This window comes from Agrobacterium sp. 16-172Ci (assembly GCF_053522725.1).
The window spans coordinates 113,025-170,174 of the sequence record NZ_JBNWBW010000002.1; the positions used below are offsets into that span (position 1 = coordinate 113,025).

General features: G+C 59.5%; 48 protein-coding genes (1 of these 48 cut by a window edge). 23 read left to right on the forward strand and 25 right to left on the reverse strand.

Features of this window, described 5'->3' with window-relative positions:
- The 8 genes from ACQZ40_RS03575 to ACQZ40_RS03610 all read left to right on the forward strand — a co-directional run.
- On the forward strand, nucleotides 1-996 hold the 3' portion of the coding sequence (locus tag ACQZ40_RS03575) for a glutamate-5-semialdehyde dehydrogenase (RefSeq protein WP_220317755.1). It extends 291 nt beyond the left edge of the window; the window shows 996 of its 1,287 coding nt (coding positions 292-1,287); the start codon falls outside the window, past its left edge; the stop codon is at nucleotides 994-996.
- 42 nt (nucleotides 997-1,038) lie between these two features.
- Complete coding sequence (locus ACQZ40_RS03580; protein ID WP_434782048.1) at nucleotides 1,039-1,623, forward strand: nicotinate-nucleotide adenylyltransferase; 585 nt, start codon at nucleotides 1,039-1,041, stop codon at nucleotides 1,621-1,623.
- Nucleotides 1,624-1,736: 113 nt separating this feature from the next.
- Nucleotides 1,737-2,180 carry a ribosome silencing factor gene (gene rsfS / locus ACQZ40_RS03585; RefSeq protein ID WP_448747496.1) on the forward strand — a complete coding sequence of 148 codons (444 nt, stop codon included), beginning with the start codon at nucleotides 1,737-1,739 and terminating at the stop codon, nucleotides 2,178-2,180.
- A gap of 159 nt (nucleotides 2,181-2,339) precedes the next feature.
- Nucleotides 2,340-2,822: a 23S rRNA (pseudouridine(1915)-N(3))-methyltransferase RlmH gene (rlmH, locus tag ACQZ40_RS03590; RefSeq protein ID WP_448747414.1), complete on the forward strand. Its 483-nt coding sequence runs from the start codon at nucleotides 2,340-2,342 to the stop codon at nucleotides 2,820-2,822.
- 159 nt (nucleotides 2,823-2,981) lie between these two features.
- On the forward strand, nucleotides 2,982-4,379 hold the full coding sequence (locus ACQZ40_RS03595; RefSeq protein WP_080857110.1) for a murein hydrolase activator EnvC family protein: 1,398 nt from the start codon (nucleotides 2,982-2,984) through the stop codon (nucleotides 4,377-4,379).
- A complete protein-coding gene (locus ACQZ40_RS03600; RefSeq protein WP_065656868.1) occupies nucleotides 4,369-5,697 on the forward strand; it encodes a S41 family peptidase in 1,329 nt (442 codons plus the stop codon). The genes ACQZ40_RS03595 and ACQZ40_RS03600 overlap by 11 nt, the downstream gene beginning before the upstream one ends.
- Before the next feature lie 62 nt (nucleotides 5,698-5,759).
- Nucleotides 5,760-6,959 (forward strand): divergent polysaccharide deacetylase family protein, encoded by a 1,200-nt coding sequence (locus tag ACQZ40_RS03605; protein ID WP_125145365.1) that lies wholly within the window; start codon nucleotides 5,760-5,762, stop codon nucleotides 6,957-6,959.
- A 46-nt stretch (nucleotides 6,960-7,005) separates the two neighbouring features.
- Entirely contained in the window at nucleotides 7,006-7,518 is a 513-nt protein-coding gene (locus ACQZ40_RS03610; protein WP_448747415.1) for an RNA pyrophosphohydrolase, read from the forward strand.
- 42 nt (nucleotides 7,519-7,560) lie between these two features.
- Here ACQZ40_RS03610 and bfr read toward each other — a convergent pair whose 3' ends face one another.
- The 4 genes from bfr to ACQZ40_RS03630 all read right to left on the reverse strand — a co-directional run bounded on the left by bfr (nucleotide 7,561) and on the right by ACQZ40_RS03630 (nucleotide 10,632).
- Nucleotides 7,561-8,046: a bacterioferritin gene (gene bfr / locus ACQZ40_RS03615; RefSeq protein ID WP_003520274.1), complete on the reverse strand. Its 486-nt coding sequence runs from the start codon at nucleotides 8,044-8,046 to the stop codon at nucleotides 7,561-7,563.
- Nucleotides 8,012-8,323, reverse strand: a complete 312-nt coding sequence (locus ACQZ40_RS03620) for a (2Fe-2S)-binding protein (RefSeq protein WP_003505234.1) — start codon at nucleotides 8,321-8,323, stop codon at nucleotides 8,012-8,014. The genes bfr and ACQZ40_RS03620 overlap by 35 nt, the downstream gene beginning before the upstream one ends.
- Before the next feature lie 265 nt (nucleotides 8,324-8,588).
- Complete coding sequence (phbB, locus tag ACQZ40_RS03625) at nucleotides 8,589-9,314, reverse strand: acetoacetyl-CoA reductase (RefSeq protein ID WP_003520276.1); 726 nt, start codon at nucleotides 9,312-9,314, stop codon at nucleotides 8,589-8,591.
- A 136-nt stretch (nucleotides 9,315-9,450) separates the two neighbouring features.
- On the reverse strand, nucleotides 9,451-10,632 hold the full coding sequence (locus ACQZ40_RS03630) for an acetyl-CoA C-acetyltransferase (RefSeq protein ID WP_142844427.1): 1,182 nt from the start codon (nucleotides 10,630-10,632) through the stop codon (nucleotides 9,451-9,453).
- Nucleotides 10,633-10,875: 243 nt separating this feature from the next.
- Here ACQZ40_RS03630 and phaR point away from each other — a divergent pair, with 243 nt between their 5' ends.
- Nucleotides 10,876-11,451: a polyhydroxyalkanoate synthesis repressor PhaR gene (phaR, locus tag ACQZ40_RS03635; RefSeq protein WP_003520279.1), complete on the forward strand. Its 576-nt coding sequence runs from the start codon at nucleotides 10,876-10,878 to the stop codon at nucleotides 11,449-11,451.
- Between the two features lie 56 nt (nucleotides 11,452-11,507).
- Here phaR and ACQZ40_RS03640 read toward each other — a convergent pair whose 3' ends face one another.
- A complete protein-coding gene (locus ACQZ40_RS03640; protein ID WP_448747416.1) occupies nucleotides 11,508-12,884 on the reverse strand; it encodes an MFS transporter in 1,377 nt (458 codons plus the stop codon).
- 106 nt (nucleotides 12,885-12,990) lie between these two features.
- Nucleotides 12,991-17,751 (reverse strand): NAD-glutamate dehydrogenase, encoded by a 4,761-nt coding sequence (locus ACQZ40_RS03645; protein WP_448747417.1) that lies wholly within the window; start codon nucleotides 17,749-17,751, stop codon nucleotides 12,991-12,993.
- Nucleotides 17,752-18,292: 541 nt separating this feature from the next.
- Here ACQZ40_RS03645 and ACQZ40_RS03650 point away from each other — a divergent pair.
- Nucleotides 18,293-18,862 carry a CarD family transcriptional regulator gene (locus ACQZ40_RS03650; RefSeq protein WP_003505223.1) on the forward strand — a complete coding sequence of 190 codons (570 nt, stop codon included), beginning with the start codon at nucleotides 18,293-18,295 and terminating at the stop codon, nucleotides 18,860-18,862.
- Nucleotides 18,863-18,934: 72 nt separating this feature from the next.
- On the opposite strand, the gene ACQZ40_RS03655 is transcribed toward ACQZ40_RS03650, so the two are convergent.
- Complete coding sequence (locus ACQZ40_RS03655) at nucleotides 18,935-19,438, reverse strand: L,D-transpeptidase family protein (RefSeq protein ID WP_433822598.1); 504 nt, start codon at nucleotides 19,436-19,438, stop codon at nucleotides 18,935-18,937.
- A gap of 286 nt (nucleotides 19,439-19,724) precedes the next feature.
- On the opposite strand from ACQZ40_RS03655, the gene ACQZ40_RS03660 reads away from it, so the two are divergent.
- On the forward strand, nucleotides 19,725-20,408 hold the full coding sequence (locus ACQZ40_RS03660) for a response regulator transcription factor (RefSeq protein ID WP_003505216.1): 684 nt from the start codon (nucleotides 19,725-19,727) through the stop codon (nucleotides 20,406-20,408).
- A 147-nt stretch (nucleotides 20,409-20,555) separates the two neighbouring features.
- On the forward strand, nucleotides 20,556-21,011 hold the full coding sequence (locus ACQZ40_RS03665) for a cyclic nucleotide-binding domain-containing protein (RefSeq protein ID WP_003520283.1): 456 nt from the start codon (nucleotides 20,556-20,558) through the stop codon (nucleotides 21,009-21,011).
- Between the two features lie 20 nt (nucleotides 21,012-21,031).
- Here the strand turns inward: ACQZ40_RS03665 and ACQZ40_RS03670 are convergent, their stop codons facing one another.
- The 6 genes from ACQZ40_RS03670 to tesB form a co-directional block, all read right to left on the reverse strand.
- Entirely contained in the window at nucleotides 21,032-21,835 is an 804-nt protein-coding gene (locus ACQZ40_RS03670) for an exodeoxyribonuclease III (RefSeq protein WP_065656875.1), read from the reverse strand.
- Between the two features lie 162 nt (nucleotides 21,836-21,997).
- Nucleotides 21,998-22,723, reverse strand: coding sequence for an outer membrane lipoprotein carrier protein LolA (locus ACQZ40_RS03675; protein ID WP_052025744.1), 726 nt, complete (start codon nucleotides 22,721-22,723; stop codon nucleotides 21,998-22,000).
- A gap of 50 nt (nucleotides 22,724-22,773) precedes the next feature.
- On the reverse strand, nucleotides 22,774-25,440 hold the full coding sequence (locus ACQZ40_RS03680) for a DNA translocase FtsK (RefSeq protein WP_448747418.1): 2,667 nt from the start codon (nucleotides 25,438-25,440) through the stop codon (nucleotides 22,774-22,776).
- Between the two features lie 214 nt (nucleotides 25,441-25,654).
- Nucleotides 25,655-27,004 (reverse strand): ammonium transporter, encoded by a 1,350-nt coding sequence (locus ACQZ40_RS03685; RefSeq protein ID WP_121490421.1) that lies wholly within the window; start codon nucleotides 27,002-27,004, stop codon nucleotides 25,655-25,657.
- A gap of 29 nt (nucleotides 27,005-27,033) precedes the next feature.
- Nucleotides 27,034-27,384: a P-II family nitrogen regulator gene (locus ACQZ40_RS03690; protein WP_004444057.1), complete on the reverse strand. Its 351-nt coding sequence runs from the start codon at nucleotides 27,382-27,384 to the stop codon at nucleotides 27,034-27,036.
- A gap of 212 nt (nucleotides 27,385-27,596) precedes the next feature.
- The gene (gene tesB, locus ACQZ40_RS03695; protein ID WP_142844422.1) at nucleotides 27,597-28,481 is read right to left on the reverse strand and encodes an acyl-CoA thioesterase II; all 885 of its coding nucleotides are present in this window, start codon (nucleotides 28,479-28,481) and stop codon (nucleotides 27,597-27,599) included.
- On the opposite strand from tesB, the gene ACQZ40_RS03700 reads away from it, so the two are divergent.
- The 4 genes from ACQZ40_RS03700 (at nucleotide 28,457) to fdxA (ending at nucleotide 34,223) form a co-directional block, all read left to right on the forward strand.
- The gene (locus tag ACQZ40_RS03700) at nucleotides 28,457-29,782 is read left to right on the forward strand and encodes a ubiquinone biosynthesis hydroxylase (RefSeq protein WP_448747497.1); all 1,326 of its coding nucleotides are present in this window, start codon (nucleotides 28,457-28,459) and stop codon (nucleotides 29,780-29,782) included. The two genes, tesB and ACQZ40_RS03700, sit on opposite strands and share 25 nt — an antisense overlap.
- 457 nt (nucleotides 29,783-30,239) lie before the next feature.
- Nucleotides 30,240-33,305, forward strand: a complete 3,066-nt coding sequence (locus ACQZ40_RS03705) for a helicase-related protein (RefSeq protein ID WP_448747498.1) — start codon at nucleotides 30,240-30,242, stop codon at nucleotides 33,303-33,305.
- A gap of 4 nt (nucleotides 33,306-33,309) precedes the next feature.
- Nucleotides 33,310-33,726, forward strand: coding sequence for an RNA-binding S4 domain-containing protein (locus tag ACQZ40_RS03710; RefSeq protein ID WP_020810999.1), 417 nt, complete (start codon nucleotides 33,310-33,312; stop codon nucleotides 33,724-33,726).
- Nucleotides 33,727-33,884: 158 nt separating this feature from the next.
- Nucleotides 33,885-34,223, forward strand: coding sequence for a ferredoxin FdxA (gene fdxA, locus ACQZ40_RS03715; protein WP_003520294.1), 339 nt, complete (start codon nucleotides 33,885-33,887; stop codon nucleotides 34,221-34,223).
- A 75-nt stretch (nucleotides 34,224-34,298) separates the two neighbouring features.
- On the opposite strand, the gene holA is transcribed toward fdxA, so the two are convergent.
- The 3 genes from holA to leuS are packed head-to-tail and all read right to left on the reverse strand — an operon-like array spanning nucleotide 34,299 to nucleotide 38,516.
- Nucleotides 34,299-35,336 (reverse strand): DNA polymerase III subunit delta, encoded by a 1,038-nt coding sequence (gene holA, locus ACQZ40_RS03720; RefSeq protein WP_448747419.1) that lies wholly within the window; start codon nucleotides 35,334-35,336, stop codon nucleotides 34,299-34,301.
- An 11-nt stretch (nucleotides 35,337-35,347) separates the two neighbouring features.
- Nucleotides 35,348-35,893 carry an LPS assembly lipoprotein LptE gene (gene lptE, locus ACQZ40_RS03725; protein ID WP_161987770.1) on the reverse strand — a complete coding sequence of 182 codons (546 nt, stop codon included), beginning with the start codon at nucleotides 35,891-35,893 and terminating at the stop codon, nucleotides 35,348-35,350.
- Complete coding sequence (gene leuS, locus ACQZ40_RS03730; RefSeq protein ID WP_448747420.1) at nucleotides 35,886-38,516, reverse strand: leucine--tRNA ligase; 2,631 nt, start codon at nucleotides 38,514-38,516, stop codon at nucleotides 35,886-35,888. Before leuS ends, lptE begins: the two co-directional genes overlap by 8 nt.
- A 193-nt stretch (nucleotides 38,517-38,709) precedes the next feature.
- On the opposite strand from leuS, the gene ACQZ40_RS03735 reads away from it, so the two are divergent.
- Complete coding sequence (locus ACQZ40_RS03735; RefSeq protein ID WP_448747421.1) at nucleotides 38,710-39,369, forward strand: YggS family pyridoxal phosphate-dependent enzyme; 660 nt, start codon at nucleotides 38,710-38,712, stop codon at nucleotides 39,367-39,369.
- A 59-nt stretch (nucleotides 39,370-39,428) separates the two neighbouring features.
- On the opposite strand, the gene ACQZ40_RS03740 is transcribed toward ACQZ40_RS03735, so the two are convergent.
- On the reverse strand, nucleotides 39,429-40,130 hold the full coding sequence (locus ACQZ40_RS03740; protein WP_065656887.1) for a DUF1013 domain-containing protein: 702 nt from the start codon (nucleotides 40,128-40,130) through the stop codon (nucleotides 39,429-39,431).
- Nucleotides 40,131-40,359: 229 nt separating this feature from the next.
- Between ACQZ40_RS03740 and acs the strand changes: the two genes are divergently transcribed.
- Nucleotides 40,360-42,315, forward strand: a complete 1,956-nt coding sequence (gene acs, locus ACQZ40_RS03745; RefSeq protein WP_065656888.1) for an acetate--CoA ligase — start codon at nucleotides 40,360-40,362, stop codon at nucleotides 42,313-42,315.
- Between the two features lie 106 nt (nucleotides 42,316-42,421).
- Here the strand turns inward: acs and ACQZ40_RS03750 are convergent, their stop codons facing one another.
- The 6 genes from ACQZ40_RS03750 to ACQZ40_RS03775 all read right to left on the reverse strand — a co-directional run bounded on the left by ACQZ40_RS03750 (nucleotide 42,422) and on the right by ACQZ40_RS03775 (nucleotide 48,943).
- The gene (locus ACQZ40_RS03750) at nucleotides 42,422-43,429 is read right to left on the reverse strand and encodes a TRAP transporter substrate-binding protein (RefSeq protein ID WP_065656889.1); all 1,008 of its coding nucleotides are present in this window, start codon (nucleotides 43,427-43,429) and stop codon (nucleotides 42,422-42,424) included.
- Between the two features lie 39 nt (nucleotides 43,430-43,468).
- Nucleotides 43,469-44,746, reverse strand: a complete 1,278-nt coding sequence (locus tag ACQZ40_RS03755; RefSeq protein WP_035265222.1) for a TRAP transporter large permease — start codon at nucleotides 44,744-44,746, stop codon at nucleotides 43,469-43,471.
- 4 nt (nucleotides 44,747-44,750) lie between these two features.
- Nucleotides 44,751-45,281, reverse strand: a complete 531-nt coding sequence (locus ACQZ40_RS03760) for a TRAP transporter small permease (protein ID WP_003520303.1) — start codon at nucleotides 45,279-45,281, stop codon at nucleotides 44,751-44,753.
- 21 nt (nucleotides 45,282-45,302) lie between these two features.
- Nucleotides 45,303-46,463: a fumarylacetoacetate hydrolase family protein gene (locus tag ACQZ40_RS03765; RefSeq protein ID WP_448747422.1), complete on the reverse strand. Its 1,161-nt coding sequence runs from the start codon at nucleotides 46,461-46,463 to the stop codon at nucleotides 45,303-45,305.
- A gap of 200 nt (nucleotides 46,464-46,663) precedes the next feature.
- A complete protein-coding gene (locus ACQZ40_RS03770) occupies nucleotides 46,664-47,380 on the reverse strand; it encodes a FadR/GntR family transcriptional regulator (protein ID WP_003520305.1) in 717 nt (238 codons plus the stop codon).
- Between the two features lie 117 nt (nucleotides 47,381-47,497).
- Nucleotides 47,498-48,943, reverse strand: a complete 1,446-nt coding sequence (locus ACQZ40_RS03775) for an FAD-binding oxidoreductase (RefSeq protein ID WP_448747423.1) — start codon at nucleotides 48,941-48,943, stop codon at nucleotides 47,498-47,500.
- Between the two features lie 199 nt (nucleotides 48,944-49,142).
- On the opposite strand from ACQZ40_RS03775, the gene denD reads away from it, so the two are divergent.
- The 4 genes from denD (at nucleotide 49,143) to ACQZ40_RS03795 (ending at nucleotide 53,910) form a co-directional block, all read left to right on the forward strand.
- Entirely contained in the window at nucleotides 49,143-50,129 is a 987-nt protein-coding gene (denD, locus tag ACQZ40_RS03780) for a D-erythronate dehydrogenase (protein ID WP_080857107.1), read from the forward strand.
- On the forward strand, nucleotides 50,126-51,028 hold the full coding sequence (locus tag ACQZ40_RS03785; RefSeq protein ID WP_448747424.1) for an NAD(P)-dependent oxidoreductase: 903 nt from the start codon (nucleotides 50,126-50,128) through the stop codon (nucleotides 51,026-51,028). Before denD ends, ACQZ40_RS03785 begins: the two co-directional genes overlap by 4 nt.
- A gap of 9 nt (nucleotides 51,029-51,037) precedes the next feature.
- Nucleotides 51,038-52,822, forward strand: a complete 1,785-nt coding sequence (locus tag ACQZ40_RS03790) for an IlvD/Edd family dehydratase (protein ID WP_448747425.1) — start codon at nucleotides 51,038-51,040, stop codon at nucleotides 52,820-52,822.
- Nucleotides 52,823-52,935: 113 nt separating this feature from the next.
- Complete coding sequence (locus ACQZ40_RS03795; RefSeq protein ID WP_448747426.1) at nucleotides 52,936-53,910, forward strand: threonine ammonia-lyase; 975 nt, start codon at nucleotides 52,936-52,938, stop codon at nucleotides 53,908-53,910.
- A 2-nt stretch (nucleotides 53,911-53,912) separates the two neighbouring features.
- Here the strand turns inward: ACQZ40_RS03795 and ACQZ40_RS03800 are convergent, their stop codons facing one another.
- Nucleotides 53,913-55,016 carry an NAD(P)/FAD-dependent oxidoreductase gene (locus tag ACQZ40_RS03800; RefSeq protein WP_448747427.1) on the reverse strand — a complete coding sequence of 368 codons (1,104 nt, stop codon included), beginning with the start codon at nucleotides 55,014-55,016 and terminating at the stop codon, nucleotides 53,913-53,915.
- A gap of 229 nt (nucleotides 55,017-55,245) precedes the next feature.
- On the opposite strand from ACQZ40_RS03800, the gene ACQZ40_RS03805 reads away from it, so the two are divergent.
- Nucleotides 55,246-55,389: a hypothetical protein gene (locus tag ACQZ40_RS03805; protein WP_003505150.1), complete on the forward strand. Its 144-nt coding sequence runs from the start codon at nucleotides 55,246-55,248 to the stop codon at nucleotides 55,387-55,389.
- A 76-nt stretch (nucleotides 55,390-55,465) separates the two neighbouring features.
- On the opposite strand, the gene ACQZ40_RS03810 is transcribed toward ACQZ40_RS03805, so the two are convergent.
- On the reverse strand, nucleotides 55,466-56,644 hold the full coding sequence (locus ACQZ40_RS03810; RefSeq protein WP_174014369.1) for a M20 aminoacylase family protein: 1,179 nt from the start codon (nucleotides 56,642-56,644) through the stop codon (nucleotides 55,466-55,468).
- Nucleotides 56,645-57,150 lie beyond the last annotated feature (506 nt).

Consider the following 57,150-nt stretch of genomic DNA (forward strand, 5'->3'; position numbering starts at 1 on the left):
GCGGCGCTGCCCGATCCGGTCGGCGAAGTCATCGCCGCCTGGGATCGTCCGAATGGGCTGAGAATCGAGCGCGTGCGCACGCCGCTCGGCGTCATCGGTGTGATCTACGAAAGCCGCCCAAACGTGACGGCGGATGCCGGCGCTTTGTGCCTCAAGGCGGGCAATGCCGTTATCCTGCGCGGTGGGTCTGATTCGCAACATTCATCGCGTGCTATCCATGCCTGCCTCGTGGAAGGCCTGAAGATCGCCGGTCTTCCCGAGCATGCCATTCAGCTGGTGCCGGTGACCGACCGCGCGGCTGTCGGCGCGCTTCTCAGCGGCCTGAACGGCACGGTTGATGTCATCGTGCCGCGCGGTGGTAAAAGCCTCGTGGCGCGGGTGCAGTCGGAAGCCCGTGTGCCGGTCTTCGCGCATCTAGAAGGCATTTGTCATGTCTATATCGACAAATCGGCCGATCTCGACATGGCGAAACGTATCGTCGTCAACGCCAAGATGCGTCGCACCGGTATTTGTGGGGCGGCTGAAACGCTGCTGGTGGATGCCGCTGCCGTTTCCACCCATCTTGCGCCGCTTGTTAAGGCCTTGATCGAAGCCGGTTGCGAAGTGCGCGGTTCGCAGGCCGTTCGCGATGTGGTGGCGGGTCTCACGCCGGCAACGGAAGAGGACTGGCGCACCGAATATCTCGATGCGATCATTTCGGTCGCCGTGGTGGAGGGTATTTCAGGCGCGATCGAGCATATCGGCACCTATTCGTCCAACCACACCGAGGCGGTTATCGCCGAGGATCCCGATGTAGTCGCGCGCTTCTTCAACGAACTCGATTCGGCCATTCTCCTGCACAATGCCTCGACGCAGTTCGCGGACGGCGGCGAATTCGGCATGGGTGCTGAAATCGGCATTGCCACGGGCAAGATGCATGCGCGCGGCCCGGTCGGCGTCGAGCAGCTCACCTCGTTCAAATACCGGGTGCATGGCACCGGCCAGACACGGACCTGATATTTGCCGGCTGACAAGCGCCTCGACAGACGTTATCTCACCATGCCGCATGTGGAGCGCGGCATGGTTGTCGGCCTGTTCGGTGGTTCTTTCAATCCGCCACATGCCGGTCACGCGCTTGTTGCAGAGATTGCGCTGCGCAGGCTCGGTCTCGATCAGCTGTGGTGGATCGTTACACCGGGCAACCCGCTGAAAAGCCGCTCAGACCTGTCGTCTCTGGAAGATCGCATCGCCGCCTGCGAAAAGTTGGTCCACGACCCGCGTATCAAGGTGACGGCCTTCGAAAAATCACTGGGGATGAGCTATACGGCCAATACGCTCGCCAAGGTGAAGGCGAAAAATCCGCATGTCCGTTTCATCTGGATCATGGGAGCTGACAATCTGAAAAGCTTCCATCGCTGGCAGAAATGGCGGCGGATCGCCGAGACATTTCCGATTGCCGTGATCGATCGGCCAGGCTCCACGCTCTCTTATCTCTCCTCCACCATGGCGCAGGCCTTCAGCCATGCACGGGTGGATGAGGACGATGCCGGCGTTTTGTGGAAAAAAGCGGCCCCTGCCTGGGTCTTCATTCACGGTCCGCGCTCGACGCTCAGCTCCACGGCGCTGCGCAACGGTCGTAAATGACGCCTTCGATCACAAATGATGTATGTGCCGGGTGTCGATGGGTCCATATCTTGAAAAGTTAATGCTTTGATGCCACCTTTATTGTGTGACGCAGAGAATCGCGTCGCCAGTACCTGTTTTGTCTTTCTTGGAAAGGAAAACCTCTGACAACAGTACACGCCAAGGGAAGAGCATTTGTTGCTATCCCGAAGGGCCAGGACAGTGGCGCCGATGCCGCCGGCCATGCCCTCGAAACCGTCCTCGCGAGCCTCGAGGACTCCAAGGCTGAAGATATCGTCTCTCTCAACATTGCCGGAAAATCGGCGCTTGCGGACTACATGGTCGTGGTCTCCGGGCGGTCGAACAGGCATGTTTCGGCGATTTGCGAGCATCTTCTCAAGGACATGAAGGATGAAGGGTTCGGAAACGCCCGCGTCGAAGGTCTCGAGACCGGAGACTGGGTGCTGATCGATACCGGCGACATCATCGTTCACGTGTTCCGACCGGAAATCCGCGCCTTTTACAACATTGAAAAAATGTGGGCGACGCCGGACATGCCGGAAGAGACGCTGCATTGATGCGGTGAGCCTTTGAGCGAGTGCATCGCTTTTGCCGGAGATCATATCTGACTTCGGAAACGGTGCCTCTGGCCGGAAATCAGACCGGCCGCATAGGAATCCGCAGGCTATGCTGTTAAGAGCGTGACCCTGTTGGGTCACGACGAATGCAGGTTTGCGATGCGGATTTCAATTTTTGCGGTGGGACGGCTGAAATCCGGCCCCGAAAAGGATCTTGCGGCCCGTTATATCGAGCGCCTGGCAAAGACCGGCCCGGCGATCGGGCTGGAGTTTTCACGGGTGATCGAGGTTCCCGAAAGCCGCGCTTCCAATGCGGAGACCCGCAAGCGCGAAGAAGCCGCGATGCTGGAAAAACATTTGGCCGATGGTGCTGCCCTCGTGCTGCTGGACGAGCGCGGAAAGGCGCTGGACAGTCCTGCCTTTGCTTCATTCTTTGGCGATTTACGCGATAGCGGCAAGCGAGACCTCGTGATCGCCATAGGCGGAGCCGATGGGCTCGATCCCGCGCTCTACGACAAGGCGGCGGCCGTTCTCAATCTCGGCAAGCTGACATGGCCGCATCAGATCGTTCGTATCCTGATCGCAGAGCAGCTTTACCGTGCCGTGACGATCCTCTCCGGTCATCCCTATCATCGCGTTTGATCGGGTTTCGATTCGGAGAATTGTCTCAATTTCAACATGAAGCTCCGCGACACCGCTGACAGCGTACGGCTCTGGCCGCGGCCTTTCCATGGCCTCTTGGAAGATCGCGGCAAAATCCCTAATATCGGCGCTTCTGCTTCGGCATCAAAGAAAGTTCACATGGACAACAGGCCTCAACGAAAACGGCACGCTGCCCTTGCGGGCGCAGTTATTGCTGCTTTCGTCATGGGCATCGGTCCGACCTATTCGCGCGACGATGCGGGCGCCGTTCCCGCCGCAGGCGATGATTCGTCGCCGGATGCGCTGCAGACGCTGGAGAAGCGTCGCGACCAGAACCGGCAGGATCTGGAGGAGCTGGTCGACAGCATCGGTCTTTCGGAAGACAAGACAAGGAAGCTTGAGGAAAGCATCGCCTCCCTCAATCAGGACAGCGCCCGCATCCGGGAGGAGCTGATCGCATCGGCTGCCCGGCGCAAGGCGCTGGAAACCAAGATCAGCGACGGTGAGGATCGCCTGGCCAAGCTTTCGGTGCGCGAGGATGGCGTCAAGGCGTCGTTGCGGGAAAGACGCGGTGTGCTGGCGGAGGTTCTGGCGGCGTTGCAGCGCATGGGCCGAAACCCGCCCCCCGCCCTTCTCGTCTCGCCGGAGGATGCGCTGGCGTCCGTGCGAAGCGCCATTCTTCTCGGCGCCGTCGTGCCCGGCATTCGCGGTGAAACCGACAAGCTGGTCGCCGCTCTCAAAGAATTGACCGATCTGAGGCAGGCAATCGCTCGCGAAAAGGACGATCTTACGGGTATGATGACGGCAAGTCTGGAAGAGGAAAAACGCCTCGACCTGCTGATTGCCGAAAACGATCGCAAGAATACCCAGACGGCGGCGGAGCTGGAGGCGGAACGCAAGCGATCCGAAGAGCTTGCGAGCAAGGCGACGAGCCTCGAAGGGCTCGTCAGTTCGCTCGAAGGCGAGATTACCTCGGTGCGGGAGGCTATGGAAAAGGCGCGGGCGGAAGAGCAGCGTCTGGCCCGTCTTTCGGAAGCGGAACGCGAAAAGGAGCGGGCCGCGGCCGAGGCTGGAATGCCCGATAAAAACCGTATTGCGCCCGCATATCCCTTCGCGAGTTTGAAGGGAAAGCTGGAGCTGCCGGTTACCGGCGAGGTGCTGCGGCGCTTCGGCGATGCGGACGGAACGGGCCACTTTTCCAAGGGAATTGTCGTCGCGAGCGGACCGGAAGCCATCGTGACGGCGCCTGCAGACGGCTTCGTGGTGTTTGCCGGAGATTTTCGCAGTTATGGCCGGATGATCATCCTCAATACGGGTGATGGATATCATGTGGTGATGACGGGCATGGACAATGTGAGGACGCGGCAGGGAATGTTCGTGTTCTCCGGAGAGCCCATCGCCTCCATGGGTGCAAAAAGAGTAGCGAGTGCAGCAGCATTGGCGCTGGAAACCGACAGGCCAACGCTCTACATTGAGTTCAGGAAAGATGGTGTACCGGTTGATTCTCAACCGTGGTGGACCGCAAAAAATACCGGAAGGGCGCACAATGATTCGTAAGGTTTCGCTTCTCCTTATCGGTGGGCTTATGGGCGCCACGGCGATGAGCGTGATTTATTCGGCGAGCATGCCGGCACAGGCGGCCGGGCCTTCGACCTATAAGGAACTGTCGATCTTTGGCGATGTGTTCGAGCGCGTGCGCGCACAATATGTGACGCCGCCGGATGACGAGAAGCTGGTGGAAAACGCCATCAACGGCATGCTGAGCTCGCTCGATCCGCATTCGAGTTTCATGAATGCCAAGGATGCCAACGACATGCGCACCCAGACCAAGGGTGAATTCGGCGGTCTCGGCATCGAAGTGACCATGGAGAACGAGCTCGTCAAGGTCATTACGCCGATCGACGATACACCGGCTTCCCGCGCAGGCATTCTCGCCGGCGACTTCATTTCGGAAATCGACGGTACGCCGGTTCGTGGCCTGAAGCTTGAACAGGCGGTTGAAAAGATGCGCGGCGCGGTCAAGACGCCGATCAAGCTGACGATCATCCGTCAGGGCGCCGACAAGCCGCTCGAATTCACCGTCATGCGCGATGTCATTGCCGTGCGGGCCGTCAAGTCCCGTGTCGAAGGTGACAATGTCGGTTATCTGCGCGTCATCTCCTTTACCGAGAAGACCTATGACGATCTCGAAAAGGCGATCAAGAAGATCAAGGCGGATGTGCCAGCCGACAAGCTGAAGGGTTATGTGCTCGACCTGCGCCTCAACCCGGGCGGTCTGCTCGATCAGGCGATCAATGTCTCCGACGCCTTCCTCGAGCGCGGCGAGGTCGTTTCGACCCGTGGCCGTAACCCTGACGAGACCCGCCGCTTCAACGCGACGGCAGGCGATCTGACCGATGGCAAGCCGGTAATCGTGCTCGTCAACGGCGGTTCGGCTTCGGCTTCGGAAATCGTTGCCGGCGCCCTGCAGGATCTGCGCCGTGCGACCGTGGTCGGCACGCGTTCCTTCGGTAAGGGTTCGGTCCAGACGATCATTCCGCTCGGCGAGGCGGGCGCGCTGCGTCTGACCACGGCGCTCTACTACACGCCGTCGGGTAAATCGATCCAGGGTACGGGCATTGAGCCTGACATCAAGGTCGAACAGCCATTGCCGCCCGAGCTGCAGGGCAAGGTGACCACCGAAGGTGAATCCGGTCTTTCCGGCCACATCAAGGGTCAGAGCGAAACCGACGAAGGTTCGGGTTCCTCCGCTTATGTTCCGCCGGAAGCCAAGGACGACATCCAGCTCAACTATGCTCTGGACCTGTTGCGCGGCGCAAAGACGGATCCGTCTTTCCCGCCGAACCCGGAAAAGGCTGTGGTCAACAAGCAGTAAGATAGTGCGCCGGTCAGCCGGCGCATTCCATCTATTGCCCAACCGTTTGGACGGATCGTTCATTGCCTTCGGATCTGCGAAAACCGCTTCTGGGTCGTCAGAAAAAAAGCGCCGGTATCAACCGGCGCTTTTCCGTCATTATGGCTCTGTCGGTGCTTGCGGTTTTCTCAATCGGCGGCCTGTCGGTCTATACGGCGCTTTCGCCCGGCAATTTGCAGAAGACGGCGAACGGGCCGGATGCACAGCCTCAGCTTGCCGAAAAGACGCCTGAAATCGCACCGGCCGATGTAACGACTCCCGGCGACGCCGCCGGTCTCCAGCCGCAAAGCGGCCGCTCGGGCGCCAATATCAATCGCGAGACGATGCCTGACGGCAATGTCGTATCGGTTTACTCTCCCCGCCCGCGCGAGAGTGACGGGCCCGTGCTGATGAGCGGCCAGACCTATGGTCAGGATCCGCGCATGGCGACGCGACCCAATGAGGAACTGCTGGAAGAAACCGCGTTTGGCAAATTGCCGGTTGTCGGTGCGGATGGTTTGCGGCCGATGGAGCAATATGCGCGGCCCTGGTCTGGTGCACGCGGCACCCGGGTGGCGATCGTGGTCGGCGGGCTGGGTCTCAGCCAGACGGGGTCGCAAAAAGCGATCCGGGAGCTGCCGCCGGAGGTGACGCTCGGTTTTGCCGCCAGCGGCAACAGCCTGCAGCGCTGGATGCAGGAAGCGCGCCGACAGGGACATGAAATCCTTCTGCAGATACCGCTTGAGCCTTTCGGTTACCCCGGCACCAATCCCGGCCCGGACACGCTGCTGGCGGGTGATCCCGCCAAGGTCAACATCGACCGGCTGCATCGCTCCATGGCGAAGATCACCAATTACACCGGCATCATGAATTATCTCGGCGGGCGTTTCCTTGCCGAGCAGGCGGCACTGGAGCCGGTAATGCGCGACATCGGCAAGCGTGGCCTGCTATTTCTGGATGATGGTTCTTCGGCGCAGTCGCTGAGCGGCGGCATTGCCAAGGCGATTTCCGCGCCACAGGGTTTTGCCGATATTCTGCTCGACAGTGAAGTCACCGAAGCTGCCATTCTGCGCAAGCTGGACGAACTGGAGCGAATTGCACGGCGTAACGGTCAGGCGATCGGCGTTGCTTCGGCTTTCGATGAAAGCGTTGCCGCGATCTCCAAGTGGTCGCGCGAGGCTGGCGGGCGCGGCATCGAGATTGTCGGTGTTTCTGCGCTTGTTTCCGGGCAGGCAGGGCAGTAAACCTTGCGTGCGGCCATTTCTGGCGCTCAGACAGTGCGGGTTTCCCATGACAATCAAAGCAGAAGATTTGCCTTACCGTCCCTGTGCGGGAATTATGGTGCTGAACGCCGAGGGCCTTGTCTGGGCCGGCAGGCGCATCAAGGAAGGCAATTCCGAATATGACGGCTCACCGCATCTGTGGCAGATGCCGCAGGGCGGCATCGATGACGGTGAACGGCCTCTGACGGCCGCCATTCGCGAACTCTACGAAGAAACAGGCATGAAAACGGTGAGCCTGCTTGCGGAGGCGAGCGACTGGATTCACTATGACCTGCCACCCGAACTGATCGGTATCGGCCTCAGGGGCAAATATCGCGGGCAGGCGCAGCGCTGGTTTGCGTTCCGTTTCGATGGCGACGAAAGCGAGATCCAGATCGATCCGCCGCCGACCGGGCACACGGCCGAATTCGACGCGTGGGACTGGAAGCCGATGGAAAGCCTGCCGGAGCTCATCGTGCCGTTCAAGCGCGCCGTATACGAGCAGGTCGTGGCGGAGTTCCAGCACCTTTCCGGCAAATAAAAAAGGCGGCCAAGGCCGCCTTTTCTGTTTTGTCGCCAGTGCTTATTCCGCTTCGTTGGCGGAATCGGCGTTGAGCTGGCCGTATTTTTCCTCGCCGATCTTGCCGAGCAGTTCGAGCTGGGTTTCGAGAAAGTCGATATGGCCTTCCTCGTCGATCAGCAGTTCTTCGAAAAGCTTCATGGAGACGTAGTCTCCGGCCTCATAACAGATATCACGCGATTTCTTGTAGGAGGTGCGGGCGTCATATTCGCCGGCAAGGTCGGATTCCAGAACTTCCTTGACGTTCTGGCCGATGCGCAGGGGCGCGACGGTCTGAAGGTTGGGATGGCCTTCAAGGAAGATGATGCGTGCGACCAGCTTGTCGGCGTGCTGCATTTCCTCGATGGATTCAGCACGTTCCTTTTTGGCGAGCTTCGTGTAGCCCCAGTCTTCCAGCAAACGATAGTGGAGCCAGTACTGGTTTACCGCACCGAGTTCGAGAAAAAGGGCCTCGTTAAGCCGCTCGATGACTTTTTTGTCGCCTTTCAATGTCCGCTCTCCTGTTCTCTTCATGGAATTGCTTCAGGCGGGACATAAAATCAAAAACATCGGCCTCAGTCGAGTGGCGACGGGCATGATATTCTTCAGTGGTTTTGATGATCAAGTCGACAACGGTGGGGAAACAGCCGCAGCAGCGGCCACGTTTTTCCATGGCGTGATACACTTTTGCAGGAACGATGAGCTGCCAACAGTCCTCGTCGAGGAGTTCGTTGATGACGTCCCGGATATCGTGATCGGTGATGTAATTGCAGCTGCAAACCAGCATGATGGACTGCCTGTATGACGCAACACGTTGTTTTCGTTCTTAAACCAAAACAGGACAGCAAATGTCAAGAAAAACCTCTTAATGAGTCGCCAAGGATTTCTAGACTCATTCTAAACTATACAAAAACTATCGTATTTTCATTAGTTTAGGCTGCGTGTCATTCCAGTGTTTCATCTTCAAGTTTTTGTGCGCGGCGAAATTATCGAAGCTGAGATCACGGAAAGTTTACTGGTTCAGGCCGGCGGGAAGTCAGGATCGACGGCCCTCAGGCGAAATATTGTCCGCCATTGGCCGTCATGGTGGAACCGGTGATGAAACCGGCCTCGTCGGAAACCAGAAACAGAACGCAGCGTGCGATTTCTTCCGGCTCACCCAACCGTCCAACGGGAATTTGCGGCACGATCCGTTCTGCCAGAACCTTCTCCGGTATAGCTCTCACCATCTCCGTGCCGATATAGCCGGGGCAGATGGCATTAACGGTGATATTGCGGCTGGCGCCTTCCTGGGCGAGCGCCTTGGTAAACCCGATGTCGCCCGCTTTCGAGGCGGAATAATTGGCCTGTCCCGCCTGGCCTTTCTGGCCATTGATGGAGGAGATGTTGACGATGCGGCCGAAGCCGCGGTCGCGCATGCCCGGCCATACGGGGTGGGTCATGTTGAACACGCCAGTAAGGTTGGTATCGATAACCTCGCGCCATTGCTGCGGCGACATTTTATGGAACATCGCATCGCGGGTGATGCCGGCATTGTTGACGAGCACCTCGACGGGACCGAAGGTCTCTTCCACCCTGGCTATGCCATTGACGCAGGCGTCATAGTCGCGCACGTCCCACTGAAAAGCGGGGATGCCGGTTTCTTTCTGGAATGCTTCCGCCCTGTCCGTCGTGAAGGCATAATTGACGGCCACCCGGTAGCCGGCCGCCTGCAGGGCGCGGGCGATTGCGGCGCCTATGCCGCTCGTCCCGCCGGAAATCAACGCAACCCGGCTCATATCGGCCTCCATGACCTGTCATTGAAGCGCCTGCATATGCAAGGATGCTTCCATATCTTGCAGAACTTGTTCGAGGCCGCTTCTACCCTATTGCGCGCTGAACCGGAATTGCTTTTTGGCAAGTCGTGCGGCGTTTTCAGAGCGCTTCGATGCACATGGCGACACCCATGCCGCCGCCGATGCAGAGCGTTGCGAGACCCTTCGACACGTTACGGCGGCGCATTTCGAAAATCAGGGTGTTGAGGACGCGCGCGCCGGAGGCGCCGATCGGATGACCGATGGCAATCGCCCCGCCATTGACGTTGACGATAGCAGGATCAAGGCCAAGTTCGCGCACCACGGCGCATGACTGGGCCGCAAAGGCTTCGTTGGCTTCCACAAGGCCAATATCACCGATCGACCAGCCGGCCTTGGCCAGCGCCTTGCGGGAGGCAGGGATGGGACCGGTGCCCATGATTTGCGGATCGACGCCTGCCGTTGCCCAAGAGGCGATACGGGCGAGCGGCCTGATGCCGCGCTTTCCTGCTTCCTGTTCCGACATCAAAAGCGTGGCGGCGGCGCCATCGTTCAGACCGGAGGCGTTGCCGGCCGTGACCGTCCCTTCCTTGTCGAAGGCGGGGCGCAGCTTGGCCATGGTTTCCAGCGAAGCTCCGGCGCGGATATGCTCATCTGTATCAATGACGATATCGGCTTTACGGCCCTTCACCGTGAAAGCCACGATCTCATCTGCAAAACGGCCAGCGCTTTGCGCGGCTTCGGCCTTGTTTTGCGATGCGACGGCGAATTGGTCCTGCTCGTCGCGGGAAAGCTGCCATTGGCGGGCGATGTTTTCAGCGGTGATGCCCATGTGATAGCCATAAAAGGCGTCAGTAAGGCCATCTTTCAGCATGGTGTCGATCATCTTGAAATCGCCCATCTTCACGCCGCCGCGCAAATGGGCGCAGTGGGGAGCCATGGACATGGATTCCTGTCCGCCGGCAATGACGATATTTGCGTCGCCGGTCGCGATCTGCTGCATACCGAGGGCCACGGCACGCAGGCCGGAGCCGCAAAGCTGATTGAGACCGAAGGCGGTCGCTTCCTGTGGAATGCCGGCCTTCATGGCAGCCTGCCGCGCCGGGTTCTGCCCCTCGCCCGCCGTCAGGACCTGACCGAGAATGACTTCATCGATTTCGTTTGCCGCGACACCGGCACGCTCCAGCACAGCGCTGATGACGGTCGCCCCGAGTTCGTGGGCTGGCGTATTGGCGAAGTGGCCATTGAAAGAGCCGACGGCTGTGCGCGCGGCGCTGGCAATCACGATTGAAGGCAGGGTCATCAGTTTTCTCCTCACTTGCGGGCGGAGACTGGCAAAGCTTTCAATACAAGTCAAATGGCGAAAGTTGCTTTAAAAGATGTTGCTAAATCACACTAAAATCTTGCGGAAAATTGCTGCGCAAAAAACAAACTGTTGCGATGCACAAAACATTTGTCAGAGGGCTCGTTTTGCGCATACACTTTGCGCCGGGAAGAGCAAGAAGACCAAAAAACAAGAAAATACCATCATCGCGAGGAGGCGGGCATGGCGAAACACGACGGCGAAACAATCATTAAAAAATACGCTAACCGGCGGCTCTACAACACCGGCACCAGCACCTATGTGACGCTCGATGATCTGGCGCAGATGGTCAAGCGCGGCGAGGACTTCAAGGTTCAGGATGCCAAGTCCTCCGAAGACATCACGCATGCGGTGCTGACGCAGATCATCGTCGAACAGGAGGCCAAAACCGGCAATACGTTGCTGCCGACGGCGTTTCTGCGGCAATTGATCTCCTATTACGGCGACCAGATGCAGATGGTCGTGCCGACATTTCTCGAACATTCGATGAAGACCTTCTCCGATCAGCAGAGCCAGATGCAGGAGCATATGGCCAAGGCTTTCGGTGATGGCTCGCTTGCCCGCAATTTTCAGGCACCGCTGCAAATGATGGAAGAGCAGATCCGTCGCAATACGGAACTCTTCCGGCAGGCGATGCAGGGTTTCACACCTTTCGCAATGCCGCAGGCGCCCAAGGAAACCCGCAAGCCGAATGCATCCGAAATCGATGAGCTGAAGGCGCAGTTGCGCGCATTGCAGCAAAAGCTCGATCAGCTCTGATCCTGTCGGGCCGATGCCCGGTTTCAGCAAACCGCATCGGCTTTTGCTTCAGACTTTCAGTCTGCCGTTCTTTCCGGCACGCGCAGCAACAACAGGAACCCAGATCCCAGAAATACGATGAGCGTCGCCATGCCGATATGGGCTGAGCCGCTTATTGTGGTTGCTATGGAAAACGACAGCGTCGCCAAGAAGCTGGTGGCGCGTCCGGAGAGCGCATAGATACCGAAATAACGGCCCGCCTCCGCCACGGTGATGTTGCGGGCGAGATAAGATCGTGACGAGGCCTGAACGGGGCCGAATGCAAGGCCGATCAAAACGCCATAAAGCAGATAGGCCTTTTCCGCGCCGGTGGCGAAGATGCCGCCATTATCTGCGGTCGACAATTGTAGCAGGCCGAAAAGGGTGGAGTCTTTGTCCGTCGAGACGAGTCCGAGCGTCGCGAGCAGCAGGAGCGACAGGCTAATCAGAATGGTGATACGAGAACCGAGTGTCTGATCGACCCGCCCGGCCGTGAAACAGCCTGCGATGGCGACTATATTGAGCAAAATGCCAAAAAGGCCTATTTCCATAGTCTCCCAGCCGAACATTCCGGCAGCAAACGTTCCTCCGAGGATGATGAGCCCATTCACGCCATCCTGATACAGCATCCGGGCGATGAAAAATCTTAGCAGAAGCGGGCGGCTGCGCAGCTCACGCAACGTGTTGTTAAGTTCAGAAAGCCCTGAGCGGATCGCCACGCCGAAGGGCAGGCCCCTTCTCGCATCGGGCGTGAACAGGAACATTGGTAGAATGAAGACGAGATACCAGATTGCGGCAATTGGCCCGGTTACTCGCGCATCCGCACCGCTGGCGGGGTCCAGTCCTAAGAGCGGCGTAATTCCGGCCAATGTCAGCCCGGTTTTAGGGCTTGCGGCCAGAAGCGTCACCACGGCGGTCAGCACCACCATCCCGCCGAGATACCCAAGCCCCCAGGCGAGATTGGAAATGCGCCCGACATTTTGCGGGTTGGTCAGCCGCGGCATCATGGAATCGTTGAAGACAATCGAGAATTCGGCCGCGATGGAAGCGAGGATAATACAGATAATCGGCAGGCTGAGCGGCGATCCCGGTGTTGCGAACCACAGGAAGAAAAGACTGACGATCTTGATGGCGGCAAAAAAGGCGATCCACGGCTTGCGTGCGCCGGACTGGTCGGCGATGGAGCCGAGAATGGGGGAGAAGAGGGCGATAATGATCGACGATACCGTCGCCATGTTGCTCCAAGTTGCCTGCGCCGAAATCGGATCATCGGTGAGCCGTGCGACGAAATAGGGTCCGAAAACGAAGGTTGTGACGACCGTGAAAAACGGCTGCGCCGCCCAGTCGAACATCACCCAGCCCCAGATGCCGCGTTTGGCAACCACTGTTTCCGCATTTGGGGAAGGGACAGTCATTCATCGTCCTATCGGAAAATCGGGAAATAAAATGCGCGATGCGGGTGCATCCGTCTTGTCTGGCGCCATCCGGGAGGCCCCGGATGGCGTTTTTTGAGGCTGCCGATCAGCGTGCCTGAACGATATCGCCAAGCAACCCGGCCGCGACCGTCAGACGGGCAAGGTTGGTATCGCCGCTATCGCTGAGCGCGCCGAGTTCGGAGACGATGCGGTTGACCCGCACGCGGTCCGCCGCGTACCAGGCCTGAACCGGATCCTTTTCTTTTGCATATTCGGTCAGCGCGGAGATGACGATCCGGCGTCTCGATGAGGAGATCTGGTCCTGGCTGCGCAGGAGAGCCAGGCTCTCGTAATGATCCGCCGGTGTGATGCGCTGACTTGCATCCAGCAGACGCGCGACGCGGAAGGTCGACGAGACGGTGGCGTAGCTTTCGGCGGCGCGGGCAAGCGTGGTGCCCGCGCTTTCGGCGATGCGCATGATCTCCGGCACATAGACGAGCAGGGAAAGCGTATCGAGTTCCTCCAGAAGACCGGAAGGAACGCCGTCGATTTCCGTGACGCCGAGTTCGCGGCGATACTTCGCTGCTGCCGGGGACAGGGTCTTGATGGCGGTTCTCAGGCGCTCGATTTCGGTTGCCATGTCGCCTGCGGTCGCACCCGCGCTCCCGGTTTGCAGGTAAAGCCTGCTCGCATCCGAGAAGATGCGCGTAATCGTGGCATAAAGCCCGTTTTGGACTTCACCGCCGACCTTGCCGTCAAGCGCGTCGACTTCGCTCCACAGGCGTTTGAGGCCGAAACCATCTTCGACGATCACCGCCGCCTTGACAACGTCGGCCGCCAGAAGGCCGCTCGCATCGGCAAGTTTCTGCACAAAGCCCGGGCCGCCCCGATTGACGACGGCATTGGCGAGCGCGGTGGCGACGATTTCGCGATGCAGACGATGCGACTTGATATCGTCTGCATAGTTTTTCTGCATCTTGGCCGGGAAATAATCGACCAGAAGATGCTGGAGATAGGGTTCGTCGGGAAGCGTGCTTGCCACCAATGCATCGAACAAGGTGAGCTTGGCATAGGAAAGGAGCACGCCGATTTCCGGCCGGGTCAGCGGTTTGCCGGTGGCGTATCTTTCGCTGAATTCGGCATTGTTCGGCAGGGTCTCGACCTTGCGGTTCAGTTGTCCGGTCGCCTCCAGCGCGCTCATCAGGCGGCCGAGTTCTTCGCGGTTCGAAAGGCCCAGCCGCTCCGTCAGCGAGATCGCCAGCGATTGCAGGTAGTTGTTGCGCAGTACTAGCTGCGCCACTTCCGGCGTCATGGAAGCAAGAAGCTGGTTGCGTTTCGGCATCGTCAGGCGACCGCTGTTAACGGCGGAGGCAAGCGCGATCTTGATGTTGACCTCGACGTCCGAGGAGTTCACTCCAGCCGAGTTGTCGATGGCGTCGGAATTGCATCGCCCGCCTGAAAGCGCATAGGCGATGCGCCCCTTCTGGGTGATGCCGAGATTGGCGCCTTCGCCGATGACCTTGGCGCGCAGCTCGGTTGCGTTGACGCGGATCGGGTCGTTCGCTCTGTCACCCACCTCGGCATTGGTTTCCACCGCCGCCTTGATGTAAGTGCCGATGCCGCCGAACCACAGAAGATCGGTTGGCGCCTTCAGGATGGCCGTCATGATCTCGAAGGGCGTGGCGACGGATTTGTCGATGCCGATGGCGACCACGGCTTCCGGTGTCAGCGTCACCGATTTTTCGGAGCGCGAGATGATCATCGCGCCGGCGGAGAGGGCCGAACGATCGTAATCCTGCCAGCTGGAACGCGGCAGTTCGAAAAGCCGCTTGCGTTCGGCAAAGGACCTGTCGGTGTCGGGATCCGGATCGATGAAAATATCGCGGTGATCGAAGGCGGCGATCAGCCTGATCTTTTCCGACAGCAGCATGCCGTTGCCGAAAACGTCGCCGGACATATCGCCCACGCCCGCCACCGTGAAGGGGGTGGTCTGGATGTCGGTGTCCATTTCACGGAAATGGCGTTTCACCGTTTCCCAGGCGCCACGGGCGGTAATACCCATCTTCTTGTGGTCGTAACCGGCCGAACCGCCCGATGCGAAGGCGTCGTCCAGCCAGAAACCGGCCTCATGGGCAAGACCGTTTGCCGTATCGGAGAAGGTTGCTGTTCCCTTGTCGGCGGCGACGACGAAATAGGGGTCGTCACCGTCGAGCCGCAGCGTATCTGCTGGCGGCACGATGGCATCGTCGACGATATTGTCGGTGATGGACAGCAGGGTGCGGATATACGTCTTGTAGGCCTCGCGGCCGGCGTTGAACACCTCGTCGCGGGAGCCGCCGGCCGGCAGATTCTTCGGGAAGAAGCCGCCCTTGGCGCCGACCGGAACGATCACCGCATTCTTGACCTGTTGCGCCTTGACGAGACCGAGCACTTCCGTGCGGTAATCCTGGCCGCGATCCGACCAGCGCAGACCGCCGCGTGCGACCTTGCCGAAGCGCAGATGCACGCCTTCGACCTCGGTGCCGTAAACGAAGATTTCGCGGAAGGGGCGGGGATCGGGCAGGCCGTCCAGATGTTTCGGATCGAACTTGAATGCCAGAAGGTCACGGGGGGTGCCGTCGGCATTTTTCTGGAAGTAGTTGGTGCGCAGCGTCGCATCGATGGCGTTGACGTAACGCCTGAGCGTGCGGTCCTCGTCGAGATTGGGAACACCGCTCAATGCCGCTTCGATTGCCTTGTGTATTTCGGCGAGTTTCTTCAGCCGCTTCTTTTCGTCGACAGACGGATCGAAGCCGGCCTTGAACAGCGCGAAAATATTGCGGGAAATCGCCGGATACTTATAGAGCGTCTCGGAAATATGCTCCTGCGAATAGACGATCCCGGTCTGGCGGAGATAACGCGCATAGGCGCGCAGCACGGAGACTTCGCGCACGGTGAGGCCGCAGGCGAGGATCAGGCGGTTGAAATTGTCATTGTCGACCTTGCCGGAGAAGGCGGCGAGGAAAGCTTCTTCGAGTTTCTGTGCATAGTGCGGCAGATCGAGCGTCGTTCCCTTGGCGACGGACAGTTCCATGTCGTGCAGCACGATGTCGCGCTTTTCGCTGTCCGAAACGACGCCGATATCGAAGGTGCGTTCGCTGATGACGTTGAAACCGAGATTTTCGAGCAGCGGCACGCGGCGCGAAAGCGGCAGGTGGCCGTCGCGGTGGAAAATCTTCAGCGACAGCGTCTCCGCCGACTGACCTTCCTGCTGGTAAAATTCGATGCGGACCGGCTCGCCCTTCGCGGCACCGAGAATATCCGGCATGTCGCCGATCGCTTCTTCCGGCGTGAAGGCTTCCTGATAGGCCTGATCGACCTCCAGCACCGGTGCACCCGGCTCGGAGAGGGCGACGAAATGGTCTATCCAGCGCGCCGCAATGTCGCTGACGGCGTCTTCGAGCTTGTCCTGGGCGATGCGCGGCGTCTTGCCTTCGGTTCGGCCGACAATGAAGTGGACGCGGGCGACGGCGCCTTCGGGGAAGGCGGGGTAATAGGCGGAAATATGCCCGTCATAGACCCTGCTCAGATAATCGCCGATCTTCTCGCGCACATAAGAATTATACTCCTCGCGCGGAACGAAGATGATGGCCGAAACGAAACGGTCGAAACGGTCGATACGTGCAAGCACGCGCACGCGCGGCCGGTCGCTCAGTTCCATGATCTGCTCGACGAAGCGGATCAGAAGATCGGTTTCGATCTGGAAGAGATCGTCACGCGGATAGGCTTCCAGCGTGTTCTGCAGGATGCGGCCCGAGTGGCTGTTCGGATCGAAGCCGAAATGCCGCTCGACTTCCGCCACCTTGGCGCGCAGCAGCGGTATCTGCTTGACCGAGCGCGTATAGGCGGTGGCGGTGAAGAGGCCGACGATGCGCAGTTCGCCGATGACATTGCCGTCCTCGTCGAAGCGCTTGATGCCGATGTAATCCATATAGGCACGGCGGTGCACGATGGATTTCACATTGGCCTTGGTGACGATGAGGAAATCCGGGCCGTCGAGGAAGGCAAGGATTTCCGGTGTCGTCGTCACGGCATTCTTGCCGAGACGCAGCACGCGGACATCCGGATCGCTGAGGCTGCCGAGGCCGACGCCGTCACCGCGCTCGATCTTCGCGTTCTTTCCTTTACCGGAATAGGTGTAGTCGCGCATGCCGAGGAAGGTGAAATTGTCGTTGCGAAGCCAGTTGAGGAATTCGACGGCTTCTGCACGCTCGGTCTTGCGCCGTGACGAGCCGCGCCTGGACAATTCATCCAGCGCCTCGTCGAGTTTCGCCAGCATGGGCCGCCAGTCGCGATAGGCGAACTGAACCTGCGTCAGCACGAAGCGCAGTCTTTCTTCCAGCGCTGCGGCGGCTTGCGGCGTGAGCGGCGCGATATGCAGCTGGATGAGGCTGATATTTTCAGCGGGATCATCCTCGGGTTCCGCAAGACGGTAGCCCGCCTGCGCGCTTTCGTCGCGCACCAGGATCGGATGCACCGCGAGGTAAAGACCGCGATAGCTGCTGGTGACTTCGCCCATGACAGAATCGTAAAGGAAGGGCATATTGCGGCCAATAATGGTCAGGACCGTTACCGGAATATCCCGCGGCGAAACGCCCTCCACCTGGGAGATGTCGATGTACGGAGCGTCTCCGGTCCAGTGCGAAAGCGCCTCGAAACTGTGAGCGGCGCTCGCAGCCAGCATCTCTGCGGAATAATATTCTATATCGTCGGCACTTGCCCTTCCATAAAGAATACCCGGATCAAGAAATTGGACATTTTCGGCAATTGCCTGCTGGCGCGCTTTTTCGATCTGTTTTTCGCGTTTTGGATTATTTCTGTAGCCCATTTGACGTGGATTCCTCCAAAAATCACACTTTAATATAAAAAAGCATCGCCAATTTGCGGATTTTGCCTTTTCAGTCGAATCGGATATTGGCGTGGAATTACGAAGAGTTTAAGAGGCTTTCGTGTTTCTTCAGTCGGTAAGTGAAATTTTTTTCTCCTTTTGCCATGAGGGCCTGTCACGAAGCATTTTGACAGTATTTCTGCGGCTAATTTTTAGGCGGTTCTTTGGCTGCCATGTGATGTTGCGGCCACGGTCGAAGCAAATTATTGATTTGCGCCTATTTTTGTGGTACACCAACGACACTGATCCACAGCGTGGCATTTGTGTGCCCAAAAACACCACGAAAGCAACACCTCTTTTGCACGCGGTTTCCGTGACATATCGAGCGTTTACGTTATCGAACCCCGCAAGACGGGAAGGTGTGTTTTTGCGTGCACGGCTGGACCAGTGCGGAGTCACCTGACGGTTCCCCCGTCTCATCAGGGCCTGACCGACCCAACCCCGGCATCCCCGGGTATGTAACAGGGAGTTTTTAGAACGAATGACGACCCAGCAGAAGAAATCTCCAGCACATCACGGTTTCAAGACCGGTGAAGCGATTGTGTATCCCGCTCATGGTGTCGGTACCATTTCTGCCATCGAGGAACAAGAAGTCGCCGGCATGAAGCTTGAGCTTTTTGTCATTGATTTCGAAAAAGACAAGATGCGTCTTAAAGTTCCCGTCGCCAAAGCCGTCAGCATCGGCATGCGCAAGCTTTCCGAAGGCGATTTTGTCGAGCGGGCGCTGAAAGTGGTGCAGGGCAAGGCGCGTGTGAAGCGTACCATGTGGTCGCGCCGCGCGCAGGAATATGATGCGAAGATCAATTCCGGCGATCTCATCGCGATTGCGGAAGTCGTGCGCGATCTCTACCGTGCGGAAAATCAGCCGGAGCAGTCCTATTCCGAGCGTCAGCTTTATGAAGCTGCTCTCGACCGCATGGCGCGCGAAATCGCCGCCGTCAACAAGATGTCTGAAACCGAGGCTGTTCGCCTGGTGGAAGTGAACCTTGCCAAGGGCCCCAAGCGCGGCAAGACCGTCGAAGAGGACGATTCTCAGGACGAAGCCGCTTAATAACCGGCTTTTTCCCTCTAAAAAAACCCGCCTTGATGGCGGGTTTTTTGTTGCCCAATTGCAGGCTGAAATTCACAGGATGCGGATTGTCGTGCCTTTGCGCAGATGCGGCAGGATGCGCCGCATGTCACGGGGATGGAGGGCGACGCAGCCCGCCGTCGGCTCATATCCCGGTCTGATCAGATGCATGAAGATCGCCGAGCCGCGGTTGCGGCTTCTCGAGGTGATATTCCAGTCGAGCACCAGGCAGACGTCGTAGAGGCTGTCCTTGCGCATCATCTCTTCATGGCTCGGGGCGAAGGGCGCCTTGACCAGTCTGTTGTAACTGGGACTACGGGGCTCGTCGCACCATAGCATGGACTTGCGTGTTCGCTGCATCGGCAGTGCCGTGGCGATGCCGGCAAGGCGGTCGCCGCGATAAAACCCGTGCAGCAGGCCGATGGTGGAGATGGGAGATTTTCCGTCTCCTTCGCGTTTCAGCGCAGTGCGGCCATTGCGTCCGATCGCGGCGGGAAAGGTGAGATGCCCGAGCTGGACGATGGCGCGGCTGATTTTCGAGGGGGCGGGCCGAACCATGAGCGTCGATGCGCGTTTACGTTGTCTTACGGGCTGGGTGCTCATGTTTTTCACGAGATTTTGCTTTGCAGGTTATTCAACGTGAAGTCATAGCACTTCGTTATATCATGGCAATGGGTTGACCTTTTATCGGCAAACCGCTGAATTGGCTGGTAATTAGAGCGCCAGGCATCTTTTGGGATGCATAAGGGACGTTCTAACTCTTTTAAACTACGCGTCGTGTCTCTCGAAAATCGAGCCTGATTTTTGGGCCGATGCGCTAAAGTAAGAAAGGCTGAGAATCCGAATGACGGCTCGCACTATCCTTCTGGTGGACGATGACGACGATCTTCGGGAGACGCTGACCGAGCAATTGTCTCCTTATGAGGAATTCTCGCTGCTCAGCGGCGCCAATGCCGCGCAGGCGATGCAGACCGCCAAGACCGCTCAGGTCGATCTTCTGATCATGGATGTCGGCCTTCCGGACATGGACGGCCGTGAGGCGGTAAAGCTGTTGCGCAAGGGCGGCTTCAAGGCGCCGATCATTATGTTGACCGGGCACGATACAGATTCCGATACTATTCTTGGGTTGGAAGCCGGGGCGAACGACTATGTGACGAAACCCTTCCGTTTCGCCGTGCTTCTGGCGCGTATCCGGGCGCAGCTGCGTCAATACGAGCAGAGTGAGGATGCGGTTTTCACCGTCGGTCCCTATCAGTTCAAGCCCAGCCAGAAGCTGTTGACGACGGAGGACGGCAAGAAAATCCGGCTGACGGAAAAGGAAGCGGCGATCATCCGTTATCTCTACCGCGCCGGCAGCACCGTCGTTACCCGCGACGTCCTGCTGGAAGAGGTCTGGGGTTACAATTCCGGTGTGACAACGCATACACTTGAAACGCATGTCTATCGTCTGCGCCAGAAGATCGAACGCGACCCGTCCAACGCTGAAATTCTGGTGACCGAGAACGGCGGATACAAGATCGTTCCCTGAGCAGGGGCCTCTTTGCACCTGTCATGTGTCCAAAGCTCACGCTGCGCGTCCGAAAAGGCGCGCGGCGTTTTAACAGCTTGTATTTTGAGGGCCGATATTGGAAAACCGCTATAGTAGTGCAGGCGTTTTTCCGGAGTGACGATCGACATGGCCTTGACGGACGATATTATGCTGCTGGGGCAAGTGCCGTTATTTGCTGGGTTCAGCGATGACCAGCTGCGGCTTATCGCCTTCGGTGCGGAGCGCCGCCGTGTATCGGCCGGACAGACATTGTTTCGGGAACACTCGCCGGCCGAATGCGCTTTTGCGGTGACGGCTGGCCATTTCGAGCTTTTCACGGCAGGGCGGGATGGCAAGCCCGTGCTGCAGGCGACGCCGGGCAAGGGGGCGCTACTTTCGGAGCTCGCGCTTTTCACGCTCTGCGAACGGAAGTTTACTGCCGTGGCAGTGGAGGATTCCGAAGTCATCCGCATAACGCGCATCCTCTTCCACCGGCTGGTGGAGGAGTTTCCGGAGGTTGCCGATATCGTGTCGGCGCGTATTCGCGACAATATCGCGTCGCTGGCGGCAGGGGCGGCTCGTTTGCAGAACCGCTTCGTCTGACGCCAGACAATTCCGCCTGTTCAGAATCGGAAATGGGCGGTGACGGGAACATGGTCGGATGGCCGGTTCCAGCCGCGGGCCTCGCGCAATATGTCGATTTTTTCGAGCGAGGAACCGAGATCCTGCGAAGACCAGATGTGGTCGAGGCGGCGGCCGCGATCAGCCGCTTCCCAGTCCTTGGCGCGGTAGCTCCACCAGGTATAGATCTTTTCCGTCTCCGGCACGTTCAGGCGCATCAGATCGAGCCAGTTGCCCTTTTTCATGATGTCAAGCATGCCTTCGGTTTCGACGGGCGTATGGCTGACGATCTTCAGAAGCTGCTTGTGCGACCAGACGTCATTTTCGAGCGGTGCGATGTTGAGATCGCCGACGAGAATGGACGAGGTGCCAGGCACGCCATCGGCGCGCAGCGCCTTCATTTCCTCGATAAAATCCAGCTTGTGGCCGAATTTCGGATTGATCGAGCGATCCGGCTCGTCCCCGCCTGCCGGCACATAAAAATTATGCAGTCGCACGCGGCGCGATCCGACCTGGAAAATCGCGGAAATATGCCGCGCATCGCCGACGCCACAATAATCCTGCCGATGGTCTTCGATCAGCGGAATCTTCGAGGCGATGGCGACGCCGTGATAGCCCTTCTGGCCATGGATGATGACATGCTCATAACCGAGCGCCTTCAGCGGCTTCATCGGAAACTCGCCATTCGGGCATTTCGTTTCCTGCAGGCAGAGAATGTCGGGTTTGTAACGTACCAGAAACTGCTCAACAATCGGCATTCTGAGCCTGACCGAGTTGATGTTCCAGGTGGTTATCGAAAACGACATGCATGTGCTCCGCTTTTACTGCCGCGAACCGCCTGGCTCGTGACATGTTTCCGGGGCGCAGGCTTATAACATTGCGACGAAAACGGGAATGTATTTTAGCGGTAAAATGAAAAAGGCGACCGCAGGGTCGCCTTTCCAAGAATTTCCTTGGGGCTTGAAGCCTCAGCCGCCTTTGCGGACTTCCTCGTAATTGATGTTGAAGACGCGTTCATCCAGGTTCACGCCGGTCTGGACGTTGAAGATCATGACGGTCGTGTCCTTGTTCTGGGCATCGGTCGTGGTCCATTGCCTCAGATCGAAGGTCTTCGGATCGAACATCAGGGTAATGGTGGAATCGCCGAAGACGCTCTTGTCGCCCAGCACGATGGTGGTCAGGTCCGATTCTTCCTTGACGTTGCGAACCTTCTGATTGCCGAGATCGATCTTGTCGGACAGAAGCAGGCTGAGCGGCGTCTTGGAGAGCGGATAAAGATCCCACGTCTTGAGCTTCATATTGCCGATAACGACGTTCTTGCCGTCGGCGATGACCCGCATGGGCGAGGGGTCTTCGTAGTTGAAGCGGAGTTTGCCGGGGCGTTCGATATAGAACTTGCCGCCGGTCTGTTCACCGCGCGGGCCGAACTGGACGAATTCCCCCATCATGGTTTTGACCGATGAGAAGTGATTGGCGATTTTCTGCGCTGTCGCCGTGTTGCCGGCTGCCTGGGCAAAGGCGTCAAGCGGCGACAGGCCGGCCATGATTGCGGCCATGGAAAATGCCGTCAGCACGCCACGACGCGTCACGCCGTTTTGCGGTGTGTTTGCGTTGGCCGTTTCGCCGGTGGTGAGGTCGTTCATTCTATTCTCCTTCATCGCAGCGATTGTCCGCATAAAAGGCGGCGGCTTCATGACGTTGAAAGCGTGTAATAACGCTTCTTCGCCCCGCTTGGTTGCGGACGTTACCGCTCGATGATGTCTGCTTCCGTCGGTACGAGTATTTCGCGTTTTCCGGCGTGGTTGGCGGGGCCGATAATGCCCTCCTGCTCCATGCGCTCGATCAGCGAGGCGGCGCGGTTATAGCCGATGCCGAGACGCCGCTGCACATAAGAGGTGGAGGCTTTGCCATCGCGAAGAACGACGGCCACGGCCTGATCGTAAGGGTCCTCGGAATCGGAGAAACTGCCGGCGCCGGCCGGGCCGACGCCATTGCCTTCCTCGTCGTCTTCCTCGGTAATCGCTTCCAGATATTCCGGTGCGCCCTGTGTTTTCAGATAGGCGACGATCTCTTCCACCTCGTTGTCGGAAACGAAAGGACCGTGCACGCGCTGGATGCGCCCGCCGCCTGCCATATAGAGCATGTCGCCCATGCCGAGCAGCTGCTCGGCGCCCTGCTCTCCAAGGATGGTGCGGCTGTCGATCTTCGACGTCACCTGGAAGGAGATGCGGGTCGGGAAGTTTGCCTTGATCGTGCCGGTGATGACGTCGACGGAGGGGCGCTGGGTCGCCATGATGACATGGATGCCGGCGGCGCGCGCCATCTGCGCCAGGCGCTGCACCGCGCCTTCGATGTCCTTGCCGGCCACCATCATCAGGTCGGCCATCTCGTCGATGATGACGACGATATAGGGCAGGGGCTTCAGATCGAACTCTTCCGTTTCGTAGATCGCCTCGCCGGTCTGGCGGTCGAAGCCGGTCTGCACCGTGCGGGTGAGTATCTCGCCCTTGTCGAGCGCCTGCTGCACGCGGCTGTTGAAGCCGTCGATATTGCGCACGCCGATCTTCGACATCTTCTTGTAGCGCTCTTCCATCTCGCGCACCGTCCACTTCAGCGCCACGACGGCCTTTTTCGGATCGGTAACGACGGGAGAGAGCAGATGCGGAATGCCGTCATAGATCGACAGTTCGAGCATTTTCGGGTCGATCATGATCAGGCGGCACTGTTCCGGCGACATGCGGTAAAGCAGCGACAGGATCATGGTGTTGATGGCGACCGACTTACCCGAACCCGTGGTGCCGGCAACGAGAAGATGCGGCATCTTGGCGAGATCGGCGATGACGGGTTCGCCGCCGATGGTCTTGCCGAGCGCCATGGCGAGTTTGGCCTTGCTGTTTTCGAAATCGCGGCTGCCGATCAGTTCCCGCAGGAACACGGTTTCGCGCGTCTGGTTCGGCAGTTCGATGCCGATGGCATTGCGGCCGGGAACGACGGCGACGCGGGCCGCGATCGCGCTCATGGAGCGGGCGATGTCATCGGCAAGGCCGATGACACGAGAGGATTTGATGCCGGGTGCCGGTTCCAGTTCGTAGAGCGTGACGACCGGGCCGGGGCGGACATGAATGATCTCGCCCTTGACGCCGAAATCCTCGAGAACGCCTTCCAGAAGGCGGGCATTCTGTTCCAGCACTTCCTCGCTCAGCATATTGTCGCGCACGACATTCTTCGGCTCCGCCAGAAGGTGGACGGTGGGGAGCTGGAAACCGTCTGCGGCGATGAAAGAGGCCTGCGCTTCCCTTGCCACGCGCTCACTGGGCTTCGGGCGTGCGGAAGGGGCGGTTATTCTGGGCTGCCCGCGTCCCGGTGCCTGTCGGGCCGTGAATTTCTGGTCGGACTCGTCGTCGGAGAGAATGCCGTTCGGCAGCCGGCGTCCATCCGCGTCGAAGGTTTGTTCGTCATCCATGTCCTCGTCATGATCGAGGGCGATGGAGGGAGGTGACATCTGGCGACGCGATGCGGCGCGTTCTTCGAAAGACGGCTCTGCGCGCTGGTCGAGGCGGTTGATCGCGGTCTTGAGGCGCGACGGTTCGTTCAGCGTGCCGAATTCATATTCGTTGAAGTCGTAAGGATGTTCGAATTCATCGTGCAGTGATTTCGACTTCAGGCCGAACAGGCGGCGCAGGCGCGCCTGGGTGATGTACCAGTAATGCGCCAGTGCGCCGAAGGCGAGCATATTGGCGAAGAAACCCTCGCCGTCGTCTTCATCATCCTCTTCGGCCTCACGGGCGGCGCGGGCCTTGCTGGTGGCGACGGGAGCGGCCTCTTCGCGTTCCAGCTCGTCATCCAGACCGCCAACGACACCGGCGGCAAACAGCATCAGCCATGCGGCAGGCGCCGCGAATATCACACCCAGTACCGTGGCAATCGTGCCGGTGGGGTAAGCGCCGATAAAAAGGGCGGGAAAACGCAGGATCATGTCACCGATGACGCCGCCGATGCCGTTCGGCAGCGGCCATGTCACGGGGGCCGGAAAACAGCCGAGCGAGGCGGCGCAGACGATGGCGCCTGCGACCCAGGCCACAAGGCGAACGGGTATGCGGTGGAATTTGCGGCCGGCGATCAGCGCGATCGCCCAGGCGATGACAGGCAGGAGCGAGATGATTGCGGAAAGCCCGAGGAACTGCATCACGATATCGGCGAAAATCGCACCGCCGTAGCCCAGAAGATTGGTGGGCTGGTTTCCTGTCGCGTAGGAGAGGCTCGGATCCGCGACATTCCATGTCGCGAGCGCGGCGATGCCCAGTGCAATCGTGGCCAGCAGAGCGAAACCGGCGAGAGCCATGATCTGACGCACGAAAAACGCCGTCAACACGAAGCGCGTGTGACGACCATCGAATGTCGGAGAATGCATTCTGCCCATGTCCCTGAACCCGTCGTTTTATGGTTTCGGCAAGATCCGGCAGGAGACCTGATCCCGGATTGACAGGGAAAACTAACCGCTTGCTGGTTAATGTCGTGTTAACCATGCGGTTTTTTGAAGCGCTTCAGATTTACGGCAAAGAAAAAGGCCCGCCGGAGCGGGCCTTCTTTTGGGAGAGGGGATGGAGAACCCCTTTTCCCGGATATCAGGAGTGGTACGCGGCTTCGCCGTGGGTTGCGAGGTCGAGACCTTCGCGTTCGGCTTCGACCGGAACCCGCAGACCGACGATCACGTCGACGATCTTGTAGAGGATCGCGGAGACGATGGCGCACCAGACGATGGTGATGGCGACGGCGACGAACTGCGTCCAGACCTGCGAGGCGATGGAGAAGTCTTCCTTGCCTGTGCCGCCAAGCAGCGGCGAGGTGAAGATGCCGGTGCCCAGAGCGCCGATGATGCCGCCGATACCGTGGACGCCGAAGACGTCAGCCGTGTCGTCGTAACCGAACTTGTTCTTCACCACGGAGACGAAGAAGTAGCAGATCGGCGAGACGATGAGGCCGAGAACGATGGCACCCATCGGGCCGACGGAGCCAGCGGCGGGCGTGACGGCGACGAGACCGGCGATCATGCCCGAAGCGGCGCCCAGCATGGAGGCCTTGCCGCGGGTGAAGCTTTCAACCAGCGACCAGGAAACGATGGCGGCTGCAGTTGCGAGGAAGGTGTTCATGGTTGCGAGAACCGCACCGCCCGATGCTTCGAGGTTGGAACCGGCGTTGAAGCCGAACCAGCCGAACCACAGCATGGCTGCGCCGACCAGCGTCAGCGTCATCGAGTGGGGGGCCATCATGTCCTTGCCGAAGCCGGTACGCTTGCCGACCATGATCGCGCCGATCAGGCCTGCGATGCCGGCATTGATGTGAACGACAGTGCCGCCGGCGAAGTCGAGAGCGCCCATGCCGAAGATCAGGCCGTTTGCATCCCAGACCATGTGAGCGATCGGGAAATAGACGAAGGTGGCCCACAGGATGGTGAAGAGGATGACGGCGGAGAATTTGACGCGTTCTGCGAAGGCGCCGATGATCAGCGCCGGCGTGATGGCCGCGAAGGTCATCTGGAACGCGATGAAGGTGTATTCGTAGATCACGACGCCCTCAGAGAAGGTTGCCGAGGTGCTGTCAAGCGAAACGCCCGACAGAAACAGCTTGCCGAAACCGCCGAAATAAGGGCCGGTGCCGCCGCCAAAGGCGAAGGAGTAACCGTAGATTACCCAGACGAGCATCATGACTGCGCCGACGACCGTGCACTGCATGAGAACGGAGAGCATGTTCTTGGTGCGGACAAGGCCGCCGTAAAACAGGGCGAGGCCCGGAATGATCATGAAAAGCACGAGGATCGTCGCGACATACATGAATGCGGTGTCGGCTTTTTCCGGAACGGGAGCGGCCGCGGCCACTGCCGGCGCTGCATCCTGGGCAAAGGCGATGGCCGGAGCCATCAGGGCCGCCGCTGCGGCGCCTAGCTTGCCGAGCGTTGAAAACTTGTTGAGTTGCATAGTTAGAAAACTCCCCTGTCAGCCGTGCTTCAAAGCGCTTCTGTGTTGGTTTCGCCGGTACGGATGCGCACGGCCTGTTCGATAGAGTAGACGAAGATCTTGCCGTCACCGATCTGCCCGGTCTTTGCCGCAGAAGCGATCGCTTCGACGGCCTTGTCGACGACGTCGGATGGAACTGCGATCTCGATCTTCAGCTTGGGAAGGAAGCTCACCGCATATTCCGTGCCGCGATAAATCTCGGTATGCCCCTTCTGGCGTCCGTAACCCTTTACCTCGGTCACGGTCAGGCCCTGGATGCCGACGCCGGTGAGCGCTTCGCGCACTTCATCCAGCTTGAACGGCTTGATAATGGCCATCACAATTTTCATCTGGTTTCCCATCCTTTGTTTTGTCCTCGGCACGGAGCCGACTCTCCTGCCGCTGGCAGATCAGTAACAGCGACTGCGGACATACATTCAAAGGGCGTGCCAGTTTTGAGTGTGTATCTAACGTATTGAAATATAAAACTTATATGAAGGGCGTCTGAAAAAGGGGCATTTGTCGCCAAAATTTGCGTCTATTAAATGTGCGATTTTTAGAAAAAGCACATTATTTAATCATTTGCCCTTTTGCGGATCAAACCCTCCTGCGCCACGGAGGCGACCAGTTCACCCTGTCTGGTGAAAATATTGCCACGAGTCAAACCGCGTGCGCCGGAAGCGCTGGGGCTGTCCTGTGTGTAGAGCAGCCAGTCATCCAGCCGGCAGGGGCGGTGGAACCACATGGCGTGATCGAGGCTCGCCACCTGAATGGACGGATCGAAGATGGTCGTGCCATGGGCGTAGAGCGAGGTGTCGAGCAGGGTCATATCTGAGAGATAAGCGAGAATGGCCGATTGCAGGCGCGGATCATCAGGCACATCGCCGACGGCGCGAACCCAGATATCCTGTTGCGGTTCGAGTTTTTCCCTGGAGATATAGTGGGTCAGCGATACCGGCCGTATCTCTATCGGCCGCTTGTTGCTCCAGTATTTGCGGATAGAGGCGGGCGCCTTGGCAAGAAAGGCCGCCTGCATCTGCTCTTCGCTCATCAGTTTTTCAGGCGGCGTCACGTCAGGCATTTTGATCTGATGGTCGAAACCATCCTCGAAAATCTGAAACGACGCCGACATGGAAAAAATGGCCTTGCCATGCTGGATGGCGACCACCCGGCGTGTGCAGAAGCTCGCGCCGTCGCGGATGCGCTCCACCTGGTAGACAATAGGCACCAGCGGATCGCCGGGGCGCATGAAATAGGCATGCAGCGAATGCACGAAACGGTCGTTATCCACGGTTCTTTGCGCGGCGATCAGGGCCTGCGCGATGACCTGGCCGCCGAAAACCCGCTGCCAGCCGATCTGCGGGCTTTCGCCCCGGAACAGGTTCTCTTCCAGCTTCTCAAGATCGAGTGTGGCGATGAGATTGGCCATCGGGTCTGACGTTTGCGAGGGATGCGACATTTTTTCGGCCTGCTCCGGCTGTAGGAAGACGTCACATGGTCTATAGTGCGCCGATGATGCGTGCACAAGATTCGAGGAGAAGCGCGATGCTGGACGTAGTGGTGGCAGGCGGCGGATATGTCGGTCTTTCCGTTGCTGTCGCAATCAAGCAGGCGGCCCGGCATCTTGATGTGCAGGTGGTTGAGGCCTCTCCCGAAGATGTCTGGTCGAAGGACGTTCGCGCTTCCGCCATTATTGCCGCAGCCACCCGGATGCTCGATGTTTTCGGCATATGGAACGAGATCGAGCCGGAAGCGCAGCCGATACACAAGATGATCGTCACCGATTCGAAGACCGCCGATCCGGTGCGTCCCGTGTTCCTGACTTTCGACGGCGCCGTGGAAGAAGGCAGGCCGTTTGCCCATATGGTTCCGAACGTCGCTCTGGTGGGCGCATTGCGAGGCCTGTGCGAGCGCCTTGGCATAAAAATCCGTCACGGTCTCAGTGTTTCCGATTTTTCCGCGGGTCCCCAGTCGACGGCCATTCGCCTTTCCGACGGGTCGACGCTCGAAGCGCGATTGCTGATTGCCTGTGACGGCGTTCGCTCCGCGCTCAGGGATATGGCCGGTATCAAGACCGTGCACTGGGCTTACGATCAGTCCGGTATCGTGACGACCGTTGAGCATGAGCGGCCGCATGAGGGCTGCGCCGAAGAGCATTTCCTCCCATCCGGCCCCTTCGCCATCCTGCCGCTGAAGGGAAATCGCTCTTCGCTCGTCTGGACCGAACGCACGGCCGATGCCGACAGGCTGGTAGCCTCCGACGATCTGGTGTTCGAGGAGGAACTGGAGCGCCGGTTCGGTCACAAGCTGGGTCCTCTTCGTCCGGTCGGTCCCCGCCGCGCCTTCCCACTGGGTCTGACGCTGGCGCGTTCTTTCGTTGCGCCGCGTTTTGCGCTTGCGGGCGATGCGGCCCACGGCATTCACCCGATTTCCGGGCAGGGCCTCAATCTTGGCTTCAAGGACGTGGCCGCTCTCGCCGAAACCGTGGTCGAGGCCGACCGGCTCGGCCTCGATATTGGCTCACTCAACGTTCTGGAGCGTTACCAGTCGTGGCGGCGTTTCGACACGTTGCGGATGGGGGTGACGACGGATGTGCTGAACCGGCTTTTCTCCAACGATATTGGCCCCATCCGTATCATGCGTGATTTCGGTCTCGGCGTGGTGGATCGTTTGCCGGGTCTCAAATCCTATTTCATCGGTCAGGCCGCCGGCACGACGGATGCGAATGCGCCGCGTCTGCTTGCTGGCGAGGCGCTCTGATCCGACCCTTCCTGCATGTTTCTGATCGGCTTTTTCGGTATTGCCGCTTGACAGCCGATTCCGGGATTTCCTGCCCGGCGGCTTTGCCGTAAAGCCGAATCCGGCCAAGGACTTATCCGGATTCATAATCTGGTACGATCTGCGCCTTGGCCAACCAGATATTGCGGAGAACAAAAGCTGAATCCCATCGAGTCAGCGATTCGTATTCGATTCGTTCGCAGACTGTTCCGCAGCCGAATCGATTTCATTTTCGCCGGATTCTTTTTATTTGTTCAAATAGCTGAATCTGAACGGAAAATTCCGTCGACTGGTCGCCCTGCGCCACTTTGCGGGTGAGGCCTATTGCCTTTGTCGGCGGGCGTTGCCATGTGTGGTGCGTGCGGCCCGCATCAGCAATGCTGGGCGCACGGCAAGCAGATGAAGTCGATTCGCGGATAGTACGTTGAATTTTCGCCCCATGATCCTGAGCGGCCGCGGTGTCACGGCCGTTCTCGGCCCCACCAATACCGGCAAGACCCATTACGCGATCGAGCGGATGGTCGCGCATGGCAGCGGTGTCATTGGCCTGCCGCTGCGTCTTCTGGCGCGGGAGGTCTATACCCGCCTCGTTGAAAAGGTGGGTGCGCCGAATGTGGCGCTGATTACCGGCGAAGAAAAAATCGCACCGCCTAAAGCCAAATATTCCGTCTGCACGGTGGAAGCCATGCCGCGCGAGACGACGGCCGCATTCGTCGCGATCGACGAGGTGCAGCTGGCGGGCGATCTCGAACGCGGGCACATCTTCACCGACCGGGTGCTGCATCTGCGCGGGCGGGAGGAAACGCTGCTGCTCGGCGCGGGCACGATGCGTCCTATCCTCGAGAAGCTGTTGCCGGGAATAACCGTGGTCGAGCGGCCGCGCCTGTCGCAGCTCTTTTATGCGGGTCAGAAGAAGATAACCCGCCTGCCGCAACGCACGGCGATTGTCGCCTTTTCCGCCGATGAGGTCTATGCCATCGCTGAGCTGGTGCGCCGCCAGCGCGGCGGTGCTGCCGTGGTGCTGGGCGCGCTTTCGCCGCGCACGCGCAATGCGCAGGTGGGGCTCTACCAGTCCGGCGACGTCGAATATCTGGTGGCGACGGACGCCATCGGCATGGGTCTCAACCTCGATGTCGACCATGTCGCCTTCGCGCAGGACCGAAAATTCGACGGCTATCAGTTCCGCAATCTCAATCCCGGCGAGATCGGCCAGATCGCCGGCCGCGCCGGCCGCCATCTTCGCGATGGCACATTCGGCGTGACGGGGCGTGTCGATCCGTTCGATGACGAGCTGGTGGAGCGGATCGAAACCCATCAGTTCGATGCGGTTAAGGTTCTGCAGTGGCGGACGAAAAATTTCGATTTTTCCTCCATCGCCAATCTGCGTCTGAGTCTCGATGCCGCGCCGGCTATCCAGGGACTTTCGCGCGCCCTGCCGGCAATCGACCAGCAGGCGCTGGAATATCTGTCGCGTTATCCAGAGATCATCGATGTGACGACGAGCGATGCGCGGGTGGAAAAACTCTGGGAGGCGTGCGCGCTTCCAGACTATCGCCGCATTGCTCCTGCCCAGCATGCGGACCTGATCTCCACGCTCTATTTCGACCTCGTCAAACGCGGGGCGGTGAACGAGGATTTCATGGCCGAGCAGGTGCGTCGCGCCGACCGGACGGATGGAGAGATCGATACCTTGTCTGCGAGGATTGCGCAGATCAGAACATGGACTTATGTATCGAACCGCCCAGGATGGCTTGCCGATCCGACACACTGGCAAGAAAAGACTCGGGAAATCGAGGATCGATTGTCCGATGCGCTACATGAAAGGTTGACGAAACGCTTTGTTGATCGCAGGACATCTGTGCTCATGAGGCGCCTGAGAGAGAATGCGATGCTTGAAGCTGAAATCAGTGTAAATGGTGATGTCTTCGTAGAAGGTCATCACGTCGGCCAGTTGGCCGGGTTCCGGTTCACGCCGGTGCCGGGAATGGAAGGGCCGGATCAGAAGGCCGTGCAGGCTGCGGCGCAGAAGGCGCTTGCGCTCGAATTCGAGGCGCGTGCCGCGCGTCTGCATGCCAGTGGAAATGGCGATCTCGCTTTGAGCTCCGATGGTCTGGTTCGCTGGTTGGGCGAACCGGTTGCCCGCCTTTCGGCCGGCGACAACATCATGAAGCCGCGGGTGATCCTGCTTGCCGACGAGCAGCTGAACGGCAATGCCCGTGATCACGCGCTGGCGCGCGTAGAGCGTTTCGTCAATCATCAGATTGCGACCGTGCTGAAGCCGCTGGACGATATTTCCCGCGCCGAAGACCTTCAGGGTCTGGCGAAGGGTCTGGCGTTCCAGCTCGTGGAAAATCTAGGCGTGCTGTTCCGCCGCGACGTTGCCGAAGACGTGAAGTCTCTCGATCAGGATGCGCGCGCCTCCATGCGCCGTTACGGCGTTCGTTTCGGCGCTTATCACGTTTTCCTGCCAGCGCTTCTGAAGCCCGCTCCGGCGGAGCTTGTGACGCTGCTCTGGGCTTTGAAGAATGACGGTCTCGGCAAGCCGGGTTACGGCGACCTCATTCCGGTGCTGGCCGCAGGCCGTACCTCGGTCGTCACCGATGCCAGCTTCGAGCGCATGTTCTACAAGCTCGCCGGTTTCCGCTTCCTCGGAAAGCGCGCCGTACGTATCGACATTCTCGAGCGTCTGGCCGATCTCATCCGCCCGCTGCTGCAGTGGAAACCCGGCCAGCAGCCGCGTCCGGAAGGCGCCTATGACGGTCGCCGTTTCACGACCACGACCGCGATGCTTTCCATTCTCGGCGCGACGCTTGACGACATGGAAGAAATTCTGAAGGGCCTCGGTTACCGCGCCGATCAGGTGACGGCGGAAGAGGCGCAGGCCTTCCTCGCCAGCCACGCCGGTGCCTCTGCTCCGACTGCTGCGGAAGCGGCGACGGCTGAAGAGGAAAGCGTCGAGACCGAGGAGCACGAGCCGGCTTCCGAAGAACAGGTGTCCGAGACGGCTGCTGCTGTCGAAGGCGAAGCTGTCGAGGCGTCGGTTGCGGAGGCTGCCGCAGCCGAGGCTGCGCCGGAAGGCGTCGAGGCCGCCGAGCCCAAGCCCGTTCTTCTGTGGCGTCCGGGTGGTCGTAACGAAAATCAGCGTAGCGAAAACCGTCGTCCCGGCAATCGCGGTCAGGGCCGTGGTGAAGGCGCGCGTGAACAGGGCGAGCGTCGTAGTGAAGGTCGTCGCGACAATCGTGACGGTGCAAACCGCGACGCGGCTAATCGCAGTGGCGACGGCGAGCGCAAGCGTGATGGCGGACGTCCGGACCGTGGCAACAACCGCAACAATGATCGTCATGATCGCGGGGAGCGCAAGGACCGGCCAGAACGCAATGACCGTGGCGGAAAGCCGCAGGGTCAGCAGCGCTTCGAAGCCAAGCCGCCGCGCAAGGAAAAGCCGCTCGATCCGGATTCGCCTTTCGCAAAGCTCGCTGCTCTCAAGGAGCAGCTTAAGAAGTAGGCCCATGGGAAGCAGCGAACAGCCACTGGAAAGCACGCGTCAGCGTCTGGACAAGTGGCTGTTCTTTGCCCGCATGGCAAAATCCCGTTCGCTCGCCCAGAGCTACATTCAGTCGGGCCACGTCAAGGTCAACGGCATTGCCATTCGCCAGTCCAGCCATGTGGTGAAGGCGGGCGACAGGCTGGAGATCGGCTTCGAGCGGATGGACAAGGTGCTCGTCGTCAAGTCCGGCGGAACACGGCGTGGACCCTATGAGGAAGCCAGACTTCTCTATGACGACGAGACGCCGCCACGGGAACCTTCCGACAGGCTGACACCCCTTGAGCAGGCGTTGCGCCAGCCGGGCAGCGGGCGTCCCACCAAAAAAGAGCGCAGGGCGCTCGACAGGTTTCTGTCTGACAGCGACGGAAGCAAAGATTAGAATAAACCTCTAGGTCGCACCCCTTTTTCAGAATTGTTTATCCTTGCTATCTGTAAGCAAAGGCATTACGTCACTTGCGAAATTGCCCTGTCTGAATTCCGGGCGACGGCTTGTGTTCCGAAGCCCACAGACCCGGCCTGCATATTCTGGAGTTCATCATGACATATGTCGTGACCGACAATTGCATCCGCTGCAAATATACCGATTGCGTTGAGGTCTGCCCCGTCGACTGCTTTTACGAGGGTGAAAATTTCCTCGCGATCAATCCCGATGAATGTATCGATTGCGGTGTCTGCGAACCGGAATGTCCCGCCGAAGCCATCAAGCCCGATACGGAGCCGGGTCTCGACAAATGGCTGAAGCTCAATGCCGAATATGCGGCAATCTGGCCTAATATCACGATCAAGCGCGACCCGATGCCGGAAGCCAAGGAAATGGACGGTGTCGAAGGCAAGCTCGAGCTCTATTTCTCCGCAGAGCCCGGACAGGGCGACTGAGTTTTTACGGCCCGACCGTGAAACCATGATTTAAAAAGCCCTCGCAGCAGCAGCGCGAGGGCTTTTTGCTGGGCCTCATCCGCCGCGGCCGGATTGCAGCGTGGTCGACAGCAATGTCAGAAGGGCCACGCTTTCCTCCAGGCTCTGCCGCTGACGGCTTTGCAGTATGGCGGCCTGCAGACGGTTCATCTCGCGTGCGATTGCCGCTGGCTGCCAGGTTCGCAGGGCTCTTTCGATGATGGGTTTTCTGCGGAAATGGATGTGGCGTCCAAGCGTCTGCATGACCTGACCGGCCTGCAGTTTTTTCTCATCCATTTCGGCCCGCATCTGGTCGAGTAACTGGAATTGCTTGAGGCACCCCTGGAGCACAAGAAAGATCGGGGTCTTCGAAGAGACGATCTTCTGCGTCGCGTGGAAAAAGGCGTTTCTGTCGCCTTTCAGAATGGCGTCGACGGCATCGTCTGCGGAAACCGTGCTAGCGTCTCCGATGATCGCCAGCACATCGTCTTCCTCGACCACGTCTGCCCCACGGCAATAGAGCGCCAGCTTGCGGATTTCATTGCGCGAGGCGATACGGTCACCACCCAGGGATTCGATGAGCCTCTGTCTTGCGGCTGGCGCAATGCGCAGATTATCGGCGGAGAGTTCCTGATCGATCAATGCGTTCAATGAGCGCGCATCGTCGGCGTAACAGGGAATCGCAGCGATGGAGCGCGCCGGTTCTGCGATCTTGCGCAGTCCCGTACCCTTCTTTATGTCGCCTGCTTCGATGATGAGGAAGCTTGCTTCCGGCGGGGTCTCGGCAAGAATCTGCAGCGCATCCACCAGCGCCTTTTCGGCCGCAGCACCTTTGACCCAGACGAGTTTTTCGCCGCCGAAAAGGCCGATGGCATTCACCTCGTCGAGCAGACGGCCGGGGTCGCCCTGCAGATCGGATGCGGTCAGTTTCAGCGATGCGAAAGCGTCATGAGGATCGATACCGGTTTTTTTGGCGATGACGCCTGCGCGTTCCGATACGAGACCGCGATCCGGGCCGTAAAGCACGAAAACGCGAAAGCGCTCCGCCGGATTTTCGGCGAAGCGCTCAAATTCATGGGACTTTATCTCCGTCACGGCCGCCGCTCTCAGCGGCCGAGCGTGGCGGCGATATCGGTGCGGATGATTTCAGCCAGTTCCCGGGCCGCACGGTTCTCGGCGTCGCGGGTTGCCCTGATCTTGGCGAATTCCTGCTGCGGAAGATCCACCTGCGCCGTCACGCTACGCCGTGCGGAGCGCAGGATTTGACCGTCGGAAACGCGTGTCAGCACATATTGACCGCTCATCACGACACGACCAGGGTATGGGCCATCGTAATTGTTGTTCGCGCGGGTCGTCAGGTCGTAATTCTGCACTTCCGTTGACGTCGCGCTCGAGCTTACGGAAACCTTGACGTTATATTGCGCCGTGGCGGGTTCGCCAGCACCGCCGGACATCAGAAAGATCAGCTGGTTGCGGACTTCCTGCCCAACTCTGCCGCCGGTCTCGGAGACGCTGACGGCCGCCAGTCTCTCCTTGGTTCCGGAAGCTTCCCCATAAAGCGGGCGCACCTGGCAGCCTGCCAGAAGACCAGCCATCGTCACGACGGAAATCGCTGCCGCGACGCGGCCCCATCTTGAAAAAACGTCAGACAACAATGTTCACAATCCTCTGCGGAACCACGATGACTTTCTTGGGCTCGCCACCGGCAAGAATGGATTTGACGGCATCCAGCGCAAGGGCGGCCGTTCGGACCGCATCTTGATCCGCATCGCGCGCGATTGTCAATTCGCCACGCTTCTTGCCGTTGACCTGCACGGGCATGACCACATCGTTTTCCTCGACCAGCGAAGCGACGAAGGCCGGCCATGGCGTTTGGGCCACGAGGCCCGCATTGCCCAATGCGGACCAGCATTCTTCCGCCAGATGCGGCGTCATGGGGGCGATGATGCGGATGAGGATTTCGACGGCGTCGCGCGCGGCCGCCTTGACGTCCTCAGACTTGCCGCCAGAAGCAACATCGGCGAGCGGGCCGGCCAGCGCGTTGACCAGTTCGTGGATGCGGGCGATGGCCTTGTTGAAGGCGAGCTTGTCCAGATCTTCCTGAACAGCCTTCAGCGTCTTGTGGGCCGCCTTGGAGGCCGCCAAGCCTTCGCCTTCGGTCGCAGGCTTCGGCTGAACGGTTCTCAGTTCTTCCGCTGCTTCGCCGATGATGCGCCAGACGCGCTGAACGAATCGGTTTGCGCCTTCCACCCCGGCTTCGGACCAGATGACGTCACGATCGGGCGGAGAGTCCGACAGCACGAAGAAGCGTGCGGTATCGGCGCCGTAGGACGCGATGATATCGTCGGGGTCAACCACGTTCTTCTTCGACTTCGACATCTTCTCGATGGAGCCGATCTTCACCTCTTCGCCGGACGAGAGCAGGAATGCGCGACGCGTGCCGTCGTTTTCCTCGATCCTGAGTTCGGCCGGCGGCACCCATTCGCGTGCGGTGCCTTCGCCGCGGCTATAGGTCTCGTGCACCACCATGCCCTGCGTGAACAGTCCCTTGAAGGGTTCCTTGACGCCGACATGGCCGGTTTCGCGCATGGCGCGGGTGAAGAAGCGCGAATAGAGCAGATGCAGGATAGCGTGCTCGATGCCCCCGATATACTGATCGACCGGCAGCCAGTGGTTGGCGACCTTCGGATCGGTCGGTGCGTCTTCCCACGGCGCGGTGAAGCGCGTGTAATACCAGCTGGAATCGACGAAAGTATCCATCGTATCGGTTTCGCGGCGTGCGTCATGGCCGCATTGCGGGCAGGAGACATGACGCCAGGTGGGGTGCCGGTCCAGCGGGTTGCCGGGCACGTCGAACGTCACGTCGTCGGGCAGCTTGACGGGCAGGTCCTTTTTCGGGACCGGTACGACGCCGCAGACTTCGCAATGGATGACCGGGATCGGGCATCCCCAATAACGCTGACGGGAAATGCCCCAGTCGCGCAGACGGAAATTGACCTTGCGCTCGGCCTGGGGCGCGTTGCCCAGCGTCTGCGCCGACAGCTTCTGCACGACCGCCTCGAAGGCATCCGTCGTTTTCATACCATTCAGGAAGCCGGAATTGATCATCACGCCGTCGTCGGTGTAGGCGGTGTCATCGACCGTGAAGCTTGCAGCATCAGGCCCTTCGGGGGCGACGACCGCCACGACCGGCAGGCCGTATTTGCGCGCAAAGTCCAGGTCGCGCTGGTCGCCGGAGGGGCAACCGAAGATCGCGCCGGTGCCATAGTCCATCAGCACGAAATTGGCGACGTAGACCGGCAGTTCCCAGTTGGGGTCCAGTGGGTGGACGACTTTGACGCCGGTATCGATACCCTTCTTTTCAGCCGTTTCGAGTGCTGCGAGCGAGGTGCCATGGCGGCGGCATTCGTCGCAGAACTCGGCAATCGCCGGGTTGTTCGCGGACAGTTCTCTCGCCAGCGGGTGGTCGGCGGCAATTGCCAGGAAGGAGGCGCCGAACAGGGTGTCCGGGCGTGTCGTATATACGGTGATGTCGGAGAAACCTTCCGGCACTGTCCCGGCGACCGTCTGCCAGCGCAGCGACAGGCCTTCGGAGCGGCCGATCCAGTTCTTCTGCATCAGGCGCACTTTTTCCGGCCATTGGTCGAGCGTATCCAGCTCGTCCAGCAGGTCTTGGCTGAAATCGGTGATGCGGAAGAACCATTGCGTCAGCTCGCGCTGTTCGACCAGCGCGCCGGAGCGCCAGCCACGGCCGTCAATCACCTGCTCGTTGGCGAGAACCGTATGGTCGACCGGGTCCCAGTTGACCTTGGACTGCTTGCGGTAGACCAAACCCTTTTCCATGAAATCGACGAACAGCGCCTGCTGGCGGTGGTAATATTCCACGTCGCAGGTCGCGAATTCGCGGGTCCAGTCCAGCGACAGACCCATGGATTTCAGCTGGCCGCGCATGGTGGCGATGTTCTGGTAGGTCCAGTCCTTCGGGTGAACCTTGTTCTGCATGGCGGCGTTTTCGGCAGGCATGCCGAAGGCGTCCCAGCCCATCGGGTGCAGGACGTTGAAACCGCGGGCGCGCTTGTAGCGGGCAACCACGTCGCCCATGGCATAGTTGCGGACATGGCCCATGTGGATGCGTCCCGAAGGATAGGGAAACATCTCCAGAACGTAATATTTCTCGCGCGGATCGCTGTTGTCGGTCACGAAGACCTTGTCTTCGTTCCATTTCTGCTGCCAGCGCGGCTCGGCGTCGCGAGGATTGTAACGTTCGATGGCCATTGTTTAGAATTCCGGGTATCGAGGGGAAAAATTTGCGCTGACCTTCACCATGAAACGACCGGGGCGTCAAGTTTGGCGGGGCATTCGGGCGTTCAATCTTGGCCAGCGTGCCTCAAATGGTGCTAAACCCGCTTGGCATCAAGGCAATCGGGGTCTAGTTAGCGTTGCGAATGGTTCAAATGAAGGTCTTGTGATGGAAATCGAAGCACGTCTTGAGGATGTCAGGCAGCGCATTGCCGATGTTGCGGAAAAATCCGGACGCAAGGCGGCGGATGTTGCCCTCGTCGCGGTCTCGAAGACCTTCGAGGCGGAGGCGATCCAGCCGGTCATAGATGCCGGCCAGCGCGTGTTCGGCGAGAACCGCGTGCAGGAGGCGCAGGGCAAGTGGCCGGCGCTGAAAGAGAAGACGCCTGATATCGAGTTGCATCTGATTGGCCCGCTACAGTCCAACAAGGCGGCGGATGCCGTGGCGCTGTTTGATGTGGTGCAGAGCGTCGACCGCGAAAAGATCGCCCGCGCGCTTGCCGAGGAGTGCGGCAAACAGGGGCGCAGCCTTCGTTTTTATGTGCAGGTTAATACAGGGCTTGAGCCGCAAAAGGCGGGTATCGATCCACGTGAGACCGTGGCTTTCGTCGCCTTTTGTCGGGATGAGTTGAAATTGCGGGTCGAAGGACTGATGTGCATTCCGCCGGCGGATGAAAATCCGGGTCCGCATTTTGCGCTTCTGGCGAAGCTTGCCAAACAATGTGGACTTGAGAAGCTTTCCATGGGCATGTCGGGCGATTTCGAAACTGCCGTGGAATTCGGCGCAACGAGCGTTCGTGTAGGCTCGGCGATCTTCGGTACGCGATAAGGCTGCAAATAAAAAACCCGGCGCTGAGGCCGGGTTTTCAAACTCTAAAAGACGTCCGATCAGTAGTTATCGTCCTCGTCTTCGTCCTTCTGCGTAGACTTCAGCGAGCTGAGCTTCTTGAAGACCGCATCTGCGTCGATCTGCTCGTCTTCTTCGCGCTGGAAGTTGTAATCCAGACCTTCCGTTGCCGTCGCCGGCTGCAGTGTGTTGTCCAGCTCTTCGGCGGTCGGCAGCGGACGGCCGCGCGAGGCGCGTTCGACCTCGAGGTCGAGATCGATCTGGCTGCAGAGGCCGAGTGTGACCGGGTCCATCGGCGTCAGGTTTGCCGAGTTCCAGTGGGTGCGGTCACGAATCTGCTCAATGGTCGACTTCGTGGTGCCGACGAGACGCGAAATCTGCGCATCCTTCAGTTCCGGGTGGTTGCGAACGAGCCAGAGAATGGCGTTCGGACGGTCCTGACGCTTGGAAACCGGGGTGTAGCGCGGACCGCGGCGCTTGGATTCCGGCACGCGGACCTTCGGCTCGGAAAGCTTGAGCTTGTGGTTGGGATTGCTTTCAGCGCGGGCGATCTCGTCGCGGGAAAGCTGTCCGGTTGCAATCGGATCGAGACCCTTGATGCCCTGTGCGGCTTCACCGTCGGCAATCGCCTTGACTTCGAGCGGATGCAGTTTGCAGAACGTGGCGATCTGATCGAACGACAGCGCGGTGTTGTCAACCAGCCATACAGCCGTTGCCTTTGGCATGAGCAATTGTTGAGCCATAGATACAGTCCTTCTGTCCGTCCGCGCCGGTGTCGCGGGCGTGGTATCAACCACTGATTTCCGGGATATTGCCGCTCTATAACCGGATTGCATCAGAATTGCAATTCTTTGCGAAACAAATGACCTTTGTCTAATTGCCGTGCGGATTTGAACTGCTATGAATTCAACACATGCCTGAGGTGGGAGTCTCGGGCCACGTCAGAAGCCATATCGGTTCCAGGAGGAGTTTATGTCTGCCAAAATCTACCCGGTTCTCAAATCGGCGAAGGCCCGCACGCTCATCGACAATGAGCGTTACCAGAAATGGTATCAGGAGAGCGTCGAGGATCCGGAAAAGTTCTGGGACAAGCACGGCCGGCGGATCGACTGGTTCAAGCCCTATACCAAGGTCAAGAACACGTCCTTCAAGGGCAGGGTGCCGATCAAGTGGTTCGAGGATGGCCTGACGAACGTTTCCTATAACTGTATCGACCGGCACCTGAAGACGCATGGCGAGCGCACGGCGATCATCTGGGAAGGCGACAACCCCTATATCGACAAGAAGATCACCTATAACCAGCTCTATGACTATGTCTGCCGTCTGGCGAATGTGCTGAAGAAGCACGGTGTCAAGAAGGGCGACCGCGTCACCATCTATATGCCGATGATACCCGAGGCGGCTTACGCGATGCTCGCCTGCGCCCGCATCGGCGCCATCCATTCCGTCGTGTTCGGCGGGTTCTCGCCGGAAGCGCTGGCGGGCCGCATCGTCGATTGCCAGTCCACCTTCGTCATCACCTGCGATGAGGGCGTGCGCGGCGGCAAGCCGATCCCGCTCAAGGAAAATACCGACAAGGCGATCGATATCGCCGCCAAACAATATGTCATCGTCAACAAGGTTCTGGTGGTGCGCCGCACCGGCGGAAAGACCGGCTGGGCGCCCGGCCGCGATATCTGGTACCATCAGGAAATCGCCACCGTGAAGCCGGATTGCCCGCCGGTGAAAATGCGTGCGGAAGACCCGCTGTTCATTCTTTACACTTCAGGCTCCACCGGCAAGCCGAAGGGCGTGTTGCACACCACGGGCGGCTACCTCGTCTATACGTCGATGACGCACGAGTATGTCTTCGACTACAAGGACGGCGAGGTTTACTGGTGTACCGCCGACGTCGGCTGGGTCACCGGCCATTCCTATATCGTCTACGGTCCGCTTGCGAACTGCGCGACGACGCTGATGTTCGAAGGCGTTCCCAATTTCCCGGATCAGGGCCGCTTCTGGGAAGTCATCGACAAGCACAAGGTCAATATCTTCTACACCGCGCCGACGGCGCTCAGATCGCTGATGGGGGCGGGCGACCAGTTCGTCCAGCGCTCGTCGCGCGAGAGCCTGCGGCTTCTCGGCACGGTCGGCGAGCCGATCAATCCGGAAGCCTGGGAGTGGTATTACCATGTGGTCGGCGAGGACAAGAGCCCGATCGTCGACACCTGGTGGCAGACGGAAACCGGCGGCATTCTCATTTCGCCGCTGCCGGGCGCGACCGATCTGAAACCCGGTTCGGCCACAAGGCCGTTCTTCGGCGTGCAGCCGCAGCTTGTCGATGCCGAGGGCAATGTGCTGGAAGGACCGGCCGACGGCAATCTCTGCATCATCGATAGCTGGCCGGGCCAGTCGCGCTCCGTCTATGGCGATCATCAGCGCTTTGTCGATACGTATTTCTCGACCTACAAGGGCAAGTACTTCACCGGCGACGGTTGCCGGCGTGACGAGGACGGCTATTACTGGATCACCGGCCGCGTCGATGACGTGCTGAACGTTTCCGGTCACCGCCTTGGCACGGCCGAAGTGGAATCGGCGCTGGTGTCGCATCACCTCGTTTCGGAAGCGGCTGTGGTGGGTTACCCGCATGCCATCAAGGGCCAGGGCATTTATTGTTATGTAACGCTGATGGCGGGCCAGAATGGCGACTATGCGCTGCGCGAGGAGCTGGTGAAGCACGTGCGCAACGAGATCGGGCCGGTTGCGACACCTGACAAGATCCAGTTCGCGCCGGGCCTGCCTAAGACGCGCTCCGGCAAGATCATGCGGCGCATCCTGCGCAAGATCGCCGAGGACGACTTTGGTGCGCTGGGGGATACGTCGACGCTCGCCGATCCAGCGGTGGTCGAAGACCTTATCGCCAACCGGCAGAACCGCACCGCGTCCTGATCTTCTGGAAAGGCTGCTTCGGCAGCCTTTTTCCATCTGCGATTTTCACAAACAAAAACACCCGGAGGCGGAACCTCCGGGTGTTTTTAATTCTATCCGGTAAGGATTACTGGCCGCGGATCTTCTTCAGGTCCGCCAGAACGGCGTCGACGACGTCTGCGCCGATTTCAGCCTTGTGCTTTTCGTAGACGACCATCGACTTTTCGCGGATACGGGTCTGCTCTTCTGCAGACAGCGTATTCACTTCGAGGCCGGCAGCCTTGATCTTCTCCAGCGACTTCTGGTTCAGTTCGCGGATGACCTTGCGCTCTTCGTCGCGGCCGACGATTGCGCATTCACGCAGGGCGGCCTGTTCTTCGGGCGTGTAGCTGTCGAAGATCGGCTTGGAGAAGAGGAAGAGGAACGGCGTGTAGGCGTGGTTCGTCTCGGTGATGTATTTCTGCACTTCGTAGAACTTCGAGGTGTCGATCGTCACATAGGGGTTTTCCTGCGCGTCGATCGCGTTGGTTTCCAGCGCCGAGAAGACTTCGCCGAAGGCCATCGGGGTTGCATTGGCGCCGAGGTTCTGGAAGGTGTCGAGGAAGATGTTGTTCTGCATCACGCGAACCTTGAGGCCCGAGAAGTCTTCCCACTTGTTCACGGCGTGCTTGGAGTTCGACAGGTTGCGGAAGCCGTTTTCCCAGTAGGCCAGGTTTACGAGGCCCTGTTCTTCCAGCTTCTTGTTCATCATGTCGCCGAAGGCGCCGTCCATGACGGCATCGGCTTCCTTGGCGTTGGCGAAGAGGAACGGCAGGTCGAAGACGCCGAGCGACGGGATGAGACCGACGAGCGGCGACGAGGACGTCACGACCGCTTCCTGAACGCCGGAGCGCAGGGCCTGTGTTGCCTGAAGGTCACCGCCGAGAGCGCCGCCCCAGAATGCCGTCAGCTTCAGCTTGCCACCGGACTTGTCGTCAAGGCAGGCCTGCATGGCCTTGATGCCGTTGCCGACCGGATGATCCTGGTTGATGCCGTTCGAAACGCGGATGTTACGGCTGTTGAATTCGGCCATTGCCGGAGCGGCGGCGCCAACTGCGAAAGCGATGGCCGTAGTGGTCAGAAGAAGCTTTCTCATAATATCCTCCCTTGGATTGTTTGCGAGAAGCAGGTTGAATTAACGGAGATACTGCAGCGGTACGAGGACGATGTCCGGGAAAATCACCAGCAGCGCCAGGACGATGGTTTCGGCAACGAGGAACGGCCAGACGCCGACCGTGACCTTGCCGAGCGGGATGCGGCCGACGCCGCTGACGACGTTCAGCACCACGCCAACCGGAGGGGTAATCAGGCCGATGGCGTTGTTGATGATGAAGAGAACACCGAAATAGACCGGGTCGATGCCCGCCTGTTTGACGATAGGCATCAGAACAGGCGTCAGGATCAGGATGGTCGGCGTGAGGTCGAGTGCGGTTCCGACAATGAAGACAAGCACCATCATTGCGGCCATCAGAAGCATCGGGCGGTCGATCAGCGGCTCGATATAGCCTGCGACTTCGTTCGGAATGTTCGCTGCCGTGATGAGCCATGCGGAGACAAGTGCCGCGCAAACCAGGAACATGATGATGGACGTGCTCTTGGCGGCGCGCAGAAGCACGTGGAACAGATCCGCCGGTTTCAGTTCGCGGTAGATCACCATACCGACGAAAAGCGCGTAGACAGCGGCAACGACGGCAGCTTCCGTCGGCGTCATGATGCCGGCCTTGATGCCGCCGAGAATGATGACAGGCATGCCGAGCGCCCAGCCGGCGCGAGCAGTGGCGGTCAGACGTTCCTTGGCGGAGGTCTTCGGCAGCGGCTTGACGTTATCCTTACGGACCACGATCAGCCAGGCGATGATGAGCGATGCACCCATCAGAATGCCGGGAACGATACCCGCAAGGAAAAGCTGGGTGATCGAGACGTTGGCGGCAACACCGAAGACGATGAAGGCCATGGATGGCGGAATGACCGGGGCGATGATGCCGCCTGCGGCGATGAGGCCGCCGGAGCGGGGAATATTGTAACCGGCCTTTGCCATCATCGGGATGAGGATTGCGGCGAGGGCTGCGGTATCGGCTGCGGCCGAACCGGAAATGCTGGCCATGATGATGGCTGCAACGATGGCCACGATGCCGAGACCGCCACGGATATGACCGACGAGTGCGATTGCAAAGTCGATGATGCGGCGGGACAGACCGCCGGAATTCATCAGTTCGCCGGCCAGAATGAAGAAGGGGATGGCAAGCAGGGTGAAGGTGTCCGCGCCCGAGATCATGTTCTGGGCAATGATGGCGGTGTTGAACATGCCCATGTACCACATGAGCACGACGCCGCAGAACATCAGCGAGAACGCGACGGGAACGCCAATCGCCATGGCTCCCAGCAGAGAGCCGACAAAAACGAGAAGTGTCATGGTATCAGCGCTCCGAAAGCTGTTCGATCGTCAGATTCTCGCCCGCGAACTGGGCGATTTCGTCTTCTGTCACGCCGCCCGTCAAGTAACGGTACAGGCGTTCCAGTGCGATGATGAACATCAGGCCGCCGGTGAACATGCCGACGCCATAGACCCAGATCATCGAAAGCTTGGTGACGGGCGCATGCATGCTGGCATTGATGCCGGACTGCTTCCAGGTACCCCAGAAGAAGATGGCGGAACAGGCCAGAATGATGATGTTCGACACGATCATGCAGACGATGCGGGCGCGACGGGACAGGAACATCACGAGCGTTTCGATGCCCATGTGGCTGTTCTCACGGAAGGTCAACACGGCGCCGATGAAGGTCAGCCACACGAAGAAGTAACGCGACAGTTCTTCCGAGACGTTGATGCCGGAGTTCATCGTATAACGCATGACGACGTTGACGAAGACCATGATCGACATGCCGGCGAGCAGCAGGACGAGAATGATTTCGAGAATCCGGTAAAAGAGATTGATGGTCTTTTGCATTTTCCCCTCCCGAAGAAATATCTAGAGCAGCCCTCGTTTCGCCAGGTTGCGCATCAGGGCCGTGGTGCCGAATGTCCATTCCGGGCATTCGTCGGTCGTGGTGACCCAATTGATCAGCTTACCGAGCTTGGGCGTGGAGATTTCGACGCGGTCGCCCTTTGAATGGGTGAAACCGAGGCCTGGGCCATGACGATCCTTCACCGGCGCGAACATCGTGCCAAGGAAAAAGACGGCACCGTCAGGATATTGATGGTTGCGGTTCAAGAGCTGTGAAGCGAGGTTTTCGGGCGTGCGGCTGATCGCCTCCATGGGGCTGACGCCCGTCATGGTGAAACCGTCTTCGCCCTCGACCAGAAGCGATATCTGTGACTTCTTCACATCTTCAATAGTGAAGTTGCCGTCGAACAGGCGGATGAAAGGACCAATGGCGCAGGAAGCGTTGTTGTCCTTCGCCTTGCTGAGCAAGAGTGCAGAGCGGCCTTCAAAGTCGCGCAGGTTGACGTCGTTGCCGAGCGTTGCACCAACGATGCGGCCGTCGGAGGTGATGGCAAGCACCACTTCCGGCTCCGGGTTGTTCCACTGCGATTTCGGGTGAACGCCGATCAGCGCGCCGCAGCCGACGGAAGCCATGGCCTGCGCCTTGGAGAATATCTCCGCATCCGGGCCGATGCCGACTTCCAGATATTGCGACCAGAGGCCCATTTCCTGGAGCAGTTTCTTCACTTCGGCAGCTTTTTCGGAGCCGGCCTCAAGTCCCTTGAGATTGTCACCGAGAACCGGTGCCAGCCGTCCGCGAATTTCCTGCGCACGCAGCGGATCGCCCTTGGCCTGCTCTTCGATCACGCGTTCCAGCATGCTGTCGGCGAAGGTGACGCCGGCGGCCTTGACGGCCTGAATGTCGTTGGGAGCAAGAAGTTCGCCGGCGGAACCGTCCAGAAAAGCTTCCAGTGCGCCGAGTGCGACGAAAGTGCTGGTGTCGGCGAGCCGCTCCACCAGATCCGCCTTCTCCAGAAGTTCGGACATGGTGGGGGAAATCGACGTGAGGTCATAAAGCACGCCGCCCTTCAGCAGGACGGGGCAGGGGCCGCCTTCGCTTTTCGACCAGACACGGCCGACGAGCAGCGCGTTTTCGAAATCTTCAGGCAAAATTGCGGTAGCGTCGATGGACCTTGTACCGGTCATGTAGTCCTCCCCTTCAGCATCCGACAGGCCGCCTCCTGCGGTCTTATTGTCTGGATGTCTGACAACTTAATCCCATTCTTCTTAGTATGACTTTTGCTACGAGTCTAGCGGCCTTGCCGACAAAATTATCGTGTTTCGCGTCTCAATTCCCGCAAAGCCGTAAACCTGTCCTATAGCTTTGCCGGCATCCACATTGCTGCTCAGAAGATATCCAGTTCGAGATTGACCCGGCTGGCTGCGCCGATCAGGTGCTTGCGCATGGCGTTCTTGGCGGCAGTGGCGTCGGCCTTCTCGACGGCTTCGTAGATTGCCACATGTTCGGCAATCGTCACCTCGAGAATTTCACCAAAAACCGCGCGGGAGAAAGCGATGTTGATGGCGGAGCTGATGCGTTCCGCGATGAAGCCGAGGAACATCAGGAAATATTCGTTCTCAGTCGCTTCCGCCAGAATGCGGTGGAAGTCGAGATCGGCGGCAACGCCTTCCGTCGACCAATCATCGGCGGTTTTCATCTTTTCCAAGGCTGCCGCCAGCCGCGTCAGCTGCTGCGGGCTGCGGTGCAATGCGGCAAGCCCCGCCGCCTCTATTTCCAGCGGCATGCGGAGCTGGAAAAGATCGCGGAAATTTTCCGGGTCGTTTAGCCGCGACCGCTCGATGCGGATGGACAGTCTTTGCCGGGGATCGGTGACGAATGCGCCCACGCCCTGCCGAGTTTCGACAAAGCCTTCGTTGCGCAATTGTGCAATCGCTTCGCGGATGACCGAACGGCTGACCCCGAAGGTTTTTGCCAGAACATGTTCGGTCGGCAGCCTGTCACCCGGTCCGAGCTTCGAATCATTGATTTCGCGCGCAATCTCCGCGGCGATACGGCCGGGCAGATGATCGTTGCGATGTATCTGATTGAACTCCAGCGTCATGGTTGCTCCCGTTCCACAGAAACGATTGGTTCGTTTTCCCGCGGCAGGCGACTTCCTCCTTCGCCGTCAGCGGGGTTTTCAAAGGCGGCGTTTTCAGCCGCCTTTGCCATTCCTCGATTAGCTATCCGGTTGCAGGGTTATCTGGCAACCAGGATTCATCCGCAAATCAGGGTCGAAGGTATTTTTCAGGCCGGTGATCATCCGGCGCTGCACGTCGGATAGCCGGCTTTCGAAATCGGAGCGTTTCAGGCGACCAATGCCGTGCTCGGCGCTGATGCTGCCGACGTAGCGGTCGAGGACCTCGTTCACGAGTGTCTTGGACTTGTAGATGAAGGCGTCACGCTCTTCGGGTGTTGTGCCGTCGGGCGGCAGCACGTTGAGATGGACATTGCCGTCTCCGACATGGCCGTAGGAAACTGCCAGGCATTCCGGCAGTTTTTCCGCAAGTTCCGCCTCGGCTTCAGCCACGAAGGCTGCGAGTTTCGACAAAGGTACGGAAATGTCGGTGCGCATATGCGCGCCGCGCAGCGCCTGGCCCTCGTTCATGCCTTCGCGGAACAGCCAGAGCGATTGGGCCTGTGCCCGTGAAGAAGCGATCACGCCGTCCAGCACCAGCCCGTCTTCCATCACGCCCTCAAGGAAGCGTCCCATCAGGTCAGCGGTATCGACCAACCCCGAGCCGGAAATTTCCATCAGCACATAGGCAGGATAATCGCCGGCGATGGGCATCTTGAGATCGGGAATTGCTTCAATTGCAAGTGTGAAGGCGACAGGCGGCATGAATTCGAAGGCGGACATCAGGTCGCAGCATTCGCGACGGGCGCGGCGGTAAAGCTTGATGGCATCGTCAAGCGAATTGAGGCCGAGCAGCGCCGTCTCGACATGTTCGGGATTGGGATAAAGCTTGACGGCAACCGCGGTGATGATGCCGAGCGTTCCTTCGGCGCCGATGAAGAGCTGCTTCAGATCGATGCCGCGATTGTCCTTGCGCAGCGTCGACAGCCCGTTCCAGATGGTGCCGTCCGGCAATACGACTTCGAGACCCAGCACCAGTTCGCGGGTCATGCCGTAGCGCAGGACATTGATGCCGCCGGCATTGGTGGAGACGTTGCCGCCGATGCGGCAGCTGCCCTGTGCGCCGAGCGACAGCGGGAAAAACATGCCTTTGTCCTGAACCGCATCCTTGAATTCCGACAGAATGCAGCCGGCTTCCACAACGGCGGAAAAATCGTCGCTATCGATGGTGCGGATGGCATTCATGCGCTCCAGGCTCAATACGACCTGATGCTTGGGGGCATCGGGAATGCCGCCGAGCACCAGTCCGGTATTACCGCCCTGGGGGATGATGGCAAGGCCCAGTTCCGCGCAGGCGCGAACGGTGTCGGAGACTTCCTTGGTCGAGCGGGGGCGGATGACGGCGACGGCCGAGCTGGTGACATCGCCGTGCCAGTCGCGGCAATAGCGCAGCATGTCTTCCTGCGATGTCAGCATCAAAGCCTCGCCGAGCCTGTTCTTCAACGAGAACCGCAATTCCCCGATATCGGTTTCGCTCACGATCGTCATTCCACCCTCTCCGTCCAATCCGCCCTAAATTTCCGGACAGGGCTCTCTCGCCCTTGCTTTTGCCGGTTTGTGAAAAAATACTATTTTCAATCCGATCATATAAGGTTATCAGACAACCTTACAAGCTAATTTATCGGTCGACTGGCCGATGATGTTTTTTCGGTCCCGGGAGAATGGCCGGGACAAAGAGGAGGAAAACATGCATATCGCAATCATCGGCGCCGCAGGCATGGTGGGCCGCAAGCTGACTCAGCGTCTCGTCAAGGACGGATCGCTTGGCGGCAAGCCAATCGAAAAGTTCACGCTTATCGACGTGTTCCAGCCCGAAGCGCCTGCCGGTTTTTCCGGTGCGGTCGATGCGCGTGCCGCCGATCTCTCCGCGCCGGGTGAGGCCGAAAAGCTGGTTGAAGCCCGCCCAGATGCCATTTTTCACCTCGCCGCCATCGTCTCCGGTGAAGCCGAGCTCGATTTTGACAAGGGCTACCGCATCAACCTCGACGGTACGCGTTATCTCTTCGATGCCATCCGCATCGCCAATGGCAAGGATGGTTATAAGCCGCGCGTGGTCTTCACCTCGTCCATCGCCGTTTTCGGTGCACCGCTTCCCTATCCGATCCCGGATGAATTCCACACCACGCCGCTGACCAGCTATGGTACGCAAAAGGCGATCTGCGAATTGCTGCTGTCCGATTACAGCCGTCGCGGTTTCTTTGACGGCATCGGCATTCGTCTGCCGACCATCTGCATTCGTCCCGGCAAGCCGAATGCGGCCGCTTCCGGCTTCTTCTCCAATATCCTGCGCGAGCCGCTGGTCGGCCAGGAAGCGGTTCTGCCGGTGCCGGAAAGCATTCGCCACTGGCACGCTTCGCCGCGTTCCGCCGTCGGTTTCCTGATCCATGGGGCAACGATTGACGTCGAAAAGGTCGGTCCGCGCCGCAATCTGTCGATGCCCGGCCTCAGCGCCACCGTCGGCGAGCAGATCGAAGCGCTGCGCAAGGTCGCGGGCGAAAAGGCCGTCGCCCTCATTCGCCGCGAGCCGAACGAGATGATCATGCGCATGTGCGAAGGCTGGGCCCCCGGTTTCGAAGCCAAGCGCGCCCGCGAACTGGGCTTTACGGCTGAAAGCTCCTTCGAAGAGATCATTCAGGTTCATATCGAGGACGAACTGGGAGGTTCACTGAAATGAGTGTTGGCGGGGAGGAGAAGAAGCGGTCTGTCGCCTTTATCGGCACAGGTCTGATGGGCGGGCCGATGGCCCGGCGTCTGCTGGGGGCTGGCTTTTCGGTGACCGTCTGGAACCGCAGCGTCGATAAGGCCGAGGCTCTTGTGACCGATGGCGCGGTCGTCGCGGCATCGCCGGCGGAGGCCGCCAAAGGCGCCGATATCGTCATCACCATGCTGAGCGACGGCAAGGCTGTGGGCGAGGTGCTGTTTGCGGCCGGAGTGGCCGAAGCACTGAAAAAGGGTGCGGTCGTGATCGATAGCAGCTCGATTGCCCCGCCGATTGCGCGGGAACATTCCTCCCGGCTTCAGGCGCTCGGCATTCATCATGTCGACGCGCCGGTTTCCGGCGGTGTGCCGGGCGCGACGGCCGGTACGCTTGCGATCATGGCGGGTGGCGATGAGGCGCTGATCGCGGGTCTTGCCGATGTTTTCGCACCGATGGGCCGGCTCACCTATGTCGGTCCCTCGGGTGCTGGCCAACTCTGCAAGCTTGCCAATCAACAGATCGTCGCCATCACCATCGGCGCGGTTGCCGAGGCGATGATGCTGGTGGAGGCGGGTGGTGCATCGCGTGAAGGGTTCCGCAACGCCATACGCGGCGGTTTTGCCGAAAGCCGGATCCTGGAACTGCATGGCGACCGCATGGTGAAGCGCAATTTCGTACCTGGCGGTCCCTCCAAGTTCCAGCTCAAGGATCTGAACGGCGTGCTGGCGACGGCGAAGGATCTGTCTCTCAATCTGCCGCTTACGCAGCAGGTGACGCGGGAATTTGACGACTTCGTCGGTGACGGTGGTGCCGATATCGACCATAGCGGCATCCTGCTTTACCTCGAAAAACTGAATAACCGGGAACAGGGCTGAGGCAGGTTCATGAGTGACGAGAAGACACCGATGCGCCGCCTGCGGTCGCAGGACTGGTTCGACAATCCCGACCATCTCGACATGACGGCGCTCTATCTGGAGCGCTTCATGAATTACGGCGTGACGCCGGAAGAACTGCGTTCCGGCAAGCCGGTCATCGGCATCGCCCAGAGCGGCAGCGACCTGACGCCCTGTAACCGTGTCCATGTGGAACTCGTCAAGCGGGTGCGGGACGGTATTCGCGATGCGGGCGGTATTCCCATCGAGTTTCCGACCCATCCGATGTTCGAAAACTGCAAGCGCCCGACGGCGGCGCTTGACCGCAATCTCGCTTATCTCAGCCTTGTGGAAGTGCTTTACGGTTATCCGCTCGACGGCGTCGTTCTGACCACGGGTTGCGACAAGACCACGCCTTCGGCATTGATGGCGGCAAGCACGGTCGATATTCCGGCCATCGTACTTTCCGGCGGGCCGATGCTCGACGGTTACCATGATGGTGATCTGGTCGGTTCCGGCACGGTCATCTGGCGCATGCGCCGTAAATACGGTGCTGGCGAAATCACCAGCGAGGAATTCTTGCAGGCGGCGCTGGAATCTGCGCCTTCCGTCGGCCATTGCAACACCATGGGCACAGCATCGACCATGAACGCCATGGCGGAGGCGCTCGGCATGTCGCTCACCGGCTGCGGCGCGATCCCTGCCGCTTACCGCGAACGCGGCCAGATGGCCTATCGCACCGGTCGCCGCGCCGTCGAGCTGGTTGTCGAAAATATCAAGCCTTCCGACATCATGACGCGCGAGGCGTTTTTGAACGCGATCCGCGTCAATTCGGCGATTGGCGGTTCCACCAATGCTCAGCCGCATCTGGCGGCGATGGCCAAACATGCGGGCGTCGAGCTTCGCGAGGAGGACTGGCAGGTCCACGGTTACGACATTCCGCTCATCGCCAATGTCCAGCCGGCTGGCAAATGGCTGGGTGAGAAATATCACCGCGCCGGTGGCACGCCCGCCATCATGTGGGAGCTTCTCAAGGCGGGCAAGCTCGACGGAAACTGTCCGACCGTAACCGGCAAGACCATGGCGGAAAATCTGGAGGGTCGGGAATCCACCGACCGCGATGTGATCCTGCCTTATGACAAGCCGCTCAAGGAACGGGCCGGTTTCCTCGTCCTCAAGGGCAATCTGTTCGATTTCGCCATCATGAAGACGAGCGTGATTTCGGCGGAATTCCGCCAGCGTTATCTGAGCGAACCGGGCCGCGAGGGCATTTTCGAGGGCAAATGCGTGGTGTTCGATGGTTCGGAAGACTATCACGCCCGTATCAACGATCCGTCTCTCGATATCGATGAGCGCACCATTCTCGTCATTCGCGGTGCGGGGCCACTCGGCTGGCCGGGTTCGGCTGAGGTCGTCAACATGCAGCCGCCGGATGCGCTTTTGAAAAAGGGCATCACCAGCCTGCCGACGATCGGTGACGGCCGGCAGTCGGGAACGGCGGACAGCCCGTCCATCCTCAACGCCTCGCCGGAAAGTGCTGCCGGCGGTGGGCTGGCATGGCTTCGTACGGGGGATATGATCCGCATCGATTTCAATGAGGGCGAGTGCAATGCGCTGGTGCCGGATGAGGAGCTTGCCGCCCGCAAGGCTGATGGCATTCCCGCCGTTCCTGCCGATGCGACGCCATGGCAGCGCATTTACCGCCAGTCGGTAACGCAGCTTTCGGATGGCGCGGTTCTGGAAGGGGCTGCGGATTTCCGCCGGATCGCCGAAAAGATGCCCCGGCATAATCATTGAGCGCATAGGACACAAATCCCCGGCCACGTCCGGGGATTTTTCTTTTCTGGGCGGTTTCGCAATTGATTGCAACCTCTTAATGTACCCGCAAATCCGCATCACAGGGGCACGACATGACAGATATTTCGATGATAGAAGCCGCGCGTGGGCGCATCGGCAACCATGCGGTTCGCACACCGCTTCTTTCATCGCCTTTTCTGGACGAAATTGCCGGGCGAAAGCTGTTCGTGAAGGCTGAATGCCTCCAGAGAACGGGTTCCTTCAAGTTTCGCGGCGGCTGGTCGGCCGTCTCCGGCCTTCCGGCGGAGGTGCGCGCCAAGGGCGTGATCGCCTTTTCCTCCGGCAACCATGCGCAGGGCGTGGCGCTTGCCGCCCGGCTGCACAATGTTCCCGCCGTCATCATCATGCCGTCGGATGCGCCGAAGATCAAAATCGACAATACCCGCGCGTATGGCGCGGAGGTAGTGCTCTATGACCGTGCGAACGAAGATCGCGACGCCATCGGAGATCGCATTTCTCGCGAGCGTGGGCTGACGCTGATCAGGCCCTATGACGAACCGCTGGTCATCGTCGGGCAGGGGACAGTGGGGCTGGAGATTGCCGAACAGGGCGCGGAGTTGGGCATCGGTGCGGCCGAGGTTCTGGTGCCCTGCGGTGGTGGCGGCCTCACCTCCGGCATCTCCCTGGCACTCGCAGCAAAAGCGCCGAACTACAAGGTCAGGACGTCGGAACCGGAGCGGTTCGACGATGTGGCGCGCTCCCTTGCTGCGGGTAAGATCGAGCGTAACGCCACGACCTCGGGCTCGATCTGCGACGCGATCGTCACGCCGCAGCCGGGCAACATTACTTTCCCCATCATGGCCAGGCTCTGCGGAAAAGGCATTGCCGTGACCGAGGAGGAAGCGCTGCGTGCTATGGTTCTCGCCTTTAACCGGCTGAAGATCGTTGTCGAACCCGGTGGTGCGGTGGCGCTGGCGGCGGCCCTCTTCCACGGTGATGAACTGGAAAGCGAAACGGTGATCGCGGTCGCTTCCGGCGGCAATGTCGATCCGGAGATCATGGCCGGCGCGCTCTCTCGTTTCGGTTGAGGTCAGGCCTCGAGCCGTGCCGCGACCTCGCCGGCAATCGCCAGCGAGGCGGTGAGGCCGGGGCTTTCTATGCCGAAAAGGTTGACGAGGCCGGCAAGGCCGTGGGTTTCCGGTCCGTCGATGCGGAAGTCCATGGCCGGTGCGTCCGGGCCGGAAATCTTCGGCCGGATACCGGAATAGGCCGGGATCAGCGCGTTGTCGGGAAGGCCCGGCCAATAGCGCCGTATCGCATCGCCGAAACCCTCCATGCGGCGGGGATCGACCGCATAGTCGATGGTGTCCACCCACTCCACATCCGGCCCGAAACGGGCCTGGCCGGCGAGATCGAGCGTGAGATGCACGCCGAGGCCATGGGTGTGCGGTGCTGGGTAGATCAGCCGTGAAAACGGGGACTTGCCGGCCAGCGAAAAATAGCTGCCCTTGGCGAAACGCGCCTGCGGGATTCCGTCCTCCGGCAATCCTTCGATCTTTCTTGCCACCATGGGTGCAACAAGCCCGGCGGAATTGACGAGCAGCCGGCATGTCAGGCTGGTGGGTTCCGTTCCGCCGACATGAACTCGGAAACCATTGCCCATCGCCTCTGCCTTTTCGAAGGGTGCGTTCAGGGCAAGGGCAGCGCCATGATCCTGCGCGTCTCCAAGCAGCGCCAGCATATAGCCGTGGCTGTCGATGATACCGGTCGAGGGCGATATCAGGGCTGCGACGCAGGCGAGCGCGGGTTCGAGCAATGGCGCCTGTTGCGCATCGATCAGCTCAAGGTCGTTGCAGCCGTTAGCTTTGCCTTTTTCGCGCAGGGTGGTGAGCATGGCCGTCTCTTCATCGCTCGTAGCGACGATGAGCTTGCCGCAACGACGATGTGAAACGCCGTGGCTTTGACAGAAGGCATAGAGCCGCTCCTTGCCCTCCACGCAAAGTCGGGCCTTGAGGCTTCCGGCCGGATAATAGAGCCCGGCGTGGATGACTTCGCTGTTGCGGGAGGAGGTGGCAGAGCCGAATTCCTTCCCGCTTTCGAGGATGATGACGGAGAGGCCGCGCATCGCCAGTTCACGCGCTGTCGCGAGCCCTATCACCCCGGCTCCGATGATGATGGCGTCGATATCCGTCATGGTCTTTTCCGTGCCCGCCACCGGTTTTGAACGGAAATGCCCTCCACCGCGTTGATCCCTAGCAATGGGTAGATTGATGCTTGCCGGTGGGCAAGTCGCAATCGGTATTTTTCCCGATGCGCCAATCTTATGGAATTTTATCTCTACTGAAACAGTGGGGAATAAAGCTATTCTATGAGTGAAATAAGCAATGCCCGCTTTGAAGGGCCGAGCAGGAAGGGAGTGTACAATGTCTTATTCCAAGGCAGGAAAAGTAAAAGACTTTGTCTCGCAGCCCCAGTCGCCGCGCAACTGGAAAGATTCGGTTCATGCGGCTCTTGTCGGCGTCTGCGTGGCTTTTGTCGCCGCCGTCATCTTCGGTCTCGTTCCCTGATCCTCCCGATTTTCTCATCAGGTAATTTGAGAATAAAAGGCCGGTCGCTCCTCCGACCGGCCTTTTTCATGACCGCTCACGCCTTCAGGTAATCTTCCGCCAAGTCAACCCAGAAAGCGGTTCCGATCGGCAGGATATCGTCGTTGAAATCGAATTTCGGATGGTGCAGCGGCGGGTCGTTATCGGTGCGCGCGGTGCCGAGGAAGAAATAACAGCCTGGCCGTTTCTCCAGCATATAGGCGAAGTCTTCCGCACCCATCGATGGGCGCTGCATCTCGGCTACCTTTTCAGGCCCGGCAAAACGCCGGGCGAGATCGGCGACATAGTCCGTTTCCGCCTTGTGGTTGACGGTTGCATTGTAACCGCGCTCGTAATCGATGGTGACGCTCATGCCGTAGCTGGCCGCCTGGCCTTCGGCTATCGCCCGGATGCGCTTTTCCAGCTCGTCGCGCACGCCCGGATCGAAGGAGCGGATGGTCAGCAGCATTTCCGCCGTTTCGGGAATGACATTGCTGGCAGCACCGGCATGGAACGCGCCAACGGTGACGACTGCCGATAGTTGCGGATGGATGTTGCGGGACACCACGGTTTGCAGCGCCATGACGATGCTTGCGCCGGCCACGATGGGATCCGCCGCATCCTGCGGTTCGGCGCCGTGGCCGCCGTAACCGTTGACGGTAATCTTGCACTCGTCGACGGCGGCGAGGATCGGCCCGTCGCGCAGCACGAATTGCCCGAAGGGCACGCCGGGATCGTTGTGAAGGGCAAAAACCGCATCGCAGGGAAAACGTTCGAACAGCCCGTCCTCGATCATGATGCGGGCGCCGCCGAAATTCTCTTCCGCCGGCTGGAAGATCAGATGCAGGGTTCCGTCGAAATTTTTGCGCTCCGCAATGATCTTCGCCGCGCCAAGCAGCATGGCGGTGTGGCCGTCATGGCCGCAAGCATGCATCACGCCCTGATTGGCGCTCGCATAATCCGCACCGGTTTCTTCATGGATCGGCAGGGCGTCGATATCGGCGCGGATGCCGAGCGTGCGGGTGCTGTCGCCATTGCGGAGTGTGGCGACGACACCGGTTCCGGCCAGTCCCCGCGTAACCTCATAACCCATTGCCGCCAACTGTTCGGCAATAAAATCCGACGTTTTGAACTCCGAAAGGCCGATTTCGGGGTTGCGGTGCAGGTGGCGGCGAATGGCCACCACATCCGGCATATGGTTGGCAAAGGATGCGAGATTTGCGGTCTGTCTGGTCATTTTTAAAGTCCCGGGTTCGGCCGTTTTTTCCGGCGCCTTTTGCAAATGACATAGCAGCATATGCAGCCATGCGTAAGGGGCGTAGCCTGCCCGGAAATGCCCCGAAATTCAGCGCTTGCATCGTGCCGCCACAGGTGGCATGGAACTATTGACGTCCTGGGGCATTAGCTTCTTTCGGATGTAGCGCGGGCCTTTCGGTTCGTGTTGCCCTTCAGGTTGTCAACGGGGGATTATCGGACGTTGCGCGAACAGTTTTCGCCATCGGGGAGGGTGCGAAATCCGGTCGGAACGGCATTGCCGAGCCGAACGACGCGATTTTCTTTCCCTCATCAAAAAAGCCCTGTCCGCGCCGCTCTCCAGCTTCGCAGATATTCCGGAATAATGACGCTGCAGCATGACACGCCTGCGGATGTTCCGCACTTGACCATCCATTCCGCACAGCGTCCGGTCCGGTTCACCGAAGGTTCAGGATAAGTCATAAATATAGCGTTGCCCGATTTTCGTGT

What these genes read in the sequence shown, in the direction of transcription:
- ACQZ40_RS03580 (WP_434782048.1), top strand. Translation starts at nt 1,039, where the DNA reads ATGCCGCATGTGGAGCGCGGCATGGTTGTCGGCCTGTTCGGTGGTTCT.
- rlmH (WP_448747414.1), top strand. Translation starts at nt 2,340, where the DNA reads ATGCGGATTTCAATTTTTGCGGTGGGACGGCTGAAATCCGGCCCCGAA.
- ACQZ40_RS03595 (WP_080857110.1), top strand. Translation starts at nt 2,982, where the DNA reads ATGGACAACAGGCCTCAACGAAAACGGCACGCTGCCCTTGCGGGCGCA.
- ACQZ40_RS03600 (WP_065656868.1), top strand. Translation starts at nt 4,369, where the DNA reads ATGATTCGTAAGGTTTCGCTTCTCCTTATCGGTGGGCTTATGGGCGCC.
- ACQZ40_RS03610 (WP_448747415.1), top strand. Translation starts at nt 7,006, where the DNA reads ATGACAATCAAAGCAGAAGATTTGCCTTACCGTCCCTGTGCGGGAATT.
- ACQZ40_RS03620 (WP_003505234.1), bottom strand. Translation starts at nt 8,323, where the DNA reads ATGCTGGTTTGCAGCTGCAATTACATCACCGATCACGATATCCGGGAC.
- phbB (WP_003520276.1), bottom strand. Translation starts at nt 9,314, where the DNA reads ATGAGCCGGGTTGCGTTGATTTCCGGCGGGACGAGCGGCATAGGCGCC.
- ACQZ40_RS03630 (WP_142844427.1), bottom strand. Translation starts at nt 10,632, where the DNA reads ATGACCCTGCCTTCAATCGTGATTGCCAGCGCCGCGCGCACAGCCGTC.
- phaR (WP_003520279.1), top strand. Translation starts at nt 10,876, where the DNA reads ATGGCGAAACACGACGGCGAAACAATCATTAAAAAATACGCTAACCGG.
- ACQZ40_RS03640 (WP_448747416.1), bottom strand. Translation starts at nt 12,884, where the DNA reads ATGACTGTCCCTTCCCCAAATGCGGAAACAGTGGTTGCCAAACGCGGC.
- ACQZ40_RS03645 (WP_448747417.1), bottom strand. Translation starts at nt 17,751, where the DNA reads ATGGGCTACAGAAATAATCCAAAACGCGAAAAACAGATCGAAAAAGCG.
- ACQZ40_RS03650 (WP_003505223.1), top strand. Translation starts at nt 18,293, where the DNA reads ATGACGACCCAGCAGAAGAAATCTCCAGCACATCACGGTTTCAAGACC.
- ACQZ40_RS03655 (WP_433822598.1), bottom strand. Translation starts at nt 19,438, where the DNA reads ATGGTTCGGCCCGCCCCCTCGAAAATCAGCCGCGCCATCGTCCAGCTC.
- ACQZ40_RS03660 (WP_003505216.1), top strand. Translation starts at nt 19,725, where the DNA reads ATGACGGCTCGCACTATCCTTCTGGTGGACGATGACGACGATCTTCGG.
- ACQZ40_RS03665 (WP_003520283.1), top strand. Translation starts at nt 20,556, where the DNA reads ATGGCCTTGACGGACGATATTATGCTGCTGGGGCAAGTGCCGTTATTT.
- ACQZ40_RS03670 (WP_065656875.1), bottom strand. Translation starts at nt 21,835, where the DNA reads ATGTCGTTTTCGATAACCACCTGGAACATCAACTCGGTCAGGCTCAGA.
- ACQZ40_RS03675 (WP_052025744.1), bottom strand. Translation starts at nt 22,723, where the DNA reads ATGAAGCCGCCGCCTTTTATGCGGACAATCGCTGCGATGAAGGAGAAT.
- ACQZ40_RS03680 (WP_448747418.1), bottom strand. Translation starts at nt 25,440, where the DNA reads ATGCATTCTCCGACATTCGATGGTCGTCACACGCGCTTCGTGTTGACG.
- ACQZ40_RS03685 (WP_121490421.1), bottom strand. Translation starts at nt 27,004, where the DNA reads ATGCAACTCAACAAGTTTTCAACGCTCGGCAAGCTAGGCGCCGCAGCG.
- ACQZ40_RS03690 (WP_004444057.1), bottom strand. Translation starts at nt 27,384, where the DNA reads ATGGGAAACCAGATGAAAATTGTGATGGCCATTATCAAGCCGTTCAAG.
- tesB (WP_142844422.1), bottom strand. Translation starts at nt 28,481, where the DNA reads ATGTCGCATCCCTCGCAAACGTCAGACCCGATGGCCAATCTCATCGCC.
- ACQZ40_RS03705 (WP_448747498.1), top strand. Translation starts at nt 30,240, where the DNA reads ATGATCCTGAGCGGCCGCGGTGTCACGGCCGTTCTCGGCCCCACCAAT.
- ACQZ40_RS03710 (WP_020810999.1), top strand. Translation starts at nt 33,310, where the DNA reads ATGGGAAGCAGCGAACAGCCACTGGAAAGCACGCGTCAGCGTCTGGAC.
- fdxA (WP_003520294.1), top strand. Translation starts at nt 33,885, where the DNA reads ATGACATATGTCGTGACCGACAATTGCATCCGCTGCAAATATACCGAT.
- leuS (WP_448747420.1), bottom strand. Translation starts at nt 38,516, where the DNA reads ATGGCCATCGAACGTTACAATCCTCGCGACGCCGAGCCGCGCTGGCAG.
- ACQZ40_RS03735 (WP_448747421.1), top strand. Translation starts at nt 38,710, where the DNA reads ATGGAAATCGAAGCACGTCTTGAGGATGTCAGGCAGCGCATTGCCGAT.
- ACQZ40_RS03740 (WP_065656887.1), bottom strand. Translation starts at nt 40,130, where the DNA reads ATGGCTCAACAATTGCTCATGCCAAAGGCAACGGCTGTATGGCTGGTT.
- acs (WP_065656888.1), top strand. Translation starts at nt 40,360, where the DNA reads ATGTCTGCCAAAATCTACCCGGTTCTCAAATCGGCGAAGGCCCGCACG.
- ACQZ40_RS03750 (WP_065656889.1), bottom strand. Translation starts at nt 43,429, where the DNA reads ATGAGAAAGCTTCTTCTGACCACTACGGCCATCGCTTTCGCAGTTGGC.
- ACQZ40_RS03755 (WP_035265222.1), bottom strand. Translation starts at nt 44,746, where the DNA reads ATGACACTTCTCGTTTTTGTCGGCTCTCTGCTGGGAGCCATGGCGATT.
- ACQZ40_RS03760 (WP_003520303.1), bottom strand. Translation starts at nt 45,281, where the DNA reads ATGCAAAAGACCATCAATCTCTTTTACCGGATTCTCGAAATCATTCTC.
- ACQZ40_RS03765 (WP_448747422.1), bottom strand. Translation starts at nt 46,463, where the DNA reads ATGACCGGTACAAGGTCCATCGACGCTACCGCAATTTTGCCTGAAGAT.
- ACQZ40_RS03770 (WP_003520305.1), bottom strand. Translation starts at nt 47,380, where the DNA reads ATGACGCTGGAGTTCAATCAGATACATCGCAACGATCATCTGCCCGGC.
- ACQZ40_RS03775 (WP_448747423.1), bottom strand. Translation starts at nt 48,943, where the DNA reads ATGACGATCGTGAGCGAAACCGATATCGGGGAATTGCGGTTCTCGTTG.
- denD (WP_080857107.1), top strand. Translation starts at nt 49,143, where the DNA reads ATGCATATCGCAATCATCGGCGCCGCAGGCATGGTGGGCCGCAAGCTG.
- ACQZ40_RS03785 (WP_448747424.1), top strand. Translation starts at nt 50,126, where the DNA reads ATGAGTGTTGGCGGGGAGGAGAAGAAGCGGTCTGTCGCCTTTATCGGC.
- ACQZ40_RS03790 (WP_448747425.1), top strand. Translation starts at nt 51,038, where the DNA reads ATGAGTGACGAGAAGACACCGATGCGCCGCCTGCGGTCGCAGGACTGG.
- ACQZ40_RS03795 (WP_448747426.1), top strand. Translation starts at nt 52,936, where the DNA reads ATGACAGATATTTCGATGATAGAAGCCGCGCGTGGGCGCATCGGCAAC.
- ACQZ40_RS03800 (WP_448747427.1), bottom strand. Translation starts at nt 55,016, where the DNA reads ATGACGGATATCGACGCCATCATCATCGGAGCCGGGGTGATAGGGCTC.
- ACQZ40_RS03805 (WP_003505150.1), top strand. Translation starts at nt 55,246, where the DNA reads ATGTCTTATTCCAAGGCAGGAAAAGTAAAAGACTTTGTCTCGCAGCCC.
- ACQZ40_RS03810 (WP_174014369.1), bottom strand. Translation starts at nt 56,644, where the DNA reads ATGACCAGACAGACCGCAAATCTCGCATCCTTTGCCAACCATATGCCG.